The organism is Actinomadura latina NBRC 106108 (genome assembly GCF_001552195.1).
GTDB classification, from domain to species: Bacteria; Actinomycetota; Actinomycetes; order Streptosporangiales; family Streptosporangiaceae; genus Spirillospora; species Spirillospora latina.
Window position 1 is genome coordinate 844,522 of record NZ_BCQS01000005.1, and the last position, 57,059, is coordinate 901,580.

The window sequence follows — 57,059 nt, forward strand, 5'->3', positions numbered from 1 at the left end:
CCGGGTCGGCGATGGGCTTGAGCAGGTCCGTGGTCGGGACGTTGTGGTCCTCGGTGGCGATCGTCAGGTCGGGGCGGCGGACCGGGCGGCCGGCCATCCGCAGCCCGTCGAACGCCTGCGGGCTGGTCACCTCGTGCACGAGGTGCAGGTCGATGTAGAGGAGGTCGGGCTCACCCTCGGCGCGCCGTACGACGTGCGCGTCGTAGACCTTCTCGGCCAGTGTTCGGCCCATCACTCCCACCTCACCTGATGATTGGCGGCGCGCCATCGCGCCGTGGTCTCGGTCACCTCGACTTGCAATCTCATATTACGAGACGGCAATATCAAGACATGGACAACTCTAGCGGAGTCGGCGTACTTGACAAAGCCGTGCTCGTTCTGAACGCGCTGGAGGCCGGCCCGGCCTCGCTCGCGCAGCTCGTGCAGACGACGGGGCTGGCCCGCCCCACGGCGCACCGGCTGGCCGTCGCGCTGGAGCACCACCGCCTCGTGCACCGCGACACGCAGGGGCGCTTCATCCTCGGGCCGCGGCTCGCCGAGCTGGCCGTCGCCGCCGGCGAGGACCGGCTGCTCGCGATCGCCCAGCCCATTCTCGCCCAGCTGCGCGACCTCACCGGGGAGAGCGCCTCGCTGTTCCGCCGCCAGGGCGACGTCCGGGTCTGCGTCGCCGCCGCCGAGCGGACCAGCGGCCTGCGCGACACCGTGCCGGTCGGCGCGGCGCTGCCGATGACGGCGGGCTCGGCCGCGCAGATCCTGCTCGCGTGGGAGGAGCCCGACCGGCTACACCGGGGGCTGCGCAACGCCAAGTTCGAGGCGACGACGCTGTCGTCCGTCCGGCGGCGCGGGTGGGCGCAGAGCGTCGGGGAGCGCGAGCAGGGCGTCGGTTCCGTGTCCGCCCCCATCCGCGGCGCGGGTGGACGGGTGATCGCCGCCGTCTCGGTGTCCGGCCCGCTGGAACGCCTGACCCGATCCCCCGGGCGCCTGCACGCGGGGCCCGTGGCCGCCGCCGCCGAGAAGATCTCCGAGGGGATGCGCCGCACCGCCTCCTGACACCCTGCCTCATGACACCGGAACGTAGAGTCGGCGGATGGACGAATCCCGCCTTCGCGAACGGCTCGCGGACCTCTCCCTCGAGGAGAAGGTCCACCTGCTCACCGGTGACGGGTTCTGGACCCTGCGCCCCGTCCCCCGGATCGGGCTGCGGGGTCTCGTCATGTCGGACGGGCCGTCCGGCGTCCGCGGCACCACCTGGGACGAACGTCACACGAGCCTGCTGTTCCCGAACGCGACCGCGCTGGCCGCCACGTGGGACCCGGCGCTCGCCGAGCGGATCGGGCGGCTGAACGGCGCGCAGGCGCGCGACAAGGGCGTGCACGTCCAGCTGGCCCCGACGATCAACCTGCACCGGACGCCGCTGGGCGGGCGGCACTTCGAGAACTACTCCGAGGACCCGCTGCTCACCGCCCGGATCGGCGCGGCGTTCGTGAAGGGCGTCCAGTCGGCGGGCATCGCGGCGACGGTGAAGCACTTCGTCGGCAACGACTCCGAGACCGCGCGCATGTCCTACGACGCGCGCATCGGCGACGAGGCGCTGGACGAGCTTTACCTGCGCCCGTTCGAGGAGGCGGTGAAGGCGGGCGCGTGGGCGGTCATGGCCGCGTACAACAAGGTCAACGGCACGTCCATGACGGAGAACCGGCCGCTGCTGACGGGCGTGCTGAAGGAGCGCTGGGGCTTCGACGGCGTCGTCGTGTCCGACTGGACGGCGATCCGCTCGACCGGGGAGAGCGCGGACGCGGGCATGGACGTGGAGATGCCCGGCCTCCCCACCAGCCCGTGGCGGGACAGGCTCGTCGCCGCCGTCCGCGCCGGGAAGGTCGCCGAGGAGCTGATCGACGACAAGGTGCTGCGCGTCCTGCGGCTGGCCGCGCGGGTCGGCGCGCTCGACGGCTTCCCCGGGCCGCCTCCGGCGACGACGCCGCCCGACGCCCGCGCCCGGCTGCGGGAGGCGGCGGCCCGGGCCGCCGTGCTGCTGCGGAACGAGGACGGCGCGCTGCCGCTGGACCCGGTGGGCAGGCTCGCCGTGATCGGGCCGAACGCGGTCCGGTTCAGCGCGCAGGGCGGCGGCAGCGCGCACGTCAACCCCGAGCATGTCGTCGACCCGGTCGAGGGGCTGCGGCGGGCGCTCGGGGACGGTACGGAGCTGATCATCCGTCCCGGCGTCTATCCTCACCGCCGCCTGGCTCCGCTGCCGCTCTCCATCGCCACCGACCCGGAGACCGGTGAACGCGGGGTGCGGCTCGACTTCCTCGATCCGGACGGCGCGCTGGTCGAGTCGGAGCACCGCGGGGCGGCCGCCTTCGTCTTCCTCGGCGGCATCCCCGGCGGCACCGCCCGGATCGTCGCCCGCGCGCAGGTGACACCGGACGAGGACGGCGTGCACACGTTCGCGATCGCGGGAGCCGGTGATTTCGAGCTGCGCGTGGGCGAGACGGTCACGGCGGTGACGCTGACGCCCGAACACGGCGATCCCGTCGAGGCGCTGCTGCGTCCGCCGGAGCACCGCGTCGAGGTGGAACTCACGGCGGGCGCGGCGATTCCAGTGGAACTGCACTACGCCCACGCACGCGGACGCTTCGGGACGTCGTTCGGCATCGGCTACCACGAGCCGCACCCGTCCGAGGACGACGCGCTCGCCGCCGCCGTGGCCGCCGCACGCGACGCCGAGGCCGCCGTCGTGGTCGTCGGGACGAACGACGACGTGGAGAGCGAGGGCTTCGACCGCGCGTCCCTCGCGCTCCCCGGGCGCCAGGACGAGCTGGTCTCCGCCGTCGCCGCCGCCAACCCGCGCACGGTCGTGGTCGTGAACGCGGGCGCGCCCGTGCTGATGCCCTGGCGGGACGAGGTCGCCGCCGTCCTGTGGGCGTGGCTGCCGGGCCAGGAGGGCGGGGACGCGATCGCGGACGTCCTCACCGGCGCGGCCGAGCCCGGCGGGCGGCTGCCCACCACCTTCCCGGCCTCGCACGACGGCGTCCTGTCGCCGGTCCCCGCCGAGGACGGGACGCTCGACTACGCCGAGGGCACCGCGATCGGCTACCGGCACTACACGCCCGCCCAGGTCGCGTACCCGTTCGGGCACGGACTCGGCTACACGGCCTGGGAGTACGGGCAGCCGGCCGTCTCGGGCGGGGTCGCGGAGGTGACCGTCCACAACACCGGGAGCCGGGCCGGACGCGAGGTCGTCCAGTGCTACGCGGTCGCGGACGGGTCAGTCCGGCTCGCGGGCTTCGCGGTCGCCGAGGCGGCCCCCGGAGACGCGGTCACGGTCCGTATCGCGCTGGACGAGCGCCTCCCCGGCCGGTGCGAGCTCTGGGCGGGCCGGTCGGTCACCGACCTGCGAACCAGTACAACTCGGACAGACATTGGATAGTGCCAGTATCCAATCCCTCGACCTCGATACCGTTGACCCCCGGTAGAGGGGGTTCGACGGTGCAGATCTCCGAGCTCAGCGATCGGAGCGGGCTGACGGTCCAGACGATCAAGTTCTACATCCGGGAGGGCCTGCTCCCGAAGGGCTCGGCGGTGAGCGCCACGCGCTCGGAGTACGACGGCCGCCATCTGGAGCGGCTGCGGCTGATCAACGCGCTGCGCGAGGTCGGCGACCTGCCGGTGGCGGCGATCCAGCAGATCATCGCCGCCGCCGAGGACGAGCGGGTCGGCCTGCACGACCTGTTCGCCACCAGCCGGCGGGCCATCGGCCCGCACGTCGCCGCGCCGCACGACCCGCACTGGCGGGCGGCCCGCGAGGACGTGGACGCCCTCGTCCGCGAGCTGGACTGGACCGTCGGCGCGGACGCCCCCGCCCGCGATCTCCTCGCGCACACGTTCGTGGCACTGCGCCGCCTCGGCTTCCCCATCACGCTCAAGGACCTGCGCCCCTACGTCAAGGCGGCGGCCGACGTGGCCGAGCACGAGATCGGCCGGGTCGCCGAGGGCGCGCCGCGCGCCCGGACCGTCCACTCGCTGCTCGTCTCCACCGTCCTCTACGAGCAGGTCCTCACGGCGCTGCACCGGCTGGCCCAGGAGGACGCCGCCGCCCGCCGCTTCGGCACCCGCTGACCCCCGCTTCGCCCCATCCCCGAACCCATGCGTGTTGCGCATGGCTACCGTGCGAAATCTTCGCTGGTGTCATGGCCGTGCGGTGCTTAACGTCGATTCCGCCATGACAAGAATCGCTTTTCTCGGACTGGGGCGCATGGGCGCCCCGATGGCCGAGCGGCTCTGCGCCGCCGGCCACGACCTGACCGTCTGGAACCGGACGCCCGGCCGGGCGGCGGCGCTCCCGGGCGCCGCCGAGCGGGCCACCCCCGCCGAGGCCGTCGCGGGCGCCGACCTGGTGATCACGATGCTCACCGACGCGGACGCCGTCGAGCACGTCCTGTTCGGCCCCGGCGGCGCCGCCCCCGCGCTGGAGCCCGGCGCCGTGATCGCCGACATGTCGACGATCGGACCGGACGCCGTCCGCCGCGTCCGGGAACGGCTGCCCGAGGGCACCGGCCACGTGGACGCGCCCGTCTCCGGGAGCGTCCCGCAGGCGGAGGCGGGCGAGCTGGTGATCCTCGCGGGCGCCGCGGACGCCGATCTGGCCCGCTGCGCCGAAGCGTTCGCGGCGCTCGGGACCGTCCGGCACGTCGGCCCGCCCGGCGCGGGCGCCGCGCTCAAGGTGGTGGTGAACAGCGTGCTCGTCGGGAACTTCGCCGTCCTCGGGGAGGCGCTCGCCGTCGCCGGCCGGCTCGGCGTCGACACCGGCCTGGCCCTGGACGCGCTGTCGCGCACCAGCCCGCAGGCCCGGCGGCTGCTGGAGGGCTCCGGCCCGCCGCGCTTCACCCTCGCCCTCGCCGCCAAGGACCTCGACCTCGCCCTGGACGGCACCGGCGAGGGCGGCGTCCTGGCCGCCGTCCGGGCCCGGACGCGGGCCGCGCTCACCGCCGGGCTCGCCGGCCACGACCTCACCGCACTCGCAGACCACATCAGGAGGACCACGGAGATGCGCGTCACCCTCGGCAACCCGGCGGCCGTCCCCGCGCCGCCGAATCCCGCCTACTCCCACACCGCGTACGTCACCCAGGGGCCGATGCTGTACGTGTCGGGGCAGATCGCCCTGGACGAGAACGGCAAGGTGGACGCGCCCGGCGACATGACCCGCCAGTCCGAGGTCGTCTTCTCGCTGCTCGAACGCATCCTCGCCGCGCACGGCGCGGGCTTCGCCGACGTCGTCAACGTCCGCACGTTCCTCACCGACATGGACCTTCGCGGCGAGTACGGGGCCGTCCGGAGGCGGCACTTCACCGGCGCGCCGCCGACCAGCACGACCGTCGAGGTGTCCCGGCTGTTCCACCCGGACGCGCTGATCGAGGTCGAGATCGTCGCCGCGATCCCGTAGCCGTCAGGGCCGCAGGTCCCCGGCCACGTCCCGCAGGTCCGACAGGAACGCGGTGACGGCCGGGGACCTGCGCGCGTGCCGCCCCACCGCCGCGTAGACGGACCGGCGCTGCCGGCCGGACGCCACCGCGCGCAGCACGACGCCCTCCCTCGCCAGGGCCGAGGCGGCCAGCGCCGGGACGAGCGTGACGCCGAACCCCTCCGCGACCAGGCCCAGCTTGGAGATCCATTCGGCGACCCGCAGCGGCGTCTCCGGGACGAACCCGGCGGCCTCGCAGCGGGCGCGCAGCGCGGCGACCGCATCGGGGTCGTCGGCCACGATCCACGGCTCGTCCGCCAGCTCGTGCAGCGGGACGCGGTCGCGGCCGGCGAGCCGGTGCCCGTCCGGCAGCGCGACGAGGAGCGCGTCGTCCAGCAGCGGCACGAGGTCCGCGGCGTCGATCGACGGATGCTTGTACGTGCTGACCAGCACGATGTCGAGGTCGCCCGCCTCCAGCATCGGCAGCAGCCGCTCGGTCGTCCCCTCGCGCAGCAGCGGCCGCACGCCCGGATGGCGGGCCCGGAACCGGGCGAGGGCGCGCGGCACGAGCACGGCGTTCGCGGTGGGGAAGGCGCCGAGCCGCAGCGTCCCGGTGTCGAGGCGGCGCAGCCCGTCGAGGGCGCGGGCGGTGTCGGCGAGCCGGTCGAGGAGGGCGCGCGCGTGCGGCAGCAGGTACTCCCCCGCCGGAGTCGGCCGGACGCCCCGGGCGCCGCGCGCGAACAGCTCCACGCCGCAGACGTCCTCCAGCGCCGCGATCTGCCGGGAGACGGCGGACTGCGTGTAGCCCTCGGCGGCGGCGGCCGCCGTGAAGGACCCGGCGTCGGCGACGGCGACGAAGGTCCGCAGCAGCACCGGATCGAGAGCCTCAGCACGCATCCGCGAAGGATACGGGCCCGGTAGGCTCGGACCATGCCCGGCAGCCGCCCGTTCGTCAGCCTGGCGACCGACTTCGGCGCCGCGTACACGTCCATCTGCGCGGGGGTCGTCCACACGATCGCGCCGGATGCGAACGTGCTGGTGCTGACCGACGAGATCACCCCGTTCGGCGTCCGCGAGGGCGCGATGCTGCTCCGGCAGGCGCTCCCGTACCTGCCGGTCGGCGTGCACACGGGGATCGTCGACCCGGGCGTCGGCACGCCGCGCCGGCCCGTCGCGATCGAGACCGGGCGCGGGGACGTGCTGGTCGGCCCCGACAACGGCCTCCTCCTCCCGGCCGCCGGCGAGCTGGGCGGGGTCGTCCGGGCGCACGCCCTGGAGAACCCGGCGTACCGGCTGCCGGAGGTGTCGGCCTCGTTCCACGGCCGCGACATCTTCTCCCCCGCCGCCGCGCACATCGCCGCCGGCGTCGACGTGGCCGATCTCGGCGCCCCGGTCGTCCCGCTGGCACTGGACGTCCCGCCGCCGGCGATCGCGGACGGGGAACTGACGGCCCCCGTCCTCTACACCGACCGTTTCGGCAGCCTGATCCTGGGCGCCGAGCCCTCCGACCTGGCCGCCGCGTTCGGCGATCTGGCACCGGGAACCCGGCTGCACGTGACCTGGAGGACCGGCGCCGCGCAGCTCACGTTCGAGGAGACCTTCGGCAGCGTCGCCCCGGGCGAGCCGCTCCTGTGGACCGACTCGTCCGGCTGGCTGGGCGTGGCCGTCAACCAGGGCTCGGCGACCGATGCGCTCGGCCTCGCCGGCGCCGAGGCGCTCACGGTCCGGCCGGCACGGTGAGCGGCGTGGCGTTTCTCGATGTGGTCGCATGGGTCGAGGTGTCGGGCGGCCGGATGCTCGCCGTCCGGTCCCGGGGGCGCGACCTGCTCTACCTGCCGGGCGGCAAGCGCGAGCCGGGCGAGGACGACTGGTCGGCCCTGTCCCGCGAGGTCCGCGAGGAGCTCGCCCTTGAGCTGGACAGGGCGTCCTTCCGGGAGCTGGGCGTCATCAGGGCGGCCGCCCATGACCAGCCGGACTTCGCCCGCGTCCGGATGGCCTGCTTCACCGCCGCCCACCGGGGTGTGATGACGCCCTCCGGCGAGGTGGACGAGTACGTCTACGTGGGGCGGGACGAGCGGCACCTGCTCGCCCCGGCGTCCCGGGCCGCACTGGACCTCGCCGCCGGGCACGGCCTGCTCAGCTCGTGAGCGCGAGGCCGCTGCCGATGCCGAGGGCCAGCGAGAACAGCGCGGCGGCGACGGCGGCCGCGGCCGCGCCGCGCGCCGGACGGGACGGGCCGTCCGGCCGCCCGAACAGCGGGACGATCCAGCGCAGGTAGTAGAACACGCTCGCGACCGTGTTCACGGCGGCGGCGACGGCGAGCCAGAGGTAGCCGCCGTCCAGCGCCGCGCCGAACATCAGGACCTTCCCGACGAACACGGCGGTCGGCGGCGTGCCGACGAAGCCGAGCAGGCAGACCACCAGGGACAGCCCGAGCAGCGGGGAGCCGCGCATCAGCCCGGCGTATCCGGCCAGGTCGTCGCGTCCGCGGGCGACGACGACCGCGAACGCGCCCAGGTTCGTCACCGCGTAGGCGGCGACGTAGTACAGCAGCGCGGGCTCGGCCAGGTCGGTGCGCCCGGCCATCGCGACCGGGACGAGGAGGTAGCCCGCCTGGCTGACGGTCGAGTACGCCAGCAGCCGCCGGACGTTGTCCTGCCCGAACGCGGCGAGGTTGCCGAGCGTCATCGTGGCGGCGGCGATCACGGCGACGAGCGCGGGCCAGGACGTCCCGGGCGGCAGGGCCTCGGCGCCGAACCGGTAGAGGGCGGCGAACGCCCCGATCTTCGGGACGGTCGTGACGAACGCGGCGATCGCGGGCGGGGCGCCCTCGGTCACGTCCGGTACCCAGAAATGCCCGGGGACGGCGCCCGCCTTGAACAGCAGCCCCGCGAGCAGCGCGACGGTTCCGGCGGCGACCGCCGCCGGAGGGGCGGCGGCCAGCCCGGCCCGCAGGGCCTGGTACCCGGTGCCGCGCCCCACCCCGGACAGCAGCGTCACCCCGGCGAGCATGAAGACGCCGAGAAGCGCGCCCATCAGGTAGTACTTCAGTGCGGCCTCGGTGCCGGGCGCGTCCTTGCCGAACCCGGCGAGCGCGTAGGCGGGGATGCTCGCCAGCAGGTAGGCGGCGACCAGCACCAGCAGGTCGGACGCGGCGCCCAGCACGATCGTCCCGAGCGCCGACAGCAGGATCAGGACGTAGTGCTCGCTCTCCCGCGGATGGCCGCGCACCCGGCCGGCCGCCAGGACCAGCACGCCGAGGGTCGCGCCCAGCACGGTGATCCGGGTGACGTGCGTGATCGGGTCGAGGGCGAACGAGCCGAACACCGTGAGATCGGCGCGGGTCGCCGCCGCACCCGCGGCGGCCAGTCCGGCGACGAGCCCGGCCGCGCAGATCAGCGCGACCCGCCGCTGCCGCTCGCGGGGCAGGAACAGTCCGTTGACCAGGCCGAGCACGGCCGCGATCAGCACGCACAGCTCGGGCGCGAGGTCGGCGGGATTCTCGTTCATCACCGTCCCACCAGCGCGACGACGGCCGCGGACAGCGGCTCGATCGTGTCGAGGAGGCCGCGCGGCGCGACGCCGATGAGCAGCGACAGGAGCAGCAGCGGGACGAGCGCGGCCAGCTCGGGCCGCCGCACGTCGGTCACCCGCCCGGTCAGCTCACCGGGCGGGCCCAGCACGGCCCGGTGCAGGACGCGCAGGAACAGCGCCGCCGTGATCAGGATCCCGAGGATCGCGAGCGCGCCGGTCACGGCCGCCGCCGTGGTGCCGCTCCCGATCGTCCCGGCGAAGATCTGAAACTCGGCGATGAACCCGGACAGGCCGGGCAGCCCGAGGGACGCGAACGCCGCGACCGCCGTCAGCCCGGCGAGCACGGGCGCGCCGCGCGCGATGCCGCCGAACCGCGTCAGGTCGTAGCTCCCGGCCCGGTCGTGCAGGACACCGCACAGCAGGAACAGGGCGCCGGTGACGAGCCCGTGGCTGACCATCTGCGTCACCGCGCCGGTCACCGCGAGCCGCCGCGCGCCGGCGTCGCCGGACGCGTACCCGGCCGCGCCCAGCGCCAGGACGATGTACCCCATGTGGTTCACGGACGTGTACGCGACGAGCCGCTTCACGTTGTCCTGCGCGAGCGCGACCAGCGCCCCGTACAGGACGCCGACCAGCCCGATGATCAGCATGACCGGCGCGTAGCGGCGCCAGGCGTCCGGCAGCATCGGCATCGCGATCCGGACGAGCCCGTAGGTGCCCATCTTCAGCATGACGCCGGCGAGGATCGCCGACCCGGCGGCGGGCGCGTCGGTGTGCGCGGGCGGCAGCCAGGTGTGGAACGGGACGACGGGCGTCTTGATGCCGAGGCCGATCCCGATCGCGAGGAGCGTCAGCCCGGCCAGGCCCCCGTGCAGCGGCGGGGCACGGGTCAGCTCGACCATGTCGAACGTGTTGGGGTCGGCGCCCAGGTACAGCCCGATGAAGCCGAGCAGCAGGACCAGCGACCCCAGGAACGTGTAGAGGAAGAACTTCAGCGCCGACCGCGACCGGTCGCCATGGCCCCACAGCAGGATCACGAAGTACATGCCGACGATGGACAGGTCGAAGAACACGAAGAACAGCAGCAGGTCCAGGGCGGCGAAGAGCCCCAGGCACACCGTCTCCAGGAAGAGGAACAGGATCGCGAACGCCCGCACCCGGTGCGTCTGCCGCAGCGAGTACACCGCGCAGGCGGCGAACAGCACGGCGGTCAGGGCGAGGAGCGGCAGCGACAGGCCGTCCACGCCGACGTGGTAACCGGCCCGGACGGACGGAATCCACCGCACGTCCGTCTCGGACGACACTCCGGCGCCGGTCCCGTGGGAGACCCACATCCAGGCGACGAGGGCGACCTCGGTGAGGCTGACGCCGATCCACGTCCACGGCACCGCGCGGCTCGGGACGGCCGGCAGCGCGACGGCGACGGCGACAGGCAGGAAGATCGCGACGGTCAGCATCGGCTCACCCGGCCAGGACGGCGACGACGACGAGCACCGCGAGCACGATCGCGGCCTGGGCGAAGTAGACGTGGACCTGCCCGGTCTGCGGGTACCGGGCCAGCGCGCCGAGGCCCCGCGCGGCGCGGCCGACTCCGCCGACCAGGCCGTCCACGCGGATCTCGACCCGGCGTCCGGCCAGGCCCGCCGCCCACCGGCCGCTTCGCGCGACGCCCCGGACGGCGCCGTCCACGATCCGGTCGTCGAGCCGCGCGAGTGCCCGCGCGACCGCGAACGCCGGGCGCACCACCGCGGCGCCGGCGGCCCGCTCCAGATACAGCCACTCCGCCGCCCACCCCGGCGCCGGAGAGCGCCGGACGAGTCCCACCGCACCGACTGTGATCACCGCCAGAGCGCCGGAGAGGGCGATCACCCACACGGCGGGCCCGCTCTCGTGCGGCACCCCGAGCATCCGGCGCCAGGCTCCGGCCACGCCCGGAAGGCCCACCACGCCGAGCACGCCCGCCGTGAAGGCCAGCACGACCAGCGGGACCTGCCCCAGGACGGGCACCCGCACGGCCGTCCCCCCGGCGGGACCGAACACGGCGAACAACGCCTTCGCCGCGTACGCGGCCGACAGCACGGACGCCGCGAGCCCGACCGCGAGCAGCCCGGCCGGGAGTCCCGCGAGCACCTCGTCCTTCGTCACCCACAACGACAGCGGCGGGACGCCCGCCAGCGCGAGCGCCCCCACCCCGAACGCGGCCCCGACGACCCGGTGCCGCCGGGCCGCGCCCCGCAACTCGTCCAGCCGCTGAGTCCCGAGCGCGCTCAGCCACGCGCCCGCACACAGGAACAGCAGGCTCTTCACCGCCGCATGCGCGACCAGGTGGGCAGTGCCGCCGCCCACCGAGCCGGCCCCCGCCCCCAGCACCATGAACCCGATCTGCGAACACGTGGACGCCGCGAGAAGCTGCTTGAGGTCGCGCTGCGCGAGCGCGACCGCACCCAGGACCAAGGCGGTGACCGCGCCCGCCCAGGACACGAACGCATCCGCCCAGCCCGTGGCCGCCAGCAAGGGGTGGACGCGCATCAGCAGGTAGGCGCCGGCGGCGACCATCGTGGCCGAATGCAGCAGAGCCGACACCGGGCTCGGCCCCGACATGGCCCGCGCCAGCCAGAACGAGAACGGAAGCTGCGCCGACTTCCCCAGTGCGGACACCGCGGTCCCGGCCGCGATCAGATCCCGCCAGGGTCCGTCCGCCTGCGCCAGCGCGTCGAGGCGCAGCGAGTGGGCTCCGGCGAGGGCGAACCCGGCGGCCGCGTAAAGGCCCATGTCGGCGGCCCTCGTCGTCAGGAACGCGACGTCCGCCGACCGGACCCGTTCCGCGTCCGACCACACGTAGCCGATGAGCGCGTACGACATCGCGCCCATGACCTCCCAGCCCATCAGCAGCATGAGCAGGTCGGTCGCGGTGACCGTGACCGCCATCGCCGCCGCGAACAGCAGCATCAGCCCGTAGAAGCGCACGCCGTACCGCTCCCCGGCCGCGAAGGCGAGGACCGCCGCCAGGACGACGGCCAGGGTCACGAGCAGCACGGCGGACAACCCGTCCACCGCGAGCCCGCCCAGCCGGAGGATCATCCGCGCAGCTCCCCCGCGTCATCGGTCATGTCGACCTCCCGGGTCCGGAACAGCGCCGTGACCACGGCGAAGCCCATGGCCATCTCCAGCGCCATCACGGTGATCGCGACGAGGACGAGGACCTGCCCGTCCGGCAGGCCGGGCGACACCCAGTGCCAGAACCCGGCCGCCGCGACCACCACGCCGTTGACCATGAGTTCGAGACCCATCATCAGCATCACGATCGACTGCTGGGACAGCGCCCCGAACAGCCCGACGCAGAACAGCGCGGCGGCGAGCAGCAGGAACGCCTCAAGCGTCATGGTCGTACCGCCCCCGATCCGTGGCCAGCACCACGGTCGCGATCATGGTGGCCAGGATCGCGACGCCGATCACCATCATCACCATCATCTTCGGTCCCATGATCGACTCACCGAGCGCGAACGCCGGGTCGCGGGGCGGGCGTCCCGCCCGCTCCGGCCACGGAACCGCGAAGATCCCCGCGGCCAGCGCGGCGAACGCGGCGCCCGAGATGGCGAGCGCGCCCCGCTTGTTGTGCAGCATCGACATCGGCATCAGCCCGGCCGGGTTCATCATGTACATGACCATGAAGACCGCCATCACCAGCATCTCCATGATCATCATCAGGATCACCAGCACGCCCAGGTAGTGCAGGTCGATGAGCAGCAGTTCGGCGCCCACGCACAGGAAGGACGCGAGCAGCGAGAACGTCGCCCGCGCCATCGAGTCCACGGCGAAGACCGCGACGCCGAACCCGACGGCGGCGACGGCGAGCACCCAGAACGCGACGGCCTCCACCGGCCCCTCCTCACACGACGACGATCCCGACGACGAGCATCTGCAGCAGCGTGGCCGGGATCAGCACCGTCCACGCCGCCGTCATGAACCGGTCCATGCGCAGCGTCGGCACCCGTCCCCGCGTCCACACCAGCAGGGCCAGGACGGCGCAGGTCTTCACCGCCGACCACAGCCACCCCGGCAGCAGCGGGCCCGCCCCGCCGCCGAGGAACAGCGGCACGGCGACGGCCGCCGCCACCGTGAGCAGCCCGTACCGTCCGGCCAGGAAGACGAGCCGGTCGGGCCCGGACAGCTCGGCCATCGCTCCCCCGGCCAGGTCGCCGCCCACCGGATGGTCGAACGGGCCCCAGAACGTCATCCCGAGCGCCGAGACCAGGTAGACGGCGAACGCGACGGGCATCCACACCCCGAACCACAGCCCGTCCTGCGCCGCCGCGATGACCCGGAGGTCCAGCGAGTGGGCGGCCAGCGCGGCGGTGATGAGCGCGAACATGTGCGGCAGTTCGTAGGCGAGTCCCTGCGCGAGGAACCGGTAGCCGCCGGCCAGCGCGTACGCCGAGTTGACGCCCCAGCCCGCCAGCCACACCGATCCCCAGGCGACGACCTCCATCGCGTTGAACCAGACGACGCCGACGCCCGCCTCGACCGCGACCCGGTCGCCGAACGGCACGACCAGCGCCGCAAGCGCCGCCGCCACCGGCAGCGAGATGACCCCCACCTTCGTCAGCAGCCAGTCGGACGCGGCGGTCACGCGCCGCTGCAGGGTCAGCAGCCGCACCGCCTCCTGGAACGGCGCGGCGGGACGTCCCGCCAGCGCCCCGCTCAGCGTCGCCGCAGCGACCGCCAGCACCCCGAGGACGACGACCTCAGCCATCGATCGCCCCCAGGTCCGGGTCGAGGCTCGCCACGATCAGCCGCGCCTCGGCGAGCCCCGCCCCCGCCAGCAGCGACGGCAGCGCCTCAAGCGACTCCCGCGGCCTCCCGTCCGCGCCCTCGATCTCCCGGAGCCACCCCTCGACGCGCTCCCGGACGTCCCCGACACCGCGCGTCATCCACCGCAGAGCGGGCGACCGCCGGACCCTCCGGACGAACGCCCCGAGCCGCGCGCCGGCCGCACCGTCCAGGGCTTCGTCGCGCAGCACCGCGGCCCGCTCCCCCGCCACGTCCCACCCGGCGACGCGCAGGAACCGCGAGAGGCTGTCGAGCCGAGCCGCCACCCGCCGGTCCTCCGTCCAGAAGGTCCCCTCCGCACGGTCGACGGCCGAGGCCTCCGCGGCTTGGACGACGTCCCCCTGCAACGTCAGATCGACGCGCAGACCAGCAGGCCAGTACGGCAGCACGGGGCCGAGCGGCACGTGCAGGACGTCCAGCCGCAGCCCGTCCCGGTCATCGCCCCGCTCGGCCATGCCGGCGTCGAGCTCCAACGCGGGACGCCCGCCGCCGCCGGCACCGTCCAGCCCTCGGACCCGCGGCTCCGGCATGTCCCGCCACACGGTCTCGATGGCCTCGGCCAGCGCCGCCCCGGGATTCCCGCAGACGACGAGCATCCCCGTCTCCGCCGGGGACAGCGCGGGCCGCCACCGGCGGCGCCGCAACTCGGCCTCGACCGCGAGCCTGTCCCGCGTCCCGTCCGCCGCGGACACGACGAACGGGCGCGGATCACCTCTCAGGTCCACCGCAGCGCCCCCTCCCGCCACGCGTAGAGGACGCCGACCAGCAGCAGCGCCAGGAAGGCGAACATCTCCACGACGGCCTTCACGCCCACGGACGCCACGACGAGCGCCCACGGAAACATGAAGACCATCTCCATGTCGAAGGCGAGGAACAGCATCGACACCGTGTACCAGCGCACGTGGAAACGGGACAGCGCGTGCTCGGCCGGGCGGGCCCCCGACAGGAACGGCCCGGCCTCGAACGACCGCGGCGCGACCGCGAACGACACCGCGTAGACCGCCGCGACGACCGCCCCGACCAGCCCCAGCACCGACAGAACGACGGCGTACGGCGGCATGGCGTCTCCTGGACGGGGCGGCAGGACGGCTAGTCCGCCTTTACCTGATCAGGGCACCGCCGAAACATCGCCTATCCCGAGATGTCCACGCCCTCCGGCCGGCGGGCCCGGCGGCGCCGCAGCCGCGATCCCCGTGCTGTTCGGCTGCCTGGTCGGGCTGCGGGTCCCGGACGGCCAGGTCGGCGCGGCCCTCGCCTGGGTGGGCGCGGCACCGGCCGCGGTGTTCGCGGTCGAACTGTGGGGCGAGACCGACCTGACGTCCCGCCCGTGGCCCGGCGCGCACCTGCTCTACCTGGCGGGTGCCGGCCGTCCTCGCCTACGTGTCGCGTTAGGGCTTGCGCTCGCGGTCGGCGGCGGCCGCGGCGAGGATCATCTCGTCGACGACCCAGCGGGCGCGCGGGGACAGGTCGACGAGGGCGCGCAGCACCTCGGGCCGGATGACGCCCTGCTCGACGTCCCGCTGCAGCGCCTTGATCGTCAGGTCGTCGCCGATGGGCGCGGACTCGCCCGCGAACCCGAAGAACCCGATCGGCACGCCGAAGAACGTGGCGAGCGCGGTCAGCGTCTTGAGCTGCGGGTTCTCCTGCCGCCCGGTGCGCAGTTTCCAGACGGTGGTGGACGAGATGTCCTCCCCGGTGGCGCGCGCGATGGCCGCCGCCGTCTCGACGTTGTTGCGCGGCGCCTCCGCGTCCGCCGGCCACAGGTTCCGGATCAGCCATTCGACCTTCTCGGCCAGTGACGCCCCCGGCGAGATCCCGTCCGCGTGCTCCCGCATCATGCCCCTCCCCATGTCAGTGATTTTAGTTGACCACATCCGAGCTCGTCAGCCAAGGACACGCGGCCGAACCGATCCCGCGCGCCCGGTGGGCTTGCCGAGGAGCATCGCAAACGCTCACCCGCTACCTGCGGGAACGCGACGACATGGCGGCGGCATCTCCAGCGCCGGTCTCGTCCTCGCCGCCGCCTTCGGCGTCCTGGCCGTCCTGCCGGTCACGATGATGGTCTTGGACGCGGGCCGGCACTTCTGGTGGCCCGCCCGCCCTGAAAAGAGATGTCAAGGCAGCCGTCTCCTCGTAGAATGCACCGTTCTTTGTCGCGGGACAGGGCCGATAAGGAGATTGACCGGTGGATTCTGCGCGCGTTGACGACCCCAGCGATGAGGCCCTCCGCATCCGTTACCGCGACCACGGCGTATGGTTCAACACGCTTCTCATGGTCGTCATCCTCGGCAGCCGGTTCTTGCGGGGGACGGCGTTCGCCGTCACTTCCACTTCGCTCATCTGGCTGATCGGGACGGCGTTGTTCCTGATCAGCGGGCTGCTGACGGCACTGCGCTCCGAACGCGGCCTGACGCTCGACATCGACGGCATCACCTGGCACCGGGCGGAACTGTTCATCCCCTGGCGCCAGGTGACCGGACTGGACATCGACACCGACGTCAAGGGCTCGGGGAAACCGCGCCTGATCGTGCGGACCGCCACGCCGGCCGATGCGCTGGAGGGCCAGCGAGGAAGGGCCAGGTTCCTCATCCAGGCGAACAATCAGCAGTACGGCGGACCGATCGCCGTGAAAGCGCATCTCCTCTCGGTTCCCGCCGAATCCGTCATCGCCGCCGCCGACCGGCTGCGGGAGGCCACCGCCGTTTCCGGCAGGTCCGTGGACTACGCGCGGCGCGACCGCGCCCGCACCATCGCCACGGCGTGGACGTCCGCCGGATTCGCCGGGCTCCTCGCCGCCCTGGCCACGATCGTCGTCCCCGCCCTGTTCTAGAGGACGGCGACGCCGCTGAAGTGCGGGACCTCCGGCTCACCCCACGGTGACGGGTCGGGGCGCCACCGGGAGCACGACACCACACCCGGCTCCAGCAGCCGGGTGCCGGTGAACAGCTCCTCGATCTGCTCGGGAGAGCGCGCGCAGATCGGTGTCCCGCCGCGGTCCATCACCTCCCGCACCGCCCGGCGCATCGCCTCCCCGTCCAGCTCGTCGGTCGTGGCGTCGCAGGTGTGGGAGATGACCAGGTGGCTTCCCGGCGCGAGGCCGCGCAGCAGGTCCGCGACGAGCCGCCGCGCCTCGCCGTCGTCGAGGACGTGGTTCAGCACGCCCAGCAGCATCAGCGCGACCGGACGCTCGAAGTCGAGGGTGCGGGCGGCCTCGGCGAGCACCGCCGGCGTGTCCCGGATATCGGCCTGGATGTAGTCGCACGCCCCTTCGGGGCGGCTCGCCAGCAGGGCCCGCGCGTGGGCGAGCACCAGCGGATCGTTGTCCACATAGACGATCCGGCTTTCCGGCGCCACACGCTGCGCGACCTCATGGGTGTTGTCGACGGTGGGCAGCCCCGTGCCCAGGTCGAGGAACTGCCGTATGCCCTGCGAGACCAGGAAGCGCACCGCCCGCCCGAGAAAGGCCCGGTCCTGTTTGGCGGAATCGGCGATGACGGGCAGGACGCGCAGCACGGCGTCACCCGCCTCACGGTCCACCGGGTAATTGTCCTTACCGCCCAGCCAGTAATCCCAGATACGAGCCGAATGCGGCACGCTGGTGTCGATCTCTGGTTCCGGCATGGGCTGACCTCTTCCGCAACGACGATGACCTTCCTCATCATCTCCCGGATCAACGGCTTGAGGCCGCGTAGTGCCACATCGGCCGTTTTCCGACGGGGCAGCCCGGCGATTCGTCAGCACGAGAATGCTTGATGGCCCGACCGGGAAGGCAGATCGCCGATGGCCTGTCTTTTCGGCGATAGCCAGATCTGGGAGCGGCACAGCGGCGAACCCCTCAGCGAGGTTCGTCCCCGCGGTTGAACGGCTCCACGGCGATCAGGCCGAAAAGCAGAACGGGGCCCAGAGCGAGGCTGAACAGCACATCGGTGAGCCAATGTTCGTCCGCCAGCGTAAGGGCGGTCGCGGCGATGCCGCCGGTGGCCAGCGCGATGTTCCGCCGCCGGCGCTGCGTCAGATGCCGGCGTGTGGCGGGCAGGGCGACGACGAGCAGTTCGAGGACGACCCAGTCCAGCACGAACGCGTTCAGCGTGTGCCCGGACGGATAGGCCGTCCCGTGCGTGAACAGCACATCGACACCGCTGACGGGGAACGTCCGGGGAATGGACGCCTTCAACCCCGTCTCCAGCAGCGACAGCAGCCCGACAACGACGACGCTCATGACGGGATACCGCAGCGAACGCGTCCGGACCGCCGCGACGACGGCCAGCGGAGCGATGATCATCACCAGGTTGCCGCGCTGGCCGAGCTTGGTGACCGTGTGAACGGCCACCAGCGCCCCGTCCCGCACGTGGGCGTCGCAGAACTCGTGAATGATCCAGTCGAGCCGCCTGAGCGGGCCGTCGAGCAGCACGTCGGCCGTGACCAGCACCATGGCCGCGAACAGCAGCGTGTACCAGCCCCTCGACCCCCACCGCACGCCTGCGACATTCCCCGCCTAAGCGGTTTTCCCACATGTCAGGGGGTGAGAATGGCGCGTCCCCGGACGCGTCCGGCGTCCAGATCGTCGATCGCGGACTGGAAGTCGTCCAACCCGTACTTCTTCGTGTGCAGCGTGACCGCGCCACGGGCGGCGAGGGCCATCAGGTCGCACAGGTCGTTGTAGGACCCGACGAGATTCCCGATGATGTTGATCTCGGCGGAGATGATGTCGATCGTCGGAACATCGACGTTCTCCCCATAGCCCACCACGTGGTAGTCGCCCGCCTCCCGGAGCATCCGCAGCCCCTCCGCGGTCGTCCCGCCCTCCCCGACGAAGTCGACGACGACCTCCGCGCCGCCGCCGGTCAGATCGAGCACCTTCTCGACGTGCTCCCCGTCCGCGACGACCCCGTGATCGGCGCCGATCTCGGACGCCAGTTCCACCGCCTCCGGCTTGCGGTCCACCACGATCAGCTCCGCGGGACTGATCGCCTTGAGCACCTGCACTCCGATGTGCCCGAGCCCGCCGGCCCCGATCACCACGCACCGGTCCCGCGGCGTCAGCCGCCGGGCGGCTTTCGCCGCCGCGTGGTAGGCCGTGAGCCCGGCGTCGGCGAACGCCGCGACGTCCGCCGGCTCCAGCGCCTCGTCCAGCTTCACCGCACTCCGCGCGGACGTCTTCAGATACTCCGCATACCCGCCATCGGAGTCGATGCCGGGGAACTCGCTGTTCTCGCAGTGCACGTCGTCGCCCGACCGGCACGCCCGGCACAGCCCGCACGTGACGAGCGGATGCAGGATCACCTTGTCGCCCTCGGCGACGTTCGTCACCGCCGGCCCCACGGCCTGCACCCACCCGGCGTTCTCGTGCCCGATCGTGTACGGCAGCTCGACACCGGACTTCTCAGCCCACTGTCCCTCCAGGATGTGCAGATCGGTCCGGCACACCCCCGCCCCGCCGATCTTCACAACGACGTCGAGCGGCCCGTCCACCTCGGGGACCGGCACTTCCGCCATCCGCAGGTCCTCGCCGTACCCGACGACCCGGACAGCCCGCATAGCGCTCATGGACATGCTCCTCGTGGACGGATTCTCCACGGGCCCATACCCGCGGTCCCGAGTCCTCCACGGGCTCGCGGCAATCGCCGAAAACAAAAACCGCAGATCATGAAGATCTGCGGTCGTGTACCCCCGAGCGGATTCGAACCGCCGTTACCGCCTTGAGAGGGCGGCGTCCTAGGCCACTAGACGACGGGGGCCGGACACCCGAGCGATCTCCCGCCCGGACCTCGCCAAGCTTACCGGACGACACCCCCCCACCTCGACCACATTTCCCCCACCCCGGCAGCGCGGTGCACGCACCGCACCACCACATCCCTTATTACCAAGACACACCGGTCGCGCCTCTGCACCGCGAACGCGTGAACGCCACTTGGACGAACGCAGGCGCTCGGCCGCGCGACTCACATGTGTACAGATAGAGGGAGCCGCCGCGAAAGGGCGATGCAAATGGACGCTACCTGGATGTCGCAGTTGAGAGATCCTGCGCGTACGCCCCAGCCACCGTGAGGGCGAAGCCCGAACACCGGGGATTCCAGGGGGTCGTCCCCCTGGGAGAAACCACAGGTCGGCGAAGACGAGCGAAGCTCGTCGAGCAGCCGAAGCTCAATACCCCCGAGCGGATTCGAACCGCCGTTACCGCCTTGAGAGGGCGGCGTCCTAGGCCACTAGACGACGGGGGCGTGGTCCGCGTGAAGCGGACGCAGCTGGGGTACCAGGACTCGAACCTAGACTAAGTGAACCAGAATCACTCGTGCTGCCGATTACACCATACCCCAGTGAGGTACGGGCTTCCGTGCCGTTTCCGACCCGGTCGCTCGCGCCTCGATGAGGATACAGGACCTTGGGAGTTCGACCAAAACGATTGCCGGGGACGGGGGTCAGCGCGTGAAGTCGGGCGGCCCGATGTGCGTCCGGCCCCAGTCGACGAGGGGGCGCAGGCGCCGCCACGATGTCCGTACGCGGGTGACGACCTGGCCGGGGTCCTCCATCCAGGGGTCGGCGGGCCAGCCCGTGCGGGCGTAGAGGGAGCGGTGCCGCAGGAGTTCGAGGCGCGGGTGGTCGGGGGCCGTGCCGCGGGGGCGGGTCTTGAGGCGGTCGCCGGCGATCTCCATGCCGGCGGAGCGGAGGTCGTCCACGATGGCCTGGAGCTCGCCGCCGTGCGCGTCGGATCCCGCGGCCTCGCGGTAGCGGCGGAGCTGGTCCGGGGTGGGCGCGTACATGCCGCCCGCGACCATGAGGCCGTCCGCGTCGATCTGGATGTAGAAGCCCTCGCCGGTGTGGCCGCCCTGGTGCGTCTTGTAGGGCGACTTGTCCTTGCTGAAGCGGACGTCCCGGTACGGGCGGAAGAGCTTGACCGCGCCGAACTCCTCTTCGAGTTCGGCGCACAGCTCCGTCAAGGGTTCGCGTACATGGCGTTCGTATGTCTCCTTGCGGGACGTCCAGTAGGGCTTGCCGTTGTCAGCCAGCAAGCCTTCGTAGAAGGAGAACGCCTCGTCGGTGAAGCCTCTGAACGCCATGGGCTCAGTCGCGTTCGACGACGCGGTTGGTGAGGCTGCCGATGCCCTCGATGGTGACGGTCACCTCGTCCCCGATCTGCAGCGGGCCCACGCCGGCGGGGGTGCCGGTGAGGATGACGTCGCCGGGCAGCAGCGTCATGACCTGGCTGACGTACTCGACGAGGGCCGGGACGTCGCGCAATAGCAGGGACGTGCGGGCGTCCTGGCGGACGTCCCCGTTGACGGTCGTGGAGATCGCCAGGTCGGCGGGGTCGGCCTCGGTCTCGATCCACGGGCCGATGGGGCAGAACGTGTCGAAGCCCTTGGCCCGGGTCCACTGCCCGTCCTTCTTCTGGAGGTCGCGGGCGGTGACGTCGTTGGCGCAGGTGTAGCCGAGGATGACCTCGGCGGCGCGGGACGCGGGCACCTCGCGGCACATCCGGCCGATGACGACGGCCAGCTCGCCCTCGTGGTCGACGCGCTCGGACAGCTTCCGCGGGTAGGCGATCGCCTCGCCGGGGCCGATCACGGCGGTGGACGGCTTGGAGAAGATCACCGGCTCGGCGGGCGGCTCGTCCCCGCCCATCTCGCGGACGTGGTCGGCGTAGTTCTTCCCGATCGCGATGATCTTGCTGGGCAGGATCGGCGCGAGCAGCCGGACGTCGGCGAGCGGAAGGCGCTGCCCGGTGAACGTCAGCTCACCGAACGGATGGGCCGCGATGGCGGCGACGGTGTTCTCCTCCACCACACCGAAGGACATGCCGTCGTCGGTGGAGAACCTGGCGATACGCATGTTCGAAAGCCTAGTACTCGGTCAGAAGCCGCACGCCCTGCCGTTCAGCTCGCAGCCCTTGGGGGTGGACGAGGGACCGGCCGCGCCGTACTGGATCTCCCACGTGCCGCCGGGCGGGATCGCCGGGGCGCCGTCGAGGTTCTTGATCTCCACCTTCGAGCCGCCGTGGACGAGCCGCGCACCCCAGATGTTCTTCACGTCCGCGCCGGGGGCACGGAATGTCAGCTTCCACGTCTTCATGGGACGGCCGGTCCGGTTGGTGATGACCAACTTGCCCTCGAAGTACCCCTCGTCCTGCTGGACGAGCTGGTAGGTGATCCCCTTGCCCTCCACGAGCGGGCCGATGGGAGCGGTGGTCGCGGGCGGCGGCATGCTGGGCTGCCGCCCCGCCGCGGGCGGTGTTGCGGGCGGTGTTGCGGGCGGTGTTGCGGGCGGTGTTGCGGGCGGTGTTGCGGGGGCCCCGCTCGGCGAGGGCGCACCGGGCGCGGGTCCGTCCGTCGCGCCGCCGGCCCCCACCGGCGCCGACGCGGCCGGCGACGGCGACGCCGCGGTCTTCCGCTCGCCGTCCGAGCCGCCCCTGGTGAGCAGCAGCGCCACGGTCGCCGCGGCGGCGAGGAGCACCACCGCGCCGATCACCCCGACGAGGATCACCGGTCCCCTGGACCGTCTCGGCGGCACTCCCCCGGACGGCATCGCCGGGGCGGTCGCACCGGGCTGCGTCCCCGGCCCGAGGCCCGCAGAGTGCATCGCGAAAGGGGAAGCCGGGGCGCCGTCGCCCGCCGGGACGGACTCGGACTCGGCCCCGAACTGCGCAGTCCAGGGCGCCTCTCCGGCGCCCGGCGCGGTTACCGGCTCCAGTGCCGCGACCTGCTCGAACGCCGCCGCTTCCGCCTCCTGCGGCGGGACGGGAGGAGCGGGCTTGTCAAGCTGGAGGTCGGTGACAGTCGCGGACGCCTTCTCGGGCGCATCGCGGAAGGTCACGTCCGGGTCGTCCGCCGGAGGATCCACGGAGGTCGCCTCCGGATCGTCTTCCGGGTCATCGGCCGGTACGTCGTGGAGGGTGACTTCCGGGTCGTCCTCGGGGCCGTCGACTGGGACGTCCTGGAGCGTCGCGTCCCCGAGGTCGTCCGCGGGCTCGTCGACGACGGGCGAACCGGTGTCCGTCCCCGCTCCCGGCGCGGCGGCCCGGCCGGGGACGCGGAACTCGGCGGTCGTCTTGTGGTCCGGGGGCACGTACCCGGGGTCCTCGCCGCTCAACTCGTCCACCCTCCGCTGTCGTCGATCTCATGGAGTCCGACGACGCGCGAAGCGGTTCGGTTCAGACCGAACCGAGAGGTGTCCGGAAGGTGTCAGCCCGCCGGGGCCGGCTCGAACCCGCGCCGCGCGGCCTGCCGCAGCTGGCGGTTGAGCATGTCGGTGATGAGCTCGATCGCGTCGGGGGTGGTGGTGTCGAGGGCCCCGCTCAGCCAGCGGGTGGCCTCGGCGAGCAGCTCCTCGGCCGATTCGCCGGCGGGCCCCGCGTCCGCCATCCGCCCGAGCAGGGCGCCGAGGCGCAGCGCGGCGTCGGCGCGACCCGACTCGGCGGCCCGCCGGTACCAGCCGGCGGCCTCTTCGAGGTCGCCCTCGCGCTCGTAGACCTCGCCGAGCCCGAACGCCACGTCCGCCCAGGTACCGTCCGTCGGACGCCCAAGGTCCTCAGGGGTCCACGGTCGGACGGGCATAGGATCACTCCGGTAGGTCGGCTCTTGGGGACGGCACGCGGAACACCGCGACAGGCCGTGCAAGTCCTTATAGTGGACGCTTCAACCGAAATCCGCCACCGCTTTAGCTGGATTTGGCGAAATTTCTGCGTGACCGTACCGATACCGACGGAAACATCCTCGTTCTTTCGAACGACCGGTTTCAGTCGGCGGGGTAGCGGACCAGCGCGTCCTCGAAACCGTCGTGCCCCGAGGCGCAGGAGCGCAGCGGGGCCGGCGCGCCCGCCGCACCGTGCTCCAGCAGCTGCGGGACGGCGCGGGGATCGGGGAGCACCTCCGCTCCGAGCCGCACGGGGTCGCGCAGCACCGTCCGCACACCGGGCTCCCCGGAGACGAACTCGCCGAGCACGAATCCCTCGGACTCGTTCCACACCAGGGCCTGGAGCCCGAGGACGAAGGTCGCGTCACGGGGGTGGCACGGGTCGAGCCAGACGTTCGAGAGCGGCACCCCGCGGGCCTGCAGCGCATCGCCGACGCGCGTGATGTATCCGCGGGTGACGTCGACGAAGGGGTCCGAGTGAGGCAGGGGTCGAATGCGGTCGATCACTGGTTCATCCCTCTCTTCGGTCTCTTTACGAAGTATGAGGGAAGTTGATCCCGAATGTCCCGTTTCCGAGGGAGAAATCTGGCCGAAGGCAGGCCAAACAGGCCCTTTCGCCCACATACCTCCCTTCAGCCTCCCTCTTCTCTCCGTTCCCGGCCCGCCCGGGTCTAGGCGAACTGGGGAACGGACTGCGCGACGGACTGCGGAACGAGCCGCGAGGCGAGCCACGGACCGACGACCACGGCGCACGCCCCCGCCGAGCAGAACGCCGTCAGCCGTCCCGGCGCACCCGCCCGCCGGCCGAGTTCGGCGGTGATCACCAGGACCGTGGCCCCGGTGACCGCCATCCGCAGCGCTCCGCCCCACGGGTCCCGCGCCGCGGGAAGCTCCCGAACCGGCGTCAGCCGCAGGACGGGAACGGCCGCCGCACCCGGCTCGTCGATCACGGCCGGCTCCCCCGGCGCGCTCAGCCCCACGGGCTCGCGCGCGATCGGCTGCTGCGGCGCGCCCGGCACCGCGTCCATCCGGTCTTTCACCTGGAACTCCTTAGGTCAGCGGCCCGCTCCGCGGCGACCGGAGATCATGTGCGCGGCTCGTTCAGTCCCCGGACGGTGACCACCACCGGCCGGTACGAGGGCCCGGCCTCCGGCGGCGTGGACGGCTCGGCGCGGAGGTCCACGTTCCTGGTCCGGAAGCCGAAGCTGAAGACGTAGAGCAACAGGGTCAGGAAGAGCGCCGGTGGCACGAGCACCCACAGCATGATCATCGCGGTCATCTGAACCTCCTCCAGGCGGTTCGCGATATCCCTTACATCCAGTACGTCCCACTGATAGCGTTGTCCACGTTTTCAAGTAGTGGACTTGTCCCAACAAGTCGCTCACCCAAGGTGTACCCTTTTTTGAGATTGCAAACACGTTGGGTGGGAAGTACTTGTTCAGAAGTCCGGTTCTGTGCGATGTTCCGCTCATCCAGCGGTAGGCACGGGCCGGAGCGGAACGGCCGGAAGGGAGCGGATCCGATGGCTCGCACGACGCCTCTCCGCTGGCGTGACATCGCCGATGACCTGCGCCGGCGCATCGAATCGGGAGACCTGGCCCATACGGACGGCACGTCCGGCCGGAGGCCGCTACCTCCCGAGAAGGACCTGGAGCAGCACTACCGCGCGTCCCGCAACACCGTCCGGGACGCGCTCGCCTGGCTCCGGCAGCAGGGGTACGTCGTCTCCGAGCAGGGCAAGGGGACGTTCGTCGTGCCCCAGCCCGACATCGTCCACGTCACGCTCCGCGCCGTCGAGCTCGGGCTCGCACCCGGCGCGGTGTCGCCTGAGTGGTACAACCGCGACGCCGCCATCCCGGCGAACCGGAACGCGTCGGTGTCGCAGGTCAAGGTGGAAGTCCAGGAGGGCACCAAGGTCATCGCCCGGTACCTGCAGACGAAGACGGGGTCGGAGTTCATCTCCCGCCACCAGGAGATCTTCCTCGATGACAAGCCCTGGGTCCTGCAGACGTCCTTCTACCCGCTCGAATTCGCCACCGGCGGCGCGTCCCGCCTGCTCCTTCCGCGCGACATCCCCGAGGGAGCCGTGGCGTACCTGGGCGAGACCCTCGGCTACCGCGAGGTCGGCTTCCACGACGAGATCAAGGCCCGCGTCCCGGACGAGAACGAGAAGCGCTTCTTCAGCCTCGGCGACTCCGCCGCGAGCATCGTCTTCGAAACCGTCCGGACCGCCTACTCCGCCGACGGCAATCCGTTCCGCGTCACCGTGACGGTCTGGCCCGCCGACCGCACGCGGCTGCACTACAACGACGGCGACGTACCCATCGACGTCCTCAGGGCGCCCGGTCTGGGCTCCCCCGACGACTCTCCGGACGACGACGCCGGAAGCGGATAGCCCGGGCCGCCGCCGACCGCGGCGGCCGTCACGCACCTGTCCATACCGCCCCCCTTCCCGACCGGACGGGAGCCTCGTGCTCCCCTCACCCCGGCCGGGAGGCGGGGGCCTTGAACTTTCTCGGAGTCAGGAGCACGTGGACACAGAAACCGGGGCCCGCCAACGCAGCCGGGCCGCTCACCCCAGCTACCGCATCCGAATCGCGCGTCCGGACGAGATCGACGTCGTCCTAGGGCTCATCGACCATGCGGCCGGATGGCTTCGAGTCACGAAAGCGACGACCCAGTGGGCCGAGCCGTGGCCCAGTCCCGAAGGCCGCATGAAACGCGTCAACGAGGCCCTCGCCAACGGGGAGACCTGGCTCCTGTCCGACGGGGAGCGCGCGATCGGCACCGTCTCCATCAAGACGATGGGGCACGAGGAGCTCTGGACCGCGGAGGAACGCGAGACCGAGGCCGTCTACCTGCATCGCCTCGTCATCCACCGCGACTACGCGGGCACCGGCCTGGGCGCCGAGCTGATCGACTGGGCCGGCCGCGAAGGCGCGTTGCGCCAGCGGAACGCGGAGCTCGTCCGCATCGACGTCTGGACCGACAACCACGCACTTCACGACTACTACCGCGGCCTGGGCTTCCAGGACGTCGCGATCCGCGACACCAGCGACAGGACCCCGTCGGGCGCCCTGTTCCAGAAGCCTCTGGCCGCGACCCGCTCGTCCGGCCCACGACGCATCATGGAGGAAGTCCCCCGACCTTAGGGAACGCGATGGCACGCAGGCGGCCCAAGTACATCGAGATGGCCGAGGCCCTCCGAGCTCAGATCACCGACGGACGACTGTGCAGAGATGCGGTCACGAGCAGGTCGGATACCAAGGACGAGTTCGACGCCCGGCCCCCTACGGAGGAGGAGCTCAGGTTCTTCGGGCTCTCCAAGAACAGCCTCGCCGTCCATCGAGCACACCCGCACGGCCTTCGACCAGAACGACGAACCGTTCCGCCTGACGGTCACCGTCTACAAGCCGGGCACCAACAAGATCCGGTTCATCGCCGGTGAGGTGCCCGACGAGGTCTGGGAACGCGGTTCCTGACCCGTCTCCCTCCATCAACCACGAACCGCAGGGAAACCAAAGGGGGCTGGCGGGCGGTCAGACGAAGCGGACTAGCATGAGGTCGCTTTCGGGGGTTTCGCGCCAATAGAAGGCGCCGGGGGCGCGGGACATGCCCTCGATCTCGCCGGCGATGATCAGTGCACGGTTGATGCAGTCGGTCTTGTTGTAACCGGTCTGCTCCTGGAGGCGCTGGAGCGCCTGGACGGCCTTGCCGGTCAGGTTGACCGTCACGCGTTCACTCTGCGGCGCGGCCTCCGCGGGCCCGCCTGAGGTCTCGGAGCCCGCACGAGGATTCGTCATGAGCGCACACTCCCATCCGGGGCGCGGAGCCCGGCCCACCCCCATGTCGTTCCGGCGCCGGGACCGATGTCCCGCCGTCAGGCGACCATACAGCCCTCCGTCAGCAAATCCATGCTGTGCGTACAGCATGTACGACAGAGGTTTCCCCGGCTTCGGCACCGGAAACCTTCGATACTCACGCCTTGCCATCGAGGTACAGAATAGTTACCGTCTTTTATGCAGCGATCGTATGCTTTTCATCTGTATATTAGCGGAGGGGTGGGGACGACACCAACGCCGAGGAGCCGGTGACACTACGCCGGGCCTTCCCGGGGGAAGGAAGACTCCGTGAGACTGAACCGTTGGGCGGCGCGGCCGCGGGGGCGGACGGCGCCGCATGCCGGCGCGGGGCCGGTGAACGCGAAGGTCATGACGCCGGTGACGCTCGGCGCCATGGTGCTGGGGTACGTACTGGACGGTTCGGGCACCGCGGCGATCAGCGGCGTGCTGGCGTTCCTCACGCTCCCCGCGGTGGCCGTCACGAACGCGGTCGTCCAGTACCTGAAGGCGGACACGCTGCAGGAGACGTCCGGGCCGCCGTCGACGACCGCCGTGCTGCCCGCTCTTGCGCCGGTCTCCGAAGTGGCCGTCCCGCGAGGGGCGGCGACGTTCTGGGACGCGCTGACGCCGGTGGAGCGGCAGGACCTCATCGCGCGGGCCCGCCGCCACCTGTACCGCAGGGAGGACGTCCTGTGCCGTGAGGGCGGGCTCGCGGGCGAGGTCGTCGTGATCCTGTCCGGCTGGACGCGCGTGTGGGTCTGGGAGGGCGCCGAGCAGCGGATCGTCGCGTTCCGCGGCGCCGGGGAGCTGGTCGGCGAGCGGGCGGCGCTGATGATCCGCGACAGGTCCGCGACCGTGACGGCGGACGGCGACGTCGAGGCGCTCCGGATCGACGCCGCCGACTTCGGCGCCTTCCTGGGCGCCAACCCGCGCGTGCGGGGCGTCCTGGAACAGCAGGTCTACCGGCGGCAGATCGAGAAGCACGAGTTCCAGGACGTGCAGGGGAACTGCTCGATCCTCATCACCGACATCACGCGGTTCAGCTCGCCGGTGCGCAACGACGCCGACCGCGACTACGTCCTGGGCGCGATGTACGACCTGATGGGCGAGGCGTTCACCGCGTCCGGCCTCGACCTCGGCCGCCTCTACCAGGAGGACCGCGGCGACGGCGCGCTCGTCATCGTCCCGCCGGCCACGCCGACCGACAAGGTCGTCGACCCGATGCTCGCGCACCTGGCGGCGGCGCTGCGGCGGCACAACCGGCGCGCCGCCGAGGCGACCCGGCTGCAGCTGCGGGCCGCGCTGCACGTCGGTCCCGTGCAGCGCGGCCCGAAGGGCGTGTCCGGCGTCTCCATCATCACGACGCGCCGGATGGTGGACGCCCCCGCGGTGAAGCGGCGCGTCGCCGAGACCGGCGCCGACCTGGCGTTCGTCACGTCCGACTTCGTGTACGACTCGGTCATCAAGCCCGCCCCCGGCCTCGTCGACCCGGGCCGCTACACGCGGGTCCGGGTGAGGCTGAAGGAGACGTCGCTGTCGGCGTGGCTCATGCTGGAGGGCGGCGGGTCCCAGCTCCGCGCGGTGTGAAGGTCAGGAAGCCACCAGGTCCTGGTAGTCGGGGTGCTTCTCGATCCACTTCTTGATGAACGGGCACACGGGGACGACCGAGCGGCCCTTGCCGCGGATGTCGTCCAGGACGCCCCGGGCGAGCGAACTGCCGACGCCCTTGCCCTCGAACGCGGAACCGACCTCGGTGTGGATGAGGGCGACCGTTCCCTCGCCCGGCTCGTAGTCGACGAACCCGGCGAGGTCGCCGTCCAGCCTGATCTCGTAGCGGTTCTTCTCGGCGTTGTCGGTGATCTCGGTGCTCATGCCCCGATAATGCCCAACCAGCCCGAGAGATTCCCCGTCAGCCCGCCTCGTGGCCCGCGCGGAGCAGGCAGTAGGTGACGGCCTCCTCCAGGGCCTGCCAGGACGCGGCGATGACGTTGTCCTCGACACCGACGGTGCCCCACTCGCGCTCGCCGTCGCTGGACTCGACCAGCACCCGCGTCCGGGCGTCGGTCCCGTGCGCCCCCTCCAGGATGCGGACCTTGTAGTCGACCAGCTCCAGCCGCGCCAGCTCCGGGTAGAGGCGGCCGAGCGCGATGCGCAGCGCGTTGTCGAGCGCGTTGACGGGGCCGTTGCCCTCGCCGGTCGCGATGATCCGCTCGCCCTTGGCGTGCAGCTTGACGGTCGCCTCGCTGACCATGGACCCGTCGGGGCGGCGCTCCACGATCGACCGCCACGACTCGACCTCGAAGTGCCGCTGCCGGACGCCGGTCAGCTCCTCGCGCAGCAGCAGCTCGAACGAGGCGTCCGCGGCCTCGAAGGTGTAGCCGGTGGACTCCAGCTCCTTGACCTTGGCGACGACGGCCTTGGCCTTCTCGCCGGACAGGTCGTAGCCCAGCTCGCGGCCCTTCAGCTCGACCGACGCGCGCCCGGCCATGCTCGACACCAGCATCCGCATGTCGTTGCCGACGGCGGCGGGGTCGATGTGCTGGTACAGGTCCGGGTCGATCTTGACGGCGGACGCGTGCAGCCCGGCCTTGTGCGCGAACGCCGACACGCCCACGTAGGGCTGCTGGGAGCTGGGCGCGACGTTGGTCACCTCGGACACGGCGTGCGCGATCCGGGTCATCTCGGCGAGCTGCGCGTCCGAGACGAGGCTCATGCCCCGCTTGAGCTGCAGGTTGCCGACGACCGTGAACAGGTTGGCGTTGCCGCTGCGCTCGCCGTACCCGTTCGCGCAGCCCTGCACGTGGGTGGCGCCGGCCTTGACCGCGGCGAGCGTGTTCGCGACCGCGCAGCCGGAGTCGTCGTGGCAGTGGATGCCGACCCGCACCCCGTAGCCGACGACCTCGTCGACGACCTCGGCCAGCTCGTCCGGCAGCATGCCGCCGTTGGTGTCGCAGAGCGCGACGACGTCCGCGCCGGCCTCGGCGGCGGTGCGGACGGCCTCCAGCGCGTAGGCGCGGTTGGCCCGGTAGCCGTCGAAGAAGTGCTCGGCGTCCAGGAAGACTCGTTGGCCCTCCGCACGCAGATGGGAGACCGTGTCGCGGATCATCGCGAGGTTCTCCTCAAGGGTGGTGCGGAGGGCCAGCTCGACGTGCCTGTCGTGGCTCTTGGCGACCAGGGTCACGACAGACGCGCCGGATTCGCGCAGGGCGGCGACCTGAGGGTCGTCGGCCGCCTTCACCCCGGCCCGGCGGGTCGCGCCGAACGCGGTGAGCCGCGCGTGCCTCAGGTCGAGTTCTGTTCGAGCCCGCCTGAAGAATTCGGTGTCCTTGGGGTTGGCGCCGGGCCAGCCGCCCTCGATGAAGCCGACGCCCAGGTCGTCGAGGTGCCGCGCGATGGCGAGCTTGTCGGGCACGGAGAGGTTGAGCCCCTCCTGCTGCGACCCGTCGCGCAGGGTGGTGTCGTAGACGTGGAACGCGTCGCCTTGCATAGGTGAGAACCCCCAGAGGGATCAGCGCCAGGGCACAAAAAAGACCCCTCACGGACGTGAGAGGTCTGCGCGCCGGCCTTGTCCCGTTAGCTGCCGGCGCGCCAGCCGATAATGACGAGGCTGTGGCGCATGATGTTCTCAGTCTGCCACACGATTTCCATGCCCGGGACACTCGTCTCAGATCATGAGACGGCACGGCCCCGGCGCGCGGACCGCCGGGGCGTGCGAACCCGCAGGTCAGACGATCTCGTGGACCCAGCCGTAGGGATCGGGACGGGTGCCGTACTGAATGCCGACCAGCTCCTGGCGCAGCCGCATCGAGATCTCGCCGGGCTCGCCGTCCCCGATCGTCCACTCGCGGTCGCTGCCCTTGACCCGGCCGACCGGGCTGATGATCGCGGCGGTGCCGCAGCCGAACACCTCGGTGATCTCGCCGGACTCGCAGCCGGCCTGCCACTCGTCGATGCTGATCTTGCCCTCCTCGGTGGGGACGCCGAGGTCGGGGGCCAGCTTGAGCATCGAGTCGCGGGTGACGCCGGCGAGCAGCGTGCCGGTGAGCGCGGGGGTGAGAAGCCGGGCCCCCGCGCCGGAGCCGTAGACGAACATGAGGTTCATCGAGCCGACCTCCTCGACCCAGCGGTGCTCCACCGCGTCGAGCCAGACGACCTGGTCGCAGCCCTGCTGGACGGCCTCGGCCTGCCCGGCGAAGGACGCCGCGTAGTTCCCGCCGAACTTGGCCTCGCCGGTGCCGCCCGGCGCCGCGCGGGTGTAGTCCTGCGACAGCCACACCGAGACGGGCTTGATGCCGCGCGGGTAGTACAGCCCGGACGGCGACGCGATGACCATGAACAGGAACTCGCTCGCCGGGCTGTTGACGCCGAGCGCGCGGGTCGTGGCGAACATGAACGGGCGCAGGTAGAGGCTGTGGCCCTCGGCGTCGGGGACCCACTCCCGGTCGGTGCGGACGAGCAGCTCGACCGCGTCCACGAACAGCTGCTCGGGGATCTCCGGCATCGCCATCCGCTTCGCCGACCGGTTCATCCGGGCCGCGTTCATGTACGGGCGGAAGGTGACGATGGACCCGTCCGGCTGCTTGTAGGCCTTGAGCCCCTCGAAGAGCTCCTGGGCGTAGTGGAACACCTGCGATGCCGGGTCCATCGGGATCGGCCCGTACGGTTCGAGCTTCGCGTCGTGCCAGCCGCGCTCCGCCGAGTACCTGATCGTGATCATGTGGTCGGTGAAGTGCCGGCCGAAGCCGGGGTCGGCCATGATCGCGGCGCGCTCCGCGGCGCTCGCGGGCCGCTCGGTGCGCGTGATCTCGAACTCCAGGGTGTCGCTCATCGCGGTTCGTCCTCTCGCGGATCGCCGGGCGGCCCCATCGCCGCTGTGGCTTCCTTAGTCCCTATTGTCGTACTTCGTCTAGACCTGCTCCTCCACGCGGCGCATGCCGAAGACCGGGCGCGCCGCGAGGGCACACCCGGTCCGGCCGGACAGGCGGCGTGCCCTATCCGGATACTCGCTTGGCGATCGCGTCGCCGATCTGGGACGTGGAGCGGGCGCCGAGGCCCGTACGCTCGGCCAGGTCGTCCGAGACGGCCTGCTCGACGCGGCGGGCGGCGTCGCCCTCGCCGACGTGGTCGAGCAGCATCGCGACGGACAGGATCGTGGCGGTCGGGTCGGCCTTGCCCTGCCCGGCGATGTCGGGCGCGCTGCCGTGCACCGGCTCGAACATCGAGGGCGCGGTGCGGTCGGGGTTGACGTTGCCGGACGCGGCGAGCCCGATCCCGCCGGCGATGGCGGCGCCGATGTCGGTGATGATGTCGCCGAACAGGTTGTCGGTGACGACGACGTCGAACCGCTGCGGCTGGTTCACGAAGAACATGGTGGCCGCGTCGACATGGACGTAATCCGTAGTGACCTGCGGGTACTCCGCGCCGACCCGCTTCAGGACGCGCTGGTACAGATCACCCGCGAACGTCAGGACGTTGTCCTTGTGGACCAGCGTGAGCTTCCTGCGCGGCCGGGACGCCGCCACCTCGAACGCGTACCGGACGACCCGCTCGACCCCGTACGCGGTGTTCACGCTCTCCTGCGTGGCGACCTCGTGCGGGGTGCCCTTCCGCAGCACGCCGCCGACACCGGTGTACGGCCCCTCGGTGCCCTCCCGGACGACGACCATGTCGATGTCATCGGGCCCCACGCCCGCTAGCGGGGTCTGGACGCCCGGGAACAGCTTCACCGGACGCAGGTTGACGTAGTGGTCGAGCTCGAACCGGGTCCGCAGCAGCAGCCCGCGCTCCAGCGTCCCGCTGGGCACGCTCGGGTCGCCGACGGCGCCGAGCAGGATGACCTCCTGCTCGCGCAGCTCGGCCAGCACCGAGTCGGGCAGCGTCTCCCCCGTCCGGTGCCAGCGGGCGGCGCCCAGGTCGTAGGGGGTCTGCTCGAACCTGAGGTCGCCGGACACGGCGTCGAGGACCTTCAGTCCCTCGGCGACCACCTCGGGGCCGATCCCGTCACCGGGGATGACGGCCAGACGAATGCTGCGCGAAGCCATGGGCGCACTCTACTGCAAACGTCTCACTGCGTGGGCTTCCGTCTCACGATCCGGGCAGGAGCCCGCAATCCCCGCACATCCCGCCACCGGGCACCCGGCAGTACAGGCAGCAACTCTTCCGGACGAACCCGTCCGGCCCGAAGTTCCCCGCCCCGGCCAGCGGCTCCCGCGCCAGCAGCGCCCGCACCAGGTCGCCTCTCGCGGGCTCGGCCGGCCCCACGTTGAGGCTCCCGGCCAGCGCGGACGCCGCGTTGCCCCAGATGAGCCCGTCCGCAAGGCCGGTGAACTCCAGCATCGCCTCGCGCAACGGCCGGAGCTGCCCGTCCATCACCACGTCGTGAACAAGCGCGGCGGCCTCCGCGATCCCTTGCACATGCCAGCCCGCGGGCTCCGCGAGCCCCAGCCTGATCGGCTCGCCCGGCGCCCACCGCCATCGCAGGTCGCGCAGATCCGGGACGATCCCGACCGCCGCGGCGGCCACGGCGGGCGACCACAACCGCGCCGCGAGCCCCTGGAACACCAGCGAGCCCGCGACCCGCCGCTCCGTCGTCCCAAGCCGCTCGCCGTAGTCGCGGGTGAGCGCCCGCAACCGTTCACCATCACGAGGGAACGACCGCCACGCGGGGCCGTCCACCCCGACCGTCACGACGTCGAAGTACGGCCCGAGCCGAGCGACGTCCCTCAGCACTCCCGCGGCATCGTCAGAAGCGGCTTCAACCGGCATGGCTCCAGTGTGACCGCAACCGCCCGGAGGACGGCGCCGGCCACCGGCCCGGCCAGGGCCCGAAGTGAGGAGGGAGACGCTAGTCGGCCCTGCGGTCCAGGGCGGTCTGCAGGGCGCGGGCCGCTTCTTCCTCGGCCTCGTCGGCAGGGGTGTTCGTCCAGGTGTCGTTCATGAGGTTGCTCCAGATTCGCTGAGCTGTGGCGAGAGGGCCGCCGGGTGGGCGTGGTTCGCACGGTCCGGCTCGGAATCGGACTCACGGCCAGGCAGAGCCTCCGCAGCGGGTGCCGGCCTGCCGATGATCAGGCCCCGCTGCGGCAGCGAAGGATTACCACGAAGCGCCGCATGACTACCTGCGAGAATACCTCCGACCCGGCGGAGTTGTCCCGACCGGTGGCCAGAAATCTCGGTATCTGAGATGGACTTGGGGTGGGATACATCACGGGCGGGCGCGCCGGCGCGCCCGCCCGTGGCGGAAGGCTTCCCGCGCCTAGCCGTCGAGGTCGACGCGGCGGCCCATGTCGGCGCCGACCTCCTTGGTGATGGCGTCGACGAGCTGCGGGGAGACGGCCGAGTCGACGGTCAGCGCGATCAGCGCCCTGCCGCCCTTGACGTCCCGGCCGACCTGCATCCCGGCGATGTTGACGTCCTCGTCGCCGAGCAGCTTCCCGACGGCGCCGACGATGCCGGGGCGGTCGACGTAGGAGAAGAACGCCATGTGCTCGGTCGGGACGAGCTCCATGTTGTAGCCGTTGATCTCGATGATCCGCTCGGCGTGCTTCGGGCCGGTCAGCGTGCCGGACACCGACACGACGTCGCCGCCGGCCATGGTGCCGCGCACCTGCACGACGTTGCGCCAGTCGGGGCTGTCCTCGGACGTGGTGAGGGTCACCTCGACGCCGCGGTCGCGGGCCAGGAGCGGCGCGTTGACGAACGTCACGGCCTCCTCGATGACGTCCACGAACACGCCCTTGAGCGCGGCGAGTTCGAGGACCTTCACGTCGTGCTCGGCGATCTCGCCGCGGACGACGACGTCGAGCCGGACGGGGACGCCGCCGGCGAGGGCGGTGAAGATGCGGCCGAGCTTCTCGGCGAGCGGCAGGCCCGGCTTGACGTCCTCGGCGACCGCGCCGCCCTGCACGTTCACGGCGTCCGGCACGAACTCGCCGGACAGGGCGAGCTTCACCGAGCGGGCGACCTGCGTGCCGGCCTTCTCCTGCGCCTCGTGGGTGCTGGCGCCGAGGTGCGGGGTGACGACGACGTTGTCGTGGTGGAACAGCGGGCTCTCGGTGCACGGCTCGGTGCTGAACACGTCGATGCCGGCGCCGGCGACCCGGCCGTCCTTGATCGCGAGGTCGAGGGCCCCCTCGTCCACGATCCCGCCGCGGGCGGCGTTGACGATCCGGACGGACGGCTTGACCTGCTGCAGCTCGCGGTCGCCGATGAGGCCGAGGGTCTCGGGCGTCTTCGGCAGGTGGACGGTGATGAAGTCGCTCTCGCGGAGCAGCTCCTCCAGCGTGACGAGCTTCACGCCGAGCTGCGCGGCGCGGGCGGCCTGCACGTAGGGGTCGAACGCGATCACGTTCATGTCGAAGGCGGCGAGGCGCTGCGCGACGAGGACGCCGATGCGGCCGAGGCCGAGCACGCCGACGGTCTTGCCCTGCAGCTCGACGCCGGTGTACTTCGAGCGCTTCCACTCGCCCTGCTTGAGCGCGGAGTGGCCCTGCGGGACGTTGCGCGCGGTGGCGAGGAGCAGCGCGATCGCGTGCTCGGCGGCGGTGACGATGTTGGACGTGGGCGCGTTGACGACCATGACGCCGGCCTTGGTGGCGGCCTCGACGTCGACGTTGTCGAGGCCGACGCCGGCGCGGGCCACGACCCGCAGCTTCTTGGCGTGCTGGAACACCTCGGCGGTGACCTTGGTGGCGCTCCGCACGATCAGCGCGTCGACGTCGGCGACGGCCGGGAGCAGCTGCTCGCGGTCGCCGCCGTCGACGTGCCGGACGTCGAAGTCGGCCTCCAGCACGGCGATGCCGGCCGGGGAGAGTTCTTCTGCGACGAGGACGACGGGCTTGCTCAAGAGAAAACAGTCCTTCGGAAAGTGAGTGGTGTGTGCTGCCTGCAGGTGAAGTCGCGAGTCACCTCGTCGTGGCCCTCGCCCCCGGCAGCCGAGTCTATAACCCGTGGGCCGCGGCGGATCGCGGCAGGGAAACACTCACCGGTAACTACCCGTCCGGCCGAGTTCGCCCTGGTCTGTCAGGCCGCGTTCGGTTCCGGTACGGCGGCGAGCACGGTCGCCACCCGCTCCGCGTCCGCGACGTGGATGTGCGGGACGTCCACGAACACGCGCAGCGGCCCGGCGGGCAGCCCCAGCTCCTCGGCGACCCCCACCTGCACCTCCCGCAGCGGGATGTACATCAGGTAGCCGCGGTGCACGTTCTGCGACCGGAACATCGCCGTCATGGTCAGCCGGTAGCCGCGGATGCGGAACGACAGCGCGGTCAGGGCCGGCAGCCCGTCCGCCGGCTCGCCCGGGATCGTCAGCGAGATCCACGCGCTCGTCGTCCACGGCCTGGCCCGCAGCAGGTCCACCACCCAGCGGATCTGGTCGTGCCCGTCCAGGTCGTGCAGCCTCGGCCAGTACCGGCCGCGGACGACGCGCCGGGTCCGCTCCTGGGCCCGCCGGACCAGCCTGGCCCGGTCGCCGTGCTCGTGGAGGATCGGATCCTCCCAGCTCAGTGAGGTGATCTCGAAGAGCAGCGGGGGTCCTTCGATGATCGGCCCGCCGTCCTCCAGCCCGGCCTCGCCGGCCGCCCAGACGTACCGGAGCACGCCGATCCACGCCTGCCCGCACGTCTCCCAGCGCCGGACGTCCCTGTCGCCTTGCGCCGGCATGTCATGACTCCACACCGTTATTCAGAGATTTACCTGCCTGCGGCATTGCCGGACCGGCAGCGAATTCCGCGCCGTCTCCGGCCGGTGACCTTCCGGCGGCCTCGATCAGCCTCGCACCGCTCATGCACTTCGCCCCAAGACCCGCTCCGGCGGCGGTCACCGAGTGTTCGCGCAGGTGCTCCCCGCACCGGCCGCGGCCGTCACGGCTTTCTTCAAGTATCAGGCAACATACCCAAAAACGGTAGGCATATTTATCCGAACGGTACCTTCACCGGCATTCTGACCACATTGTCGTCCACCAGTCACTGGACAATCCGTCCAAACGATCGCGGCGGCCGTCACCACGGGTCGGGGACGTCCCGGTGCAGCACGATATATCCGTCCCGCTGGAAGACCTGCCGGTATCCGGCGGCCTCCAGTTCGGCGACCCGCCGCCGCTGCCCGGCGACCGACCCGAACGGGAACTCCAGCCGCCCGACGTAGGCGACGACCCAGGGCGCGCCGCGCGACCGCTCGTCCCACAGCAGCACGCGGGCGCGGGACGTCAGCGCGGGTCCGACGCCGTTGGCCGCCTCGACGAGCGCCCCGTCGGGGATCGTCGCCGCCGCGGCCGACGCCGCGCGGGCCCGCTCGTTCGGCCGCCACAGCGCCGGGTCGGCCAGATGCCGGTAGGCGAAGAACGGCGCGCAGGCGAGCGTGGCGGCCAGCACCGCGGCCATCGGCGGGACGGCCGGGACCCGCCGCGCCGGCCCCCACCGCCCGCGCAGCCGCCCGCGCAGCCGCGCCGCCCCGTCCACCGCCGCGAGGACGAGCACGGCGATGATGAACGCGTTGTAGTGGTAGTGCGGCTCCCACCAGTTGCCGAAGCGGCTCGCGAGCATCCGCTCGGCCAGCATCGGCACGGCGGTGAGGGTGAGCGGGGACGCCAGCGGCAGCAGGAGCAGCGGCAGGACGACCAGCGCCATCGTCGCGGCCTTCTGCGGCGGGTCGACGAGGACGGTCGCGACGTCCCACGGATGGGTGAGGGCGTGGGCGGCGGCGTGCGGCACGTCCGGGCCGAGCGCGCCGTAAGCCCAGTAGTAGCCGTTGTCGCCGCCGAAGGCCGCGATGAGCACGCGCGAGCAGAGCCAGGTGGCGACCAGGCCGACGACGACGTAGGCGAGGCCGGCCCGCCGGTCGCCCCCGGGCAGCAGGTCGCGCGGCCCGCGCCGCTCGCCGTCCTGCTCGTCGGGGCGGGTGAGCAGGTAGAGGCCGAAGCCGGTGAGCAGGAGGCCCATGTCCTCCTTGACCAGCAGCAGCGCGAACGCCGCCACCGCCGCCTGGGCGTGCCGCCCGGCGTCGTGCCGCTCGACCAGCAGCGCCGACAGCAGCGGCACGAACGCGACCTCGTGGAAGTCGAACGCGAGCGCCTCGGCGATCGGCCAGGACAGCGTGTAGGCGCCGGCCGCGCAGTAGGCCGCGCCCGGGCCGAGCCTGCGCTCGGCGTACCGCCAGATCGGCCAGATGGCGAGCGCGAACAGCACCGCCTGGGCGACCAGCAGCGTCTCGGGGCCGTCGTGGATCCAGTAGAGCGGCGCGAGCAGCGCCAGCATCGGCGAGAAGTGGTCGCCGAGGACGGAGAAGTACGGCCCGAAGCCGTTGTGGACGCCCTTCACCATGGCGACCGGCAGGTCGAAGCGGCTGTAGGAGCGGACCGCCTGGTCGAAGATCACCAGGTCGTAGCTGCCGGTCCGGAAGGCGCGCAGCCGCATCAGCGAGTACGCCGCGTACAGCAGCGCGCTCGCCGCGACCAGCGCGGCGAGCAGCAGGCGACGGCGCCGGGCGTCTCCCCCTGTGCCGGCGGGGACCTCGCGTGCCGGTCCCTGCGCCACGACGACCTCGGCCACGCGCCGGACGCTACCACCGGTCCGGCGCGCGGCCGGGTTCCGGCCCGCGCGTTTCCCCTGCGACGCGCTTCACATGACCGTGCTTTTCCGCTGCCGATTCCTATGCCGCGATGCGCCGGGCCAGCGGCAGGCGGGAGCGGGTGCACGCCCCGGCGACGAGCGCGACGAGCAGCGGGATGCCGATGCCGACCACCGGCAGCAGCGTCCACGGGACGTCCACGATCACGCCGTGCGGGGCGGCGCCGTCCGCGACGTCGGCGGTCAGCGGGCGCGTCACCGCGATGCCGGGGACGAGGCCGGCCGCCATGCCGAGCCAGCAGCCGAGCGCGGCGATGAACGCCGCCCGGCCCATGGTCAGCAGCCGGCGGGTGCCCGGCCGCGCGCCGATCGCGCCGAGCGTCGCGAGGTCGGGCCGGGCGTCGGCGGACGCCAGCCCGGTGGCGATCAGCGAGCCGCCGAGCGCCAGGACGGCCGCGACCCCCGCGAGCAGCAGCGTGATCTTGCCGAACGACCCGGTGAAGCCGCGTTCGACGTAGACGGACCCGTCGTTGCGGGTGAAGCCGTCCAGGGTCTCGTCCAGGCGCGCCTGCTCGGCCTCGGTGACGCGGTGGTCGGCGCGGTCGACGCCGAACGCCTCGGTCCGGACGGGCAGCCCGATCCTCTCCGCGGCCTCGGGCGGGACGATCGCCCGCACGTGCGGGTCGCCCGCGGCAGCGACGGCCGGCAGGTCCTTGACCGTCCGGACGGTGTGCTCCTCGTCGTCGTCCCAGTAGAAGACCTTGGCACTCGTCACGCCGCCGGCCGGGGGCCGGGCGCGGAACAGCACGACCTTCCCCGCGTCCAGCGCGGCGGCGACGGCGGCATCGTCATGGCCGAGGACCATGCGGGCCTCGCGGGCACCGCCGACCACGTTGTCCATGAGGTCGAAGGCGGCGTTCCCGTCGCGCTCGGCGGCGAACTCGACGGCGGGGCACTTCGCCGAGTCGTCGTCCATGCAGACCCCGTCCGGCCCCGGCAGGGCCTTCAGCGTGACGACGGGCACGCCCGGCAGGTCGCGCCGGACGGCCTCCCCGACCGCGTCGGCCCGGTCCAGCGGCGGCCTGACCAGCGCCGATCCCATGGGGAGCTGCGCCTGGTACTCGATCTGCTCCTGCCGGAAGTCGCTGGCACCCCCGATGGCCAGCGCGGTGATCCCGGCGACGGCCGCCATGATCGCGGCGACGGCGGGCGCGGTGCGGGCCCGGTTGCGCTCGGCGTCGCGGACGGCGAGGCGCAGCGGCAGCGGCAGCCGGCGCGCGAGCCGGCCGGTCGCCCCGACCAGCCACGGGCAGGCGAGCACGAGCCCGACGATGATCGCGGCCGCGCCGATCGCGGCGCCGAACTCGCGCCATCTCCGGACGCCCTCCAGGCACAGCGCCGCGCCCGCGACGACGAGGACGCCGCCGGCGACCGGCCAGCCGCGGCGGGCCGCGGCCGGCGCCTCGCGGCGCCCGGCGAGGGCGGCGACGACGTCCATCCGGGCGGCCTGCGCGGCCGGGACGAGGGCGGCGAGCAGCCCGCTGCCCGCGCCGACCAGCATCGTCGCGGCGACGAGGAGCCACGGCACGGTGAACGGGCCGATCGGTTCGGCGCCGCGGGCCTCGGCGGTCCACGTGACGGCGGCGGCGCCGGCGATCCCGAGCCCCGCCCCGCCGATCGCGGCGGTCCCGCCGAGCAGCAGCCCGCTCGCCAGCACGACGGCGCGCAGGTGCCGGCCCGCCCCGCCGGACGCGGCGACGAGCGCGAGGTCGCGGCGCCGCCGCCGGACGTCCACCACGAACGCCGGCCCGGCCAGCAGCACGACCTCCAGCACGATCATCGCTACGGTCAGCGCCAGCACGGCGCTCTCGGCGGCGGACGCGTGGCCCGCACCGGCCGACCGGTCCCGGGCCCTGCCGGTCGCCTGCAGCACGGCGAGGGCGACCACGGCGCAGATCGGCAGCCCGATCATGCCCAGCACGAGCGCCGTGCGGCCCTTGGCGCGCAGCGCGTCCTGCCGGGCGAGGCGCAGCGCGAATCCGTACCGGTTCACGTCGTCTCCTGGAGCAGGGTCTCGGGGCCGGAGGGGCCGGGGGTGGCGTCGACGAGCCGGCCGTCGCGCAGGAACACGACCCGGTCCGCCCAGGCGGCGTGCCGGGACTCGTGCGTCACCATCAGGCAGGACGCGCCCGCGTCGCAGCGGCTCCGCAGGACCCGCATGACGTCCTCGCCGGTGTGGCTGTCGAGCGCGCCGGTGGGTTCGTCGGCGAGGACGAGCCGGCGGTCGCCGACGAGCGCGCGGGCGATCGCGACGCGCTGCTGCTGGCCGCCGGACATCTCGTCCGGGAAGCGGTCGGCCAGCTCCCCGACGCCGACCTCCTCCAGCGCCCGCCGCGCCTCCCCGCGGGCGTGCCGGGCGCGGACGCCGTCCAGCTCGCGCGGCAGCATGACGTTCTCGGCGGCGGTGAGGCTGGGGATGAGGTTGAGGTCCTGGAAGACGTAGCCGACGGAGCGGCGGCGCAGGGCCGAGCGGCCCGCCCGGCTGAGCGCGCCGAGGTCGGCGCCGTCCACGACGACCCGCCCGGACGTGGGCGTGTCGAGGCCGCCGGCGAGGGTCAGCAGCGTCGACTTGCCGGAGCCGGACGGGCCCATCACCGCGACGAACTCGCCCGCCGCGACGTCCATGGTCACCCCGGCGAGGGCGTGCACGAGGGCCACGCCGCTCCCGTGGTCGCGGGACACCTCCCGCAGCGCGAGGACGCTCATCGCCGCGCCTCCTCGCCGGGGTTCGCGGGCGGCCCGGTGTCCGCGGGAGCCTCGGTGTTCGCGGGAGCCTCGGCGGGCGCGATCGGGGCGGGCGGCTCGGCGCGGGCGACGTACGCCTCGCAGTGGTCCAGCCAGCGCACCTCGGCCTCCGCCTGGAAGATCATGGATTCCAGTACGAGGCGCCAGGCCCGCTCTCCCTGGTCGGCGGGTACGGCGGGCGCGTCGGCCTTCAGCCGGGTGAGGTCCTGCAGGGTGCGCAGGGTGGCGGTGCGCTGGGTCTGGACGACGCGGGCGACGTCCACCCCCGGTGTGGTGACGGCCATCGCCAGCTTGATCGCCAGCTCGTCGCGGGGCCGGTCGCCCCGGACGATCGGGGTGGCGAACCACCGCCGGACGTCCTCCTCGCCCGCCGGGGTGATCCGGTAGACGAAGCGGCCCTCGTCGTCGGCGCCGACGCGGGTGACGAGGTCGTCGCGTTCGAGCCTGGAGAGGGTGGAGTAGACCTGGCCGATGTTGAGCGGCCAGGTGGCGCCGGTGGAGGACTCGAACTCGGCGCGCAGCTGGTAGCCGTAGCGGGGCCCCTGGGACAGCAGTGCCAGCAGGCCGTGACGGATTGACATACCTACCAAGTATGCATACCGCGTATGCCGTAGGCAATACCGAGTATGCATCCAGGAGGACACACCACCGGGATTTCACTGTGCGCGATGGCGCGACGTCATAACGTGACCGATGTCCCCGGCCGATCAGGAGAGACCCGTGACCTCGGACTGCACCTCGGAGTGCGCCTCTGACCACACCTCGAACAGCTTCGCCAGCGTCCTGCACGACGTGCTGCGCGTGTACGACCACCGCTACCTGAGCCTCGACCGCGTCCAGCGGGAGCGGCTCGTGGAGGGCACCCGCCGCGTCATCGGCGAGGAGGGGCTGAGCCAGGCCGCCCGCGCCGCCATGCCCGCGTCCGCCCGGCTCCGGGCGTTCTGCATCCAGCACGGGCTGCGCGAGGAGCTGGAGCGGCTGATCCGCGACGAGGTCGAGGGCAGCCCGGCGGGCGCCGTCGTGGTCGGCGGACGCATCTACGCGATGTACCCCTACCTGCGCGGAGTCTCCCGGCAGGACGCCGACATCACCGCCGAGGTGGGCGTGGAGCACCGGCTGGACGCCGTCTCCTGGCAGGGCCGCAAGGTGCGCATCCGCGGCGTCGCCGCGCTCCAGCGCGTCGAGACCGCCCACACGGCCGTGGACGTCATCCTGCGGGAGCGGACGTCCGGCAAGGAGCACGGCTTCCCCGCCGTGCCCCGCCCGGACGGCGCCCGCGGGTTCGAGGCCGTCGCCGACCCCGCCGCCGTGGAGCCGGGCCGCTGGGACGTGCACGTGGCGGCGACCGCGCTCGGCGTCACCCGCGAGGCGCGGTTCGGCTCCGTCCGCGCCGAGGGCCTGCGGACCGGCCCGCAGCGGCGGCCGGCCGGTCCGGCGGACGTCGCCGTCTACTTCACCAAGGGCGGCCACCTGGCGCTCTTCGTGAGCGAGGGGCCCGGCCGCGGCTCACCGCTGGCCAGGCTGCTGCGCCGGTTCGGCCTCTGACGCGCGAAGGCGCGGGGCGCGCCCCGCGCCTCCGGAAGGCGGCTCAGCCGGCTCAGCCGTTCAGGCGGCCCAGTCGTTCAGCCGGCCCAGTCGTTCAGCCGGCTCAGTCGTTCAGCCAGCTCATCATCGGGCGCAGCTCCGCACCGGTCTTCTCGATCGGGTGCCCGGCCAGCTCGTCGCGGTACTGCTGGAACTGCTTCTGGCCGCCCTCGAACTCGTCCACCAGCTCCTTGGCGTACTGCCCGGACTGGATCTCGCCGAGGATCTTCTTCATCGCGGCCTTGGTCTCCGGCGTGATCACGCGCGGGCCGCGGCTGTAGCCGCCGTACTCGGCGTTGTCGGACACCGACCAGTACATCTTGGAGATGCCGCCCTCGTAGATCAGGTCGATGATCAGCTTCAGCTCGTGCAGGACCTCGAAGTAGGCGACCTCCGGCTGGTAGCCGGCCTCGGTCAGCACCTCGAACCCGGTCTTGATCAGCTCGGAGACGCCGCCGCACAGCACCGTCTGCTCGCCGAACAGGTCGGTCTCGGTCTCCTCGGTGAACGTCGTCTTGATCCCGCCCGCGCGCAGGCCGCCGATCGCCTTGGCGTAGGACAGCGCCAGCGGCCAGGCGTTGCCGGACGGGTCCTTCTCCACCGCCACGATCACCGGCACGCCGCGCCCGGCGACGAACTGGCGGCGGACGAGGTGCCCCGGTCCCTTCGGCGCGACCATCGCCACGTCCACGCCCTCCGGCGGCTGGACGAGGTCGTAGCGGATGCTGAAGCCGTGGCCGAAGAACAGCGCGTCGCCCTCGACGAGCGCCGGCTTGATGTCCTTCTCGAAGATCTCCCGGTGGTGGTGGTCCGGGGCCAGCAGCATGATGAGGTCGGCCTCCTCGGCCGCCTCCGCCGGGGTCACGACGCGCAGGCCCTCGGCCTCCGCCTTCTCCCGGCTCGCCGACCCCTCGCGGAGCCCGACCCGCACGTCCACGCCGGAGTCGCGCAGGGAGAGCGCGTGCGCGTGCCCCTGGCTGCCGTAGCCGATGATCGCCACGTGCCGGCCCTGGATGACGCTCAGGTCGGCGGCGTCGTCGTAGAACATCTCAGCCACAGTGCTGTCGCCTTTCGTTGTTTCGCGTGTCACGCGTTGTTTTCAGTGAGTTCACGCGCTGCGCTCGATGGCCCGCAGCGAGCGGTCGGTGATGGACCGGGCGCCGCGGCCGATGGCCACCATGCCCGACTGCACCAGTTCCTTGATGCCGAACGGCTCCAGGACCCTGATGAACGCGTCCAGCTTGTCACGGTTGCCGGTCGCCTCGATGGTGACGGCGTCCGGCGCCACGTCCACCACCTTGGCACGGAACAGGTTCACGGTCTCCAGCACCTGGGAGCGCGTCTCCGCGTCGGCGCGCACCTTGACCAGGATGAGCTCGCGCTGGACGGACGCCGACGAGTCCAGCTCGACGATCTTCAGGACGTTGATCAGCTTGTTCAGCTGCTTGGTGACCTGCTCCAGCGGCAGGCCGGCGACGTTCACCACGATCGTCATCCGGGAGATGTCCGGGTGCTCGGTGGTGCCGACCGCCAGGGACTCGATGTTGAAACCGCGCCGCGAGAACAGCGCCGCGACCCGGGCCAGGATGCCGGGCTTGTTCTCCACCAGCACCGAGAGGGTGTGCAGGCTCATCGGGGTCAGTCTCCGTTCTCCCACTCGGGCGCCATGTCCCTCGCGATCTGGATGTCGTCGTTGGTGGTGCCGGCCGCGACCATCGGCCAGACCATGGCGTCCTTGTGCACGACGAAGTCGATCACGACGGGGGCGTCGTTGATCTCCATGGCCTTGTTGATGACCTCGTCGACGTCCTCGGCCTTGTCGCAGCGCAGGCCGACGCAGCCGTAGGCCTCGGCGAGCTTGACGAAGTCGGGGATCCGCTTGGCGGCGTGCAGGTTCGTGTTGGAGTAGCGCTCGTTGTAGAAGAGCGTCTGCCACTGCCGGACCATGCCGAGGTTGCCGTTGTTGATCACGGCGATCTTCACCGGGATGCCCTCGATCGCGCAGGTCGCGAGCTCCTGGTTGGTCATCTGGAAGCAGCCGTCGCCGTCGATCGCCCAGACCGTCGTGTCCGCCGCGCCGACCTTGGCGCCCATCGCGGCGGGGACGGCGTAGCCCATCGTCCCGGCGCCGCCGGAGTTCAGGAACGCGCCCGGCCGCTCGTACTTGACGAACTGCGCGGCCCACATCTGGTGCTGGCCGACGCCCGCGACGTAGTAGGCGTCCGGCCCGGCGATCTGCCCGATCCGCTCGATGACGTACTGCGGGGACAGCGAGCCGTCGGCCGGCGTGTCGTACCCCAGCGGGTACGTTTCGCGCCATGCGTCGAGCTGCCGCCACCAGTCGGTGTAGTCGCCCTTGTTGCCCTGCTCGTGCTCGTTCTGCACGGCGACGATCAGGTCGGCGATGACCTCGCGGGCGTCCCCGACGATCGGGACGTCGGCGTGCCGGTTCTTGGAGATCTCCGCCGGGTCGATGTCGGCGTGCACGACCTTGGCGTGCGGCGCGAACCCGTCCAGCTTGCCGGTGACCCGGTCGTCGAACCGGGCGCCGAGGGTGACCAGCAGGTCGGAGCGCTGCAGCGCGCCGACCGCGCCGACGCCGCCGTGCATGCCGGGCATCCCCATGTGCAGCGGGTGGCTGTCGGGCAGCGCGCCCTTGGCCATCAGCGTGGTGACGACGGGCGCGCCGGTCAGCTCGGCGAGCACCTTCAGCTCGGCGGACGCGCCGGCCTTCAGCACGCCGCCGCCGACGTACAGCACCGGACGGTCCGCGCCCACGATCAGCCGCGCCGCCTCGCGCACCTGCTTGGAGTGCGGCCGGGTGACGGGCCGGTAGCCCGGGAGCTGGAGCTGGACGGGCCACTCGAACTCGACGGTGGCCTGCAGCGCGTCCTTGGCGATGTCGACGAGGACGGGCCCCGGACGGCCGGTGCTCGCGATGTGGAACGCCTCGGCGATGGTCCGGCCGATGTCGGCGGCCTTCGTGACGAGGAAGTTGTGCTTGGTGATCGGCATCGTGATGCCCGCGATGTCGGCCTCCTGGAAGCCGTCCGTCCCGATGAGGGACGACGCGACCTGGCCGGTGATCGCCACGATCGGCACCGAGTCCATGTAGGCGTCGGAGATCGCCGTGACGAGGTTGGTCGCGCCCGGGCCGCTGGTGGCCATGCAGACGCCCACCTTGCCGGTCACCATCGCGTAGCCCTGGGCGGCGTGGCCGGCGCCCTGTTCGTGCCGGACGAGGATGTGGCGCAGCTTCTTGGAGTCGAACAGCGGGTCGTACGCCGGGAGGATCGCGCCACCCGGAATGCCGAACACGGTGTCGACGCCGACGTTCTCCAGGGCGCGCACCAGCGCCTGGGCTCCCGTCATCTGTTCGGTCGTCATGATTCTGCGGTTCCTTGGGGAGTGAGTCTTGGCTCGCCGGGCAACAAAAAACCCCCGCCGCCGTGAAGCGGTCGAGGGGAGGCGCGCAGGACGAGAAGCTTGGTCAGCCCGCGCGCCGACCAAGTACTACGAGGATGGTGAAAGTGCTCTGCACGGGCCTACTTTCGCCGATGTCCGGCCGCCGGTCAAATCCGTGGACGCTAATTCTCATTATTTGAGACGTCTGTGGTGCGTGTCACGCCGTGGAGATCAGCCCGGAAGGGGCAGCGCGACGTCGCCGGGGCGGTTCCGCGCGGCGAGGTTCGTCCGCACCAGCGACTCGGCCCGCCCGGCCGCCATCGGGCGCGCCACGAGGAAGCCCTGGCCGCGCGGGCAGCCCATCTCGCGCAGCAGCTCCAGCTGCTCGGGCCGCTCGATGCCCTCCGCGACCACGGTCAGCCCGAGGTCGCTGCCGAGCCGGACGATCGTGCGGGTGAGCAGCGTCCGGGTCTCGTCCACGCCGAGGCCCGCCACGAACGACGGGTCGATCTTGATGATGTCGACCGGGAGCTGTCCGAGGTAGGCCAGCGAGGCGTACCCGGTGCCGAAGTCGTCGATCGCCAGCCGGACGCCGAGGGCGCGCAGCTCCGACAGCCGCGCCACGTTCTGCCCGGCGTCCTCGACGAGGACCTCCTCGCGGACCTCCAGGGTGAGCGCGCTCGGCGGCAGCCCGGTCTCCTCCAGCACCGCCGCGACCGACTCCGTGAACCGGGGCGCGGCGATCTGCCGGGCGGTGAAGTTCACCGACACGCCCACGTCCCACGAGTCGCGGCGCCACCGGGCGACCTCCCGGCACGCCTCCCGCAGCACCCAGCCGCCGAGCGGCACCATCAGGCCGGACTCCTCCGCCGGGCCGATGAACTCCTCCGGCGGCACCGCCTCGTTCCCGCGCCACCAGCGCAGCAGCGCCTCCACCCCGGTCACCCGGGACGTGCCGAGGTCCACCACCGGCTGGAACTCGACCGCGAACTGCTCCTCGGCGAGCGCCGCCTGCAGGTCGCTGCCCAGCTCCAGCCGCCGGACGACGTCGGCGTGCATGTGCGGCGCGTACACCTCGACGCGCCCGCCGCCGATCTCCTTCGCGCGGGCCATCGCGAGGTCGCCGTTGCGCAGCAGGTCGGCGGCGGTGCGGCGGATCCGGCGGCCCGCGTCCGAGCCGCCGCCGCCGGACCCGGGCTCCTCCTCGTCCCCGGCGAACGCGATGCCGACACTCGCGGTCAGCACGATGTGCTTGTCGCCCGCCTGGTAAGGGTCGGCCGAAAGGACCCGCAGGAGCCGTCCGGCGAGTTCGACTGTGGCGCGCGTCTCACCGTCGTCCGGCGGCAGCTGCACGAGGACGGCGAACTCGTCGCCGCCCCAGCGCGCCACCGTGTCGTCGGACAGGACGTTCGCGCGCAGCCGCCGGGCCGCCTGCGCGAGCACCTGGTCCCCGGCCGCGTGCCCCTCGGAGTCGTTCACCGCGGTGAACCCGTCGAGGTCGACGAACACGACCGCCACTTTGCCGCCGGACGGCTGCCGCGACAGCACCTCCCGCGTCCGCTCCTCGAAGTAGGACCGGTTCGGCAGGCCCGTCAGCCCGTCGTGGAACGTCAGGTGCGCGACCTGCCGCTGCAGCGCCGCCCGCTCGCTGAGGTCCCGCGTGGTGACCAGCAGCCGGCCCGGCGCCCCGTCCGAGCCGCTGTACCGCGAGATCGTCGACTCGGTGGGCAGCCACGTGCCGTCGGCCGCGCGGACCCGGCACGACACCCGCAGCACGTCGTCGGGGCCGCCCAGGCCGGCCTGCTCGTCCAGGAACTCGGTGAAGACCGCCTGGACGTGCGGGACGTCCTCGGGGTGGACGAGGTCGTTCAGCGGTCGTCCGAGCAGCTCGTCGGACGTGTAGTGGTACATGCGCAGGGCGCCCGCGCTCGCGTACTGCACGGTCGCGTCGAGATCGCAGATGAGCACCGCGTCGTTGATGCTCTCCGACAGCGCCCGGAAGTGCTCCTCGCCGGTCTCCACGGCGCGGCGCAGCGCGTCGTTCTCCCGCAGCAGCCCGGCGAGGCGCGCGATCAGCACCAGCGCAGCCGAGCCCGCGGCGATCGAGATGCCGGGCTCCAGGCCGTTCTGCCCGGTGATGGAGTGGCCCGCGATGAACAGCGCCGCCGCGGCGGCGACCGCGGCGGGCGCGATGCCGGGCCCGATCATGCGGCCGCACTCCTCGGCCTCGACCTCGACGTCCGCGGGGATGTCGTCGACGGGCAGGTCCGGTTCGGCGGCCGGGCCCGTCCACGGCACCAGCAGCAGGAGCAGCAGCCCGGCGAGGCGCAGGATGTCGGACGGGTCGTCGGCCGCTCCGCCGCCGTCCAGCCGGACGAACGTGGTCACGACGTCGGCGCCCTCGATCGCGGTCAGCGCGCCGTACCCCATCCAGGCGAGCCGCCGGTGCCCGCGCGCGGCGCCGAGGACGAACGGCAGCGCGCCGCACACGAACACGATGTCGATCAGCGGATACAGCAGTTCCAGCGTGAACTCGGTCGGCGACTCCCCCCGACCGGTGGTACAGGGTGCCGAACAGCGCGACCCAGCCGAGCACGAGCAGGGCGCTGGCGCAGACATAGGTGTCCGCCGCGTAGCGCAGCCACGTCCCCGTGTCGCGGGGCAGCCTGACCGGCACGACGAGTCCGGTGCCGAGCGCGACCAGTGCCACCAGGTAGAACAGGTCGGGCACCGAGAGGGACAGGGCGCTGCGGCCGGTGCCGTCCGACAGCGCGCCGCCGACCGCGCCGCCGAACCAGGACGCGGCGGCGATCCCGTACCAGCGCTGCGACGCGCGCCACAGCCCGCCCGGGACGCCGGGCTCCGCCGGCACGCCGTCCGGCCGCCGCGACGACAGCAGCAGGGAGACGGCGGCGGCGCCCGCGGCGGCGGCCTCCGCCCACGCGATGAAGGCCCGGCCGCCCCAGCCCAGCAGCGACCCGGCGGCGTAGAGCACGCCGGCGACCGCGGCCATGGCGACCGGCAGCGCACGCGGCGGTATCCGCCTGGCGTAATCGCCGCTCATCGCGCCGTGTCCCTTCCTGCCCCCTGGCGGGGCGTGCCGGCCCCCGCGGACGGTGACGCCGCACGCCGGGGGAGAGTGGGTCCACGACCCTCGCCGCTCGTACAACGGGCCGAAGGTCACGGATCGTGCCCCGCACAGGGTCGGCGCAGGGCGGTGGCGAGCGAACCGGCCTGCCTGGGGGGAGCTTGCCTGCCGGAGCCGCGTGCCTGGGATCAGCGACGTTGCTGCACTACGGGATCACCGTGTCGCTCACTGTACGTTCGGTAGGTCACGGAGCGATTGAGGCTGAGCGTCCTCCCGGCGACAAACGACCTCGTCGCGGATCCGTTTGGGACGTCCGAAAGCCGATCGTCACGGAATCGGCGCCTTGCCCCGGCATGACGCTCGGTGACGGGGAACGACCTGCCCGCCGGATCCGTACTACCTACGGGAGGCGTTCATGCGACTGCACACGATCGTCCTGGTCTCGGCCGCGGTGGTCCTGGCGGGCTGCTCGTCCTCGCCGTCCGGCGGGGGCGGCGACGGCGGCGCGCGCACACCGGCGCCGCTGCCGTCCAGCGCGCCGGCGGGGACGGCCGGGAAGCCGCGCACGGTCGCGGGGAACCTGGAGGTGCCGTGGGCGGCGGCGTTCCTGCCCGGCGGCGACGCCCTGGTCACCGAACGCGAGTCGGCCCGCCTGGTGCGGGTCTCGCCGTCCGGGGACAGGACGGCGGCCGGCACGGTGCCCGGGGTGGAACCCGAGGGCGAGGGCGGGCTACTGGGCGTAGCCGTGTCCCCGTCGTATTCGACCGACCACCTGATCTACCTGTACTACACGGCCGCGTCCGACAACCGTGTCGTCCGCGCCACCTATGACGGGCGTCTCGGCGCCCCCGAGCCGATCGTGACGGGCATCCCGAAGGGCGGGATCCACAACGGCGGGCGGCTGGCGTTCGGACCCGACAAGATGCTCTACGTCACCACGGGCGAGACCGGCGAGGGCGGCCTGTCCCAGGACAGGAACTCCCTCGCCGGCAAGATCCTCCGCGTCACGCCCGCCGGGAAGGCCGCCCCCGGCAACCCGTTCGGCAACCGCGTCTGGTCCTATGGGCACCGCAACGTCCAGGGCCTCGCCTGGGACGACCAGGGCCGCCTGTACGCCACCGAGTTCGGGCAGAACCGCTTCGACGAGATCAACCTGATCCAGAAGGGGCGCAACTACGGCTGGCCCGAGGTGGAGGGCATCGGGAACCGCAAGGGGTTCACCGACCCGCTGCTCACGTGGACGACCGACGAGGCGTCCCCGTCCGGCCTCGCCTACGCGGACGGCTCCCTGTGGGCCGCCGCCCTGCGCGGCGAACGCCTCTGGCAGGTCCCCGTCGACAACGGTAGGGCGGGCCGTCCGGTCGCCCACTTCGAGAACGACTTCGGCCGCCTGCGCGCCGTCGTCAAGGCCCCGGACGGCTCCCTCTGGGTCACCACGAGCAACCGCGACGGCCGCGGCGACCCGGCGCCGGACGACGACCGCATCCTCGACGTCCCGCTCGGCTGACCGCCGTCCCGCGGCCCGCGCCACGGGACGGCTGCACGCGTCAGGAGGCGCCGAGCTTCTCCAGGATCAGCTCCCGCGCCCGCCCGGCGTCGGCCTGCCCGCGGGTGGCCTTCATGACGGCGCCGACGAGCGCGCCCGCCGCGGCGACCTTGCCCGCCCGGATCTTGTCGGCGACCGCGGCGTTGTCGGCGATCACCCGGTCGATGACCGACGACAGCTCGCCCTCGTCGCTGACGACCTTCAGCCCCCGCTTCGCGACGACCTCGTCCGGCGTGCCCTCCCCCGCGAGGACGCCCTCGAACACCTTCCGGGCCAGCTTGTCGTTCAGCTCCCCGGCCGTGATCATCGCCTGCACCCGCGCGACCTGCTCCGGCGTGATCGGCAGGTCCGCCAGCTCGACGCCCTGCTCGGTCGCGCGGCGCGACAGCTCGTTCATCCACCACTTGCGCGCCGCGCCGGCATCGCTGCCCTGCGCGACGGTCGCCTCGATGAGATCGACGGCGCCGGCGTTGACGACGTCCCGCAGCTCCAGATCGGAGAGGTTCCACTCCCCCTGGATGCGCCGCCGCCTCGCCGCGGGCAGCTCCGGCAGCGACGCGCGCAGCTCCTCCACCCACTCCCGCGACGGCGCCATCGGCACGAGGTCGGGCTCGGGGAAGTACCGGTAGTCCTGCGCCTCCTCCTTGCTGCGCCCGCTGGTCGTGCGGCCGGTGTCCTCGTGGAAGTGGCGGGTCTCCTGGACCACGCGCCCGCCGGCGTCCAGCACCCCGGCCTGCCGCTCGATCTCCGACCGGACGGACCGCTCGACCGACCGCAGCGAGTTGACGTTCTTGGTCTCCGACCGCGTGCCCCACTCCTGCGCGCCGCGCGGCATGAGCGAGACGTTCACGTCGCAGCGCATCGAGCCCTGCTCCATGCGCACGTCCGAGACGCCGAGCGACCGGACCAGCTCGCGCAGCTCCGTCGCGTAGGCGCGCGCCACGAGCGGCGCCTTGTCACCGGTCCCCGGAATCGGCTTGGTGACGATCTCCACCAGCGGGATGCCGGCCCGGTTGTAGTCGACCAGCGAGTACTCCGCCCCGTGGATGCGTCCCGTCGAGCCGCCCACGTGCAGCGACTTGCCGGTGTCCTCCTCCATGTGGACGCGCTCGATCTCGATCCGGTACGTCTCGCCGTCGACCTCGACGTCGAGGTGGCCCTCCACGCAGAGCGGCTCGTCGTACTGCGAGATCTGGAAGTTCTTCGGCATGTCCGGATAGAAGTAGTTCTTCCGGGCGAACCGGCACCACTCCACGATGTCGCAGTTCAGCGCCAGCCCGATCTTGATGATGCCCTCGATCGCCGCGTGGTTGGTCACCGGCAGCGCACCCGGCAGGCCGAGGCACACCGGGCACACCTGCGTGTTCGGCTCCGCGCCGAACCCGGTCGGGCACCCGCAGAACATCTTCGACGCGGTCCCCAACTCGATGTGCGTCTCGATACCGAGCACCGGCTCGAACTTGGCCAGTGCCTCGTCATAACTCATAAGCGTGTCCACGCTCACAGGAATCCCAGTCCCTTCAACGCCTCTTCCGTCCCGGCCGCCCGGCCGGCGTACGCCGTTCCGGATCGCCTAGAGTTCCGGGGCCTGGGCCAGGAGGGGGCCACCCCAGCGGTCTTCCAGGGCCCGCTCGACGGCGGCGCCGACGCGGTAGACGCGGTCGTCGCCGAGGACGGGGGCCATGATCTGCAGGCCGACGGGCAGGCCGTCCGACAGGCCGCACGGCACCGAGATCGCGGCGTTGCCGGTGAGGTTGGCCGGGATGGTGCACAGGTCGGCCAGGTACATCGCGATCGGATCGTCGGCGCGCTCGCCGATCGGGAACGCGGTGGTCGGCGTCGTCGGCGAGACCAGCACGTCCACCTGCTCGAACGCGGCCTCGAAGTCGCGCTTGACCAGGCTGCGGACCTGCTGCGCCTTGCCGTAGTAGGCGTCGTAGTAGCCCGACGACAGCGCGTACGTGCCGAGCATGATGCGCCGCTTGACCTCGGGGCCGAAGCCCTCGGCGCGGGTCAGCGCCATGACCTCCTCGGCGCTGCGGGAGCCGTCGTCGCCGACGCGCAGGCCGTACCGCATGGCGTCGAAGCGGGCCAGGTTGGACGAGCACTCCGACGGCGCGATCAGGTAGTAGGCGGGCAGCGCGTAGGCGAAGTGCGGGCAGGAGACCTCGACGACCTTCGCGCCGAGGGCTTCGAGCAGTTCGACCGCCTCGGCGAAGCGGGCCGAGACGCCCGGCTCGTAGCCGTCGCCGGCGAACTCCTTGACGACGCCGACGCGCAGGCCGTTGACGTCGGCGTGGCGCGCGGCGTCCACGACCGGCGGGACGGCCTCGCTCACCGAGGTGGAGTCCATCGGGTCGTGGCCGCTGAACGCCTCGTGCAGCAGCGCCGCGTCGAGGACGTTGCGGGCGAACGGGCCCGGCGTGTCGAGCGAGGACGCGAACGCGATCACGCCGTAGCGGGACGAGCCGCCGTAGGTGGGCTTCATCCCGACGATGCCGGTGACGGCGGCGGGCTGCCGGATGGAGCCGCCCGTGTCGGTGCCCGTGGACAGCGGCGCCTCGTAGGCGGCGACGGCCGCCGACGAACCGCCGGACGAGCCGCCGGGGATACGTCCCAGGTCCCACGGGTTGCGCGAGGTCTTGTACGCGCTGTTCTCGGTGGACGATCCCATGGCGAACTCGTCCATGTTCGTCTTGCCGAGGATCACCAGCCCGGCCTGCCGCAGCCGCTCCGTGATGGTCGCGTCGTACGGCGGCCGCCAGCCCTCGAGGATCTTGGACCCGGCGGTGGTGGGCATGTCCGTGGTGGTGAACACGTCCTTGTGCGCGATGGGGACGCCGGCCAGCGGGCCGAGCTCCTCCCCCGCCGCGCGCCGCTCGTCCACCTTCCGCGCCTGGGCCAGCGTCGTCTCCCGGTCGACGTGCAGGAAGGCGTTCACCTGCCCGTCGACGGCCGCGATGCGGTCCAGATGCGCCTCGGCCACCTCGACGGCCGACACCTCACCGGCGGCGAGCAGTTCCCCGAGCTCCGCCGCGCCCTTACCGACCAGTTCCATCAGGCCTCCTCGTCCAGGATCCGCGGGACGCGGAAGCGCTGCTCCTCGGCGGCGGGCGCGCCGGAGAGGGCCTGCTCGGGCGTGAGGCACGGCCGTACCTCGTCCGTCCGGTAGACGTTGGTCAGCGGCAGCGCGTGCGAGGTGGGCGGGATGTCCTCCGCGGCGACCTCCTGCACCCGCGCGACCGCGGAGATGATCTGGTCGAGCTGGGCGGCGAGATGGTCGAGCTCGTCGTCGCCGAGCGCCAGCCGGGACAGCCGGGCGAGATGCTGGACCTCGTCACGGGTGATGGCGGACATGATGAGAAACCGTTCCTGGCGATGTATTGGGTTCCCGCCCATCCTATGGGCCGCGCGCCTCGCCGCCCGACTGGTTTACGCGGGCATGATCCCGGCGCGCCGTTTCATCTCCGCATAGGGGGAACGCTTGTCTCGTCCACCCCCGGGACGACGAGAGGAGACCGCCGTGACCATCGGCGGCAGCATCGCCCTGATCATCATCGGCGCGATCCTGGCCTATGCGGTCAATTACGAGTTCAGCGGCATCGACATCCGGCTGGTCGGCGTGATCCTGATGGTCGGCGGCCTCATCGGCCTCGTCATCGGCATCGTGAGGATCGTGTCCGCCCGCCGCTCCGTGGAGCGCCGCCCCCCACCCCGCGTCCGCGAGGAGTACTACGAGGACGACTACGAGGCCCGCCGACGCGGCTACTGAGCACCCTCACCCCTACCGAGGCCGCCGCAACTGAGCCCCGTCCTCCCGCGCCCCGCTCCGATGACCGCGGCCGCAACACCCTCTTGGACGGGACCTCGGCCGGGGCCGCGGGCAGGTACGCGGAGGGCGCTCTGGCGCCCGCAGCGGGCCTGCCCGCCGACGCAGGCGACCGCAGCGACGCCACGCACGCCGGAAACAGGCACAAAGACCGCAACAGCGGCGTGAGGATCGCCTGCGTCGTGACGGGGGTTCCAGGGGGTCGCCCCCCTGGGTCAAAGCCGCCCCCTGGGTCAAGCAGCGGGTTCGGGGGTTATCTGGGCGTTGCGGCGGAGCCAGTCGGTGGCGGTCTTGGCGTCCATGGGGCGGCCGAAGTGCCAGCCCTGCGCGGCGTCGCAGCCCATGTCGCGGAGGGTCTGTGCGGTGGCCGGGTCTTCGACGCCCTCGGCGACGGAGCGGAGGCCGAGGGTGCGGACGAGGTCGACGATGGAGCGGACGATGACGGCGTCGTCGGGGGATTCGGCGAGCCGGCGCACGAACGAGGCGTCGATCTTGATCTCCTCGACGGGCAGCCGCTTGAGCCGGACGAGGGAGGAGTAGCCGGTGCCGAAGTCGTCCAGGCTGAGCGGGATGCCGAGGTCGGCGAGGGCGCCGACGGTGTCGGAGGCGTAGGCGGGCTCGTTCATCAGGATCCGCTCGGTGATCTCCAGCTGGAGCGCGGCGGCGGGCAGGCCCTCCTCGATCGTCTCGGCGAGACCGGTGTCGAGCAGGTCGCGGCCGGAGGCGTTCACCGCGACCTGGACGGCGAGGTTCTCGCGCCACCACGCGGCGGTCTGGGCGAGCACTTCGGTCACGACGTAGTGGGTGATCGAGCGCATCAGGTACGTCTGCTCGGCGATGGACAGGAACGCCGCGGGTTCGAGGACGCCCTTGTCGGGGTGCCGCCAGCGCAGCAGCGCCTCCATGCCGACGAGGTGGCCGTCCCGCAGTGAGACCTTCGGCTGGTAGAACAGCTCGAGTTCGGAGCGGTCGATGGCGCGGCGCAGGTCGCCGAGCATGCCGAGCCGCTCCGGGGAGTTGCGGTCCTTGCGGGACGAGTAGATCTCGACGCCGGTGCGCGCCTCCTTGGCGTTGTACATGGCGACGTCGGCGCGCTGGAGGAGCAGTTCGAAGTCGGGCGCGTGGTCGGGGAACAGCGCGATGCCGACGCTGGCCTCCAGGTCGAACGACATGCCGTCGAGGCGGACGGGTTCGCTGAGCGCGGCGCGCAGCCGGGCGGCGACCTCGCGGGCGGCGGCCTCGTCCCGGACGGACGGCAGCAGCACCGCGAACTCGTCGCCGCCGAGCCGCGCCACGAGGTCGCCGGGGCGGACGCTGTGGGTGAGGCGGTGCGCGACGAGCTGGAGGAGTCGGTCGCCGGTGGGGTGCCCGAGGGTGTCGTTGACCTCCTTGAACCGGTCGAGGTCGAGCAGGAACAGCCCGGCGCGGTGGTTCGTCGGGTCGGCCGGCTTGCGGCGGGCGAGACCGGTGCGGCGCCGGTCGGCGCCGCGTCTCACCGCGCCCCGCGCCTGGGCGAGGGCCTCCTCGGTGCGGACGATCAGCAGCTTGCGGTTGGGCAGCCCGGTCAGCCCGTCGTGCAGGGCCTGGTGCTCGCGCCGGACGGACACCGAGGCGTTCATGTAGACGGCGATGAACGGCAGGACGATCAGCGGCACGAACAGGGCGGATCGGTCCATCGCGATGACCATCAGCGGGGCGAGGCCGAGCAGGGCCAGGTGGACGAGGACCTGGTAGGCGAGGTCCAAGCGGAGGGCCTTGACCAGCGAGACCCGGGCGTGCAGCGCGACCGCGGAGCCGACGAGGGTGTCGTTGCAGGCGAAGTAGACGGCGCCGGCGAGCGCGATCGCGGGCAGGTCGCCGCCGTGCGGCACCCACAGGTCGGACGGGGTCGCGAGGTCGCCGAACAGGGCCAGGACGAGCTGGGCGGCGGCGAGGCTCAGGGTG

The 57,059-nt window shown here is 72.3% G+C and carries 55 protein-coding genes and 3 tRNA genes (2 of these 58 only partly in view); 14 read left to right on the forward strand and 44 right to left on the reverse strand.

From position 1 onward, the window contains the following. A protein-coding gene (gene leuC, locus AL2_RS10280) for a 3-isopropylmalate dehydratase large subunit (RefSeq protein WP_067632211.1) crosses the window boundary here: on the reverse strand, positions 1-232 show its 5' end (the start). The gene continues 1,166 nt to the left of window position 1, outside the view; 232 of the gene's 1,398 nt are visible here — the first part of the coding sequence; it begins with the start codon at positions 230-232; its stop codon lies beyond the left edge, outside the window. A 98-nt stretch (positions 233-330) separates the two neighbouring features. Here leuC and AL2_RS10285 point away from each other — a divergent pair, with 98 nt between their 5' ends. The 4 genes from AL2_RS10285 to AL2_RS10300 all read left to right on the forward strand — a co-directional run bounded on the left by AL2_RS10285 (position 331) and on the right by AL2_RS10300 (position 5,443). Next, positions 331-1,050, forward strand: coding sequence for an IclR family transcriptional regulator (locus AL2_RS10285; RefSeq protein WP_083946300.1), 720 nt, complete (start codon positions 331-333; stop codon positions 1,048-1,050). A gap of 37 nt (positions 1,051-1,087) precedes the next feature. After that, entirely contained in the window at positions 1,088-3,430 is a 2,343-nt protein-coding gene (locus tag AL2_RS10290; RefSeq protein ID WP_067632215.1) for a beta-glucosidase, read from the forward strand. A gap of 59 nt (positions 3,431-3,489) precedes the next feature. After that, positions 3,490-4,119 (forward strand): MerR family transcriptional regulator, encoded by a 630-nt coding sequence (locus AL2_RS10295; RefSeq protein WP_067632217.1) that lies wholly within the window; start codon positions 3,490-3,492, stop codon positions 4,117-4,119. Positions 4,120-4,222: 103 nt separating this feature from the next. Continuing rightward, positions 4,223-5,443, forward strand: a complete 1,221-nt coding sequence (locus AL2_RS10300) for an NAD(P)-binding domain-containing protein (RefSeq protein ID WP_083946301.1) — start codon at positions 4,223-4,225, stop codon at positions 5,441-5,443. Positions 5,444-5,446: 3 nt separating this feature from the next. On the opposite strand, the gene AL2_RS10305 is transcribed toward AL2_RS10300, so the two are convergent. Next, entirely contained in the window at positions 5,447-6,358 is a 912-nt protein-coding gene (locus AL2_RS10305) for a LysR family transcriptional regulator (protein WP_067632221.1), read from the reverse strand. 33 nt (positions 6,359-6,391) lie between these two features. On the opposite strand from AL2_RS10305, the gene AL2_RS10310 reads away from it, so the two are divergent. Next, the gene (locus AL2_RS10310; RefSeq protein WP_067632223.1) at positions 6,392-7,201 is read left to right on the forward strand and encodes an SAM hydrolase/SAM-dependent halogenase family protein; all 810 of its coding nucleotides are present in this window, start codon (positions 6,392-6,394) and stop codon (positions 7,199-7,201) included. A 5-nt stretch (positions 7,202-7,206) separates the two neighbouring features. After that, a complete protein-coding gene (locus AL2_RS10315; protein WP_157438075.1) occupies positions 7,207-7,608 on the forward strand; it encodes an NUDIX hydrolase in 402 nt (133 codons plus the stop codon). On the opposite strand, the gene AL2_RS10320 is transcribed toward AL2_RS10315, so the two are convergent. The 9 genes from AL2_RS10320 to AL2_RS10360 form a co-directional block, all read right to left on the reverse strand. Beyond that, entirely contained in the window at positions 7,598-8,971 is a 1,374-nt protein-coding gene (locus AL2_RS10320; RefSeq protein WP_067632227.1) for an NADH-quinone oxidoreductase subunit N, read from the reverse strand. The genes AL2_RS10315 and AL2_RS10320 overlap by 11 nt on opposite strands. Then, the gene (locus tag AL2_RS10325; protein WP_067632228.1) at positions 8,971-10,452 is read right to left on the reverse strand and encodes a complex I subunit 4 family protein; all 1,482 of its coding nucleotides are present in this window, start codon (positions 10,450-10,452) and stop codon (positions 8,971-8,973) included. The genes AL2_RS10320 and AL2_RS10325 overlap by 1 nt, the downstream gene beginning before the upstream one ends. A 4-nt stretch (positions 10,453-10,456) precedes the next feature. Beyond that, on the reverse strand, positions 10,457-12,076 hold the full coding sequence (locus AL2_RS10330) for an NADH-quinone oxidoreductase subunit 5 family protein (protein ID WP_067632230.1): 1,620 nt from the start codon (positions 12,074-12,076) through the stop codon (positions 10,457-10,459). After that, positions 12,073-12,378, reverse strand: coding sequence for an NADH-quinone oxidoreductase subunit NuoK (gene nuoK / locus AL2_RS10335; protein WP_067632232.1), 306 nt, complete (start codon positions 12,376-12,378; stop codon positions 12,073-12,075). Before nuoK ends, AL2_RS10330 begins: the two co-directional genes overlap by 4 nt. Then, on the reverse strand, positions 12,368-12,874 hold the full coding sequence (locus AL2_RS10340; protein WP_067632234.1) for an NADH-quinone oxidoreductase subunit J family protein: 507 nt from the start codon (positions 12,872-12,874) through the stop codon (positions 12,368-12,370). Before AL2_RS10340 ends, nuoK begins: the two co-directional genes overlap by 11 nt. Before the next feature lie 10 nt (positions 12,875-12,884). Then, the gene (locus tag AL2_RS10345) at positions 12,885-13,748 is read right to left on the reverse strand and encodes a complex I subunit 1 family protein (RefSeq protein ID WP_067632236.1); all 864 of its coding nucleotides are present in this window, start codon (positions 13,746-13,748) and stop codon (positions 12,885-12,887) included. Further along, positions 13,741-14,550 carry a hypothetical protein gene (locus tag AL2_RS10350; RefSeq protein WP_067632238.1) on the reverse strand — a complete coding sequence of 270 codons (810 nt, stop codon included), beginning with the start codon at positions 14,548-14,550 and terminating at the stop codon, positions 13,741-13,743. The genes AL2_RS10345 and AL2_RS10350 overlap by 8 nt, the downstream gene beginning before the upstream one ends. Beyond that, entirely contained in the window at positions 14,541-14,885 is a 345-nt protein-coding gene (locus AL2_RS10355; RefSeq protein ID WP_067632240.1) for an NADH-quinone oxidoreductase subunit A, read from the reverse strand. Before AL2_RS10355 ends, AL2_RS10350 begins: the two co-directional genes overlap by 10 nt. Before the next feature lie 328 nt (positions 14,886-15,213). Further along, a complete protein-coding gene (locus AL2_RS10360) occupies positions 15,214-15,675 on the reverse strand; it encodes a helix-turn-helix domain-containing protein (RefSeq protein WP_157438076.1) in 462 nt (153 codons plus the stop codon). Between the two features lie 335 nt (positions 15,676-16,010). On the opposite strand from AL2_RS10360, the gene AL2_RS10365 reads away from it, so the two are divergent. Then, positions 16,011-16,655, forward strand: coding sequence for a hypothetical protein (locus tag AL2_RS10365; protein WP_067632243.1), 645 nt, complete (start codon positions 16,011-16,013; stop codon positions 16,653-16,655). On the opposite strand, the gene AL2_RS10370 is transcribed toward AL2_RS10365, so the two are convergent. The 13 genes from AL2_RS10370 to AL2_RS10430 form a co-directional block, all read right to left on the reverse strand. Then, a complete protein-coding gene (locus tag AL2_RS10370; RefSeq protein WP_067632245.1) occupies positions 16,652-17,446 on the reverse strand; it encodes an SAM-dependent methyltransferase in 795 nt (264 codons plus the stop codon). The genes AL2_RS10365 and AL2_RS10370 overlap by 4 nt on opposite strands. A 214-nt stretch (positions 17,447-17,660) precedes the next feature. After that, on the reverse strand, positions 17,661-18,302 hold the full coding sequence (locus AL2_RS10375) for a phosphatase PAP2 family protein (protein ID WP_067632248.1): 642 nt from the start codon (positions 18,300-18,302) through the stop codon (positions 17,661-17,663). 38 nt (positions 18,303-18,340) lie between these two features. Further along, positions 18,341-19,372, reverse strand: coding sequence for an NAD(P)-dependent alcohol dehydrogenase (locus AL2_RS10380; protein WP_245666503.1), 1,032 nt, complete (start codon positions 19,370-19,372; stop codon positions 18,341-18,343). Between the two features lie 118 nt (positions 19,373-19,490). Further along, positions 19,491-19,563 (reverse strand) — tRNA-Glu (locus tag AL2_RS10385). A gap of 410 nt (positions 19,564-19,973) precedes the next feature. Further along, a tRNA-Glu gene (locus tag AL2_RS10390) sits at positions 19,974-20,046 on the reverse strand. A gap of 24 nt (positions 20,047-20,070) precedes the next feature. Beyond that, positions 20,071-20,142 (reverse strand) — tRNA-Gln (locus AL2_RS10395). A gap of 102 nt (positions 20,143-20,244) precedes the next feature. Next, positions 20,245-20,883: a DUF2461 domain-containing protein gene (locus tag AL2_RS10400; RefSeq protein ID WP_067632252.1), complete on the reverse strand. Its 639-nt coding sequence runs from the start codon at positions 20,881-20,883 to the stop codon at positions 20,245-20,247. A gap of 4 nt (positions 20,884-20,887) precedes the next feature. Next, positions 20,888-21,655, reverse strand: a complete 768-nt coding sequence (locus AL2_RS10405) for a fumarylacetoacetate hydrolase family protein (RefSeq protein ID WP_067632254.1) — start codon at positions 21,653-21,655, stop codon at positions 20,888-20,890. Between the two features lie 21 nt (positions 21,656-21,676). Further along, positions 21,677-22,912, reverse strand: a complete 1,236-nt coding sequence (locus AL2_RS10410; protein ID WP_157438077.1) for a cellulose binding domain-containing protein — start codon at positions 22,910-22,912, stop codon at positions 21,677-21,679. Positions 22,913-23,004: 92 nt separating this feature from the next. Then, complete coding sequence (locus AL2_RS10415; protein WP_245666504.1) at positions 23,005-23,313, reverse strand: hypothetical protein; 309 nt, start codon at positions 23,311-23,313, stop codon at positions 23,005-23,007. Positions 23,314-23,557: 244 nt separating this feature from the next. Then, complete coding sequence (locus AL2_RS10420; RefSeq protein WP_067632259.1) at positions 23,558-23,962, reverse strand: DUF6292 family protein; 405 nt, start codon at positions 23,960-23,962, stop codon at positions 23,558-23,560. A gap of 164 nt (positions 23,963-24,126) precedes the next feature. Then, positions 24,127-24,495 carry a hypothetical protein gene (locus tag AL2_RS10425; protein ID WP_157438078.1) on the reverse strand — a complete coding sequence of 123 codons (369 nt, stop codon included), beginning with the start codon at positions 24,493-24,495 and terminating at the stop codon, positions 24,127-24,129. A 44-nt stretch (positions 24,496-24,539) separates the two neighbouring features. After that, positions 24,540-24,734 (reverse strand): hypothetical protein, encoded by a 195-nt coding sequence (locus tag AL2_RS10430; protein ID WP_067632263.1) that lies wholly within the window; start codon positions 24,732-24,734, stop codon positions 24,540-24,542. Between the two features lie 243 nt (positions 24,735-24,977). On the opposite strand from AL2_RS10430, the gene AL2_RS10435 reads away from it, so the two are divergent. Next, positions 24,978-25,850, forward strand: coding sequence for a GntR family transcriptional regulator (locus tag AL2_RS10435; protein ID WP_067632265.1), 873 nt, complete (start codon positions 24,978-24,980; stop codon positions 25,848-25,850). Positions 25,851-25,986: 136 nt separating this feature from the next. Then, entirely contained in the window at positions 25,987-26,607 is a 621-nt protein-coding gene (locus AL2_RS10440; RefSeq protein ID WP_281181577.1) for a GNAT family N-acetyltransferase, read from the forward strand. Positions 26,608-26,994: 387 nt separating this feature from the next. On the opposite strand, the gene AL2_RS10445 is transcribed toward AL2_RS10440, so the two are convergent. Next, positions 26,995-27,189 (reverse strand): hypothetical protein, encoded by a 195-nt coding sequence (locus AL2_RS10445; protein ID WP_083946304.1) that lies wholly within the window; start codon positions 27,187-27,189, stop codon positions 26,995-26,997. A gap of 396 nt (positions 27,190-27,585) precedes the next feature. Between AL2_RS10445 and AL2_RS10450 the strand changes: the two genes are divergently transcribed. After that, positions 27,586-28,884, forward strand: a complete 1,299-nt coding sequence (locus tag AL2_RS10450; RefSeq protein ID WP_157438079.1) for a Crp/Fnr family transcriptional regulator — start codon at positions 27,586-27,588, stop codon at positions 28,882-28,884. Between the two features lie 3 nt (positions 28,885-28,887). Here AL2_RS10450 and AL2_RS10455 read toward each other — a convergent pair whose 3' ends face one another. The 11 genes from AL2_RS10455 to AL2_RS10505 form a co-directional block, all read right to left on the reverse strand. Next, entirely contained in the window at positions 28,888-29,169 is a 282-nt protein-coding gene (locus AL2_RS10455; RefSeq protein WP_067632273.1) for a GNAT family N-acetyltransferase, read from the reverse strand. 37 nt (positions 29,170-29,206) lie between these two features. Beyond that, the gene (gene cimA, locus AL2_RS10460; protein ID WP_067632275.1) at positions 29,207-30,784 is read right to left on the reverse strand and encodes a citramalate synthase; all 1,578 of its coding nucleotides are present in this window, start codon (positions 30,782-30,784) and stop codon (positions 29,207-29,209) included. A 237-nt stretch (positions 30,785-31,021) separates the two neighbouring features. Continuing rightward, complete coding sequence (locus tag AL2_RS10465; protein ID WP_067632277.1) at positions 31,022-32,125, reverse strand: branched-chain amino acid aminotransferase; 1,104 nt, start codon at positions 32,123-32,125, stop codon at positions 31,022-31,024. A gap of 163 nt (positions 32,126-32,288) precedes the next feature. Beyond that, complete coding sequence (locus AL2_RS10470) at positions 32,289-33,338, reverse strand: 3-isopropylmalate dehydrogenase (protein ID WP_067632279.1); 1,050 nt, start codon at positions 33,336-33,338, stop codon at positions 32,289-32,291. A 43-nt stretch (positions 33,339-33,381) separates the two neighbouring features. After that, positions 33,382-34,062, reverse strand: a complete 681-nt coding sequence (locus AL2_RS10475) for a (2Fe-2S)-binding protein (RefSeq protein WP_067632281.1) — start codon at positions 34,060-34,062, stop codon at positions 33,382-33,384. A gap of 487 nt (positions 34,063-34,549) precedes the next feature. After that, positions 34,550-36,139 (reverse strand): phosphoglycerate dehydrogenase, encoded by a 1,590-nt coding sequence (gene serA / locus AL2_RS10480; RefSeq protein ID WP_067632283.1) that lies wholly within the window; start codon positions 36,137-36,139, stop codon positions 34,550-34,552. A 176-nt stretch (positions 36,140-36,315) separates the two neighbouring features. Then, complete coding sequence (locus AL2_RS10485; protein ID WP_067632285.1) at positions 36,316-36,954, reverse strand: thymidylate synthase family protein; 639 nt, start codon at positions 36,952-36,954, stop codon at positions 36,316-36,318. Positions 36,955-37,292: 338 nt separating this feature from the next. Then, the gene (locus tag AL2_RS10490; protein WP_083946305.1) at positions 37,293-38,840 is read right to left on the reverse strand and encodes a DUF2079 domain-containing protein; all 1,548 of its coding nucleotides are present in this window, start codon (positions 38,838-38,840) and stop codon (positions 37,293-37,295) included. Between the two features lie 100 nt (positions 38,841-38,940). Beyond that, on the reverse strand, positions 38,941-40,911 hold the full coding sequence (locus AL2_RS10495) for an ABC transporter permease family protein (protein ID WP_067632287.1): 1,971 nt from the start codon (positions 40,909-40,911) through the stop codon (positions 38,941-38,943). Continuing rightward, a complete protein-coding gene (locus AL2_RS10500) occupies positions 40,908-41,624 on the reverse strand; it encodes an ABC transporter ATP-binding protein (RefSeq protein ID WP_067632289.1) in 717 nt (238 codons plus the stop codon). The genes AL2_RS10495 and AL2_RS10500 overlap by 4 nt, the downstream gene beginning before the upstream one ends. Further along, entirely contained in the window at positions 41,621-42,244 is a 624-nt protein-coding gene (locus AL2_RS10505; protein ID WP_067632291.1) for a PadR family transcriptional regulator, read from the reverse strand. The genes AL2_RS10500 and AL2_RS10505 overlap by 4 nt, the downstream gene beginning before the upstream one ends. Before the next feature lie 139 nt (positions 42,245-42,383). Here AL2_RS10505 and AL2_RS10510 point away from each other — a divergent pair, with 139 nt between their 5' ends. Next, on the forward strand, positions 42,384-43,208 hold the full coding sequence (locus AL2_RS10510) for a hypothetical protein (RefSeq protein WP_067632293.1): 825 nt from the start codon (positions 42,384-42,386) through the stop codon (positions 43,206-43,208). Between the two features lie 103 nt (positions 43,209-43,311). Here the strand turns inward: AL2_RS10510 and ilvC are convergent, their stop codons facing one another. The 4 genes from ilvC to AL2_RS10530 form a co-directional block, all read right to left on the reverse strand. After that, entirely contained in the window at positions 43,312-44,337 is a 1,026-nt protein-coding gene (gene ilvC, locus AL2_RS10515; RefSeq protein ID WP_281181578.1) for a ketol-acid reductoisomerase, read from the reverse strand. A gap of 18 nt (positions 44,338-44,355) precedes the next feature. Beyond that, positions 44,356-44,880, reverse strand: coding sequence for an acetolactate synthase small subunit (gene ilvN / locus AL2_RS10520; RefSeq protein WP_067632296.1), 525 nt, complete (start codon positions 44,878-44,880; stop codon positions 44,356-44,358). Positions 44,881-44,885: 5 nt separating this feature from the next. Further along, positions 44,886-46,757, reverse strand: coding sequence for an acetolactate synthase large subunit (locus AL2_RS10525; RefSeq protein ID WP_083946307.1), 1,872 nt, complete (start codon positions 46,755-46,757; stop codon positions 44,886-44,888). A 126-nt stretch (positions 46,758-46,883) separates the two neighbouring features. Next, entirely contained in the window at positions 46,884-49,148 is a 2,265-nt protein-coding gene (locus AL2_RS10530) for a putative bifunctional diguanylate cyclase/phosphodiesterase (protein ID WP_067632301.1), read from the reverse strand. Positions 49,149-49,408: 260 nt separating this feature from the next. Between AL2_RS10530 and AL2_RS39125 the strand changes: the two genes are divergently transcribed. Next, positions 49,409-49,642: a hypothetical protein gene (locus AL2_RS39125; protein WP_067632303.1), complete on the forward strand. Its 234-nt coding sequence runs from the start codon at positions 49,409-49,411 to the stop codon at positions 49,640-49,642. A gap of 513 nt (positions 49,643-50,155) precedes the next feature. Continuing rightward, positions 50,156-51,247, forward strand: a complete 1,092-nt coding sequence (locus AL2_RS10540; protein WP_067632305.1) for a PQQ-dependent sugar dehydrogenase — start codon at positions 50,156-50,158, stop codon at positions 51,245-51,247. 40 nt (positions 51,248-51,287) lie between these two features. Here AL2_RS10540 and gatB read toward each other — a convergent pair whose 3' ends face one another. From gatB to gatC, 3 genes are all read right to left on the reverse strand, one after another. After that, positions 51,288-52,772: an Asp-tRNA(Asn)/Glu-tRNA(Gln) amidotransferase subunit GatB gene (gene gatB, locus AL2_RS10545; RefSeq protein ID WP_067632307.1), complete on the reverse strand. Its 1,485-nt coding sequence runs from the start codon at positions 52,770-52,772 to the stop codon at positions 51,288-51,290. Between the two features lie 87 nt (positions 52,773-52,859). Then, positions 52,860-54,344, reverse strand: a complete 1,485-nt coding sequence (gatA, locus tag AL2_RS10550) for an Asp-tRNA(Asn)/Glu-tRNA(Gln) amidotransferase subunit GatA (protein WP_174550822.1) — start codon at positions 54,342-54,344, stop codon at positions 52,860-52,862. Beyond that, positions 54,344-54,643: an Asp-tRNA(Asn)/Glu-tRNA(Gln) amidotransferase subunit GatC gene (gene gatC / locus AL2_RS10555; protein WP_067632309.1), complete on the reverse strand. Its 300-nt coding sequence runs from the start codon at positions 54,641-54,643 to the stop codon at positions 54,344-54,346. Before gatC ends, gatA begins: the two co-directional genes overlap by 1 nt. Positions 54,644-54,809: 166 nt before the next feature. On the opposite strand from gatC, the gene AL2_RS10560 reads away from it, so the two are divergent. Beyond that, positions 54,810-55,058, forward strand: coding sequence for a DUF6458 family protein (locus AL2_RS10560; protein ID WP_067632311.1), 249 nt, complete (start codon positions 54,810-54,812; stop codon positions 55,056-55,058). A 290-nt stretch (positions 55,059-55,348) separates the two neighbouring features. On the opposite strand, the gene AL2_RS10565 is transcribed toward AL2_RS10560, so the two are convergent. Further along, positions 55,349-57,059: the 3' portion of a putative bifunctional diguanylate cyclase/phosphodiesterase gene (locus AL2_RS10565; RefSeq protein WP_067632313.1), read on the reverse strand. It continues 383 nt past the right edge of the window; the window shows 1,711 of its 2,094 coding nt (coding positions 384-2,094); its start codon lies off the right edge, out of view — the gene reads right to left on this strand; it ends in the stop codon at positions 55,349-55,351.

Coding starts and splice junctions, on each gene's coding strand:
- AL2_RS10285 (WP_083946300.1), top strand. CDS start 331: ATGGACAACTCTAGCGGAGTCGGCGTACTTGACAAAGCCGTGCTCGTT.
- AL2_RS10290 (WP_067632215.1), top strand. CDS start 1,088: ATGGACGAATCCCGCCTTCGCGAACGGCTCGCGGACCTCTCCCTCGAG.
- AL2_RS10300 (WP_083946301.1), top strand. CDS start 4,223: ATGACAAGAATCGCTTTTCTCGGACTGGGGCGCATGGGCGCCCCGATG.
- AL2_RS10305 (WP_067632221.1), bottom strand. CDS start 6,358: ATGCGTGCTGAGGCTCTCGATCCGGTGCTGCTGCGGACCTTCGTCGCC.
- AL2_RS10310 (WP_067632223.1), top strand. CDS start 6,392: ATGCCCGGCAGCCGCCCGTTCGTCAGCCTGGCGACCGACTTCGGCGCC.
- AL2_RS10320 (WP_067632227.1), bottom strand. CDS start 8,971: ATGAACGAGAATCCCGCCGACCTCGCGCCCGAGCTGTGCGTGCTGATC.
- AL2_RS10325 (WP_067632228.1), bottom strand. CDS start 10,452: ATGCTGACCGTCGCGATCTTCCTGCCTGTCGCCGTCGCCGTCGCGCTG.
- AL2_RS10330 (WP_067632230.1), bottom strand. CDS start 12,076: ATGATCCTCCGGCTGGGCGGGCTCGCGGTGGACGGGTTGTCCGCCGTG.
- nuoK (WP_067632232.1), bottom strand. CDS start 12,378: ATGACGCTTGAGGCGTTCCTGCTGCTCGCCGCCGCGCTGTTCTGCGTC.
- AL2_RS10345 (WP_067632236.1), bottom strand. CDS start 13,748: ATGGCTGAGGTCGTCGTCCTCGGGGTGCTGGCGGTCGCTGCGGCGACG.
- AL2_RS10355 (WP_067632240.1), bottom strand. CDS start 14,885: ATGCCGCCGTACGCCGTCGTTCTGTCGGTGCTGGGGCTGGTCGGGGCG.
- AL2_RS10360 (WP_157438076.1), bottom strand. CDS start 15,675: ATGGGGAGGGGCATGATGCGGGAGCACGCGGACGGGATCTCGCCGGGG.
- AL2_RS10370 (WP_067632245.1), bottom strand. CDS start 17,446: ATGCCGGAACCAGAGATCGACACCAGCGTGCCGCATTCGGCTCGTATC.
- AL2_RS10380 (WP_245666503.1), bottom strand. CDS start 19,372: ATGAGCGCTATGCGGGCTGTCCGGGTCGTCGGGTACGGCGAGGACCTG.
- AL2_RS10400 (WP_067632252.1), bottom strand. CDS start 20,883: ATGGCGTTCAGAGGCTTCACCGACGAGGCGTTCTCCTTCTACGAAGGC.
- AL2_RS10405 (WP_067632254.1), bottom strand. CDS start 21,655: ATGCGTATCGCCAGGTTCTCCACCGACGACGGCATGTCCTTCGGTGTG.
- AL2_RS10430 (WP_067632263.1), bottom strand. CDS start 24,734: ATGACCGCGATGATCATGCTGTGGGTGCTCGTGCCACCGGCGCTCTTC.
- AL2_RS10435 (WP_067632265.1), top strand. CDS start 24,978: ATGGCTCGCACGACGCCTCTCCGCTGGCGTGACATCGCCGATGACCTG.
- AL2_RS10455 (WP_067632273.1), bottom strand. CDS start 29,169: ATGAGCACCGAGATCACCGACAACGCCGAGAAGAACCGCTACGAGATC.
- cimA (WP_067632275.1), bottom strand. CDS start 30,784: ATGCAAGGCGACGCGTTCCACGTCTACGACACCACCCTGCGCGACGGG.
- AL2_RS10465 (WP_067632277.1), bottom strand. CDS start 32,125: ATGAGCGACACCCTGGAGTTCGAGATCACGCGCACCGAGCGGCCCGCG.
- AL2_RS10470 (WP_067632279.1), bottom strand. CDS start 33,338: ATGGCTTCGCGCAGCATTCGTCTGGCCGTCATCCCCGGTGACGGGATC.
- AL2_RS10475 (WP_067632281.1), bottom strand. CDS start 34,062: ATGCCGGTTGAAGCCGCTTCTGACGATGCCGCGGGAGTGCTGAGGGAC.
- AL2_RS10485 (WP_067632285.1), bottom strand. CDS start 36,954: ATGCCGGCGCAAGGCGACAGGGACGTCCGGCGCTGGGAGACGTGCGGG.
- AL2_RS10500 (WP_067632289.1), bottom strand. CDS start 41,624: ATGAGCGTCCTCGCGCTGCGGGAGGTGTCCCGCGACCACGGGAGCGGC.
- AL2_RS10505 (WP_067632291.1), bottom strand. CDS start 42,244: ATGTCAATCCGTCACGGCCTGCTGGCACTGCTGTCCCAGGGGCCCCGC.
- ilvN (WP_067632296.1), bottom strand. CDS start 44,880: ATGAGCCTGCACACCCTCTCGGTGCTGGTGGAGAACAAGCCCGGCATC.
- AL2_RS10540 (WP_067632305.1), top strand. CDS start 50,156: ATGCGACTGCACACGATCGTCCTGGTCTCGGCCGCGGTGGTCCTGGCG.
- gatB (WP_067632307.1), bottom strand. CDS start 52,772: ATGAGTTATGACGAGGCACTGGCCAAGTTCGAGCCGGTGCTCGGTATC.
- gatA (WP_174550822.1), bottom strand. CDS start 54,344: ATGGAACTGGTCGGTAAGGGCGCGGCGGAGCTCGGGGAACTGCTCGCC.
- gatC (WP_067632309.1), bottom strand. CDS start 54,643: ATGTCCGCCATCACCCGTGACGAGGTCCAGCATCTCGCCCGGCTGTCC.